Annotated in this window: 58 protein-coding genes and 1 tRNA gene (2 of these 59 running past the window's edge); 34 read left to right on the top strand and 25 right to left on the bottom strand. The window is 65.0% G+C overall.

Annotated features, from left to right (window positions below; translation table 11 throughout):
* Window positions 1-487 carry the 3' end of a UvrD-helicase domain-containing protein gene (locus QOL82_RS17460; RefSeq protein WP_283443574.1) on the top strand. Its footprint begins 1781 nt before the window's first position, so only the last 487 of its 2268 coding nucleotides appear in the window; its start codon lies off the left edge, out of view; its stop codon occupies window positions 485-487.
* Between the two features lie 127 nt (window positions 488-614).
* On the opposite strand, the gene QOL82_RS17455 is transcribed toward QOL82_RS17460, so the two are convergent.
* From QOL82_RS17455 to QOL82_RS17445, 3 genes are all read right to left on the bottom strand, one after another.
* Window positions 615-1082 carry a copper chaperone PCu(A)C gene (locus tag QOL82_RS17455; protein ID WP_283443573.1) on the bottom strand — a complete coding sequence of 156 codons (468 nt, stop codon included), beginning with the start codon at window positions 1080-1082 and terminating at the stop codon, window positions 615-617.
* 77 nt (window positions 1083-1159) lie between these two features.
* Window positions 1160-1630 carry a tRNA (uridine(34)/cytosine(34)/5-carboxymethylaminomethyluridine(34)-2'-O)-methyltransferase TrmL gene (gene trmL, locus QOL82_RS17450; RefSeq protein ID WP_283443572.1) on the bottom strand — a complete coding sequence of 157 codons (471 nt, stop codon included), beginning with the start codon at window positions 1628-1630 and terminating at the stop codon, window positions 1160-1162.
* A 58-nt stretch (window positions 1631-1688) separates the two neighbouring features.
* On the bottom strand, window positions 1689-2432 hold the full coding sequence (locus QOL82_RS17445) for a ComF family protein (RefSeq protein ID WP_283443571.1): 744 nt from the start codon (window positions 2430-2432) through the stop codon (window positions 1689-1691).
* 54 nt (window positions 2433-2486) lie between these two features.
* Here QOL82_RS17445 and QOL82_RS17440 point away from each other — a divergent pair, with 54 nt between their 5' ends.
* The 8 genes from QOL82_RS17440 (at window position 2487) to QOL82_RS17405 (ending at window position 8782) form a co-directional block, all read left to right on the top strand.
* Window positions 2487-3443, top strand: coding sequence for a methyltransferase domain-containing protein (locus QOL82_RS17440; RefSeq protein ID WP_283443570.1), 957 nt, complete (start codon window positions 2487-2489; stop codon window positions 3441-3443).
* 185 nt (window positions 3444-3628) lie between these two features.
* Window positions 3629-4102, top strand: a complete 474-nt coding sequence (locus QOL82_RS17435) for a DUF2244 domain-containing protein (protein WP_283443569.1) — start codon at window positions 3629-3631, stop codon at window positions 4100-4102.
* 17 nt (window positions 4103-4119) lie between these two features.
* Window positions 4120-5280: a cytochrome c oxidase subunit II gene (coxB, locus tag QOL82_RS17430; RefSeq protein ID WP_283443568.1), complete on the top strand. Its 1161-nt coding sequence runs from the start codon at window positions 4120-4122 to the stop codon at window positions 5278-5280.
* A 20-nt stretch (window positions 5281-5300) separates the two neighbouring features.
* On the top strand, window positions 5301-6899 hold the full coding sequence (ctaD, locus tag QOL82_RS17425) for a cytochrome c oxidase subunit I (RefSeq protein WP_283443567.1): 1599 nt from the start codon (window positions 5301-5303) through the stop codon (window positions 6897-6899).
* Window positions 6900-6943: 44 nt separating this feature from the next.
* A complete protein-coding gene (locus QOL82_RS17420) occupies window positions 6944-7054 on the top strand; it encodes a cytochrome oxidase small assembly protein (protein WP_283443566.1) in 111 nt (36 codons plus the stop codon).
* A complete protein-coding gene (locus QOL82_RS17415; RefSeq protein WP_283443565.1) occupies window positions 7051-7614 on the top strand; it encodes a cytochrome c oxidase assembly protein in 564 nt (187 codons plus the stop codon). Before QOL82_RS17420 ends, QOL82_RS17415 begins: the two co-directional genes overlap by 4 nt.
* Window positions 7615-7631: 17 nt before the next feature.
* Window positions 7632-7853, top strand: coding sequence for a DUF2970 domain-containing protein (locus tag QOL82_RS17410; protein WP_283443564.1), 222 nt, complete (start codon window positions 7632-7634; stop codon window positions 7851-7853).
* 65 nt (window positions 7854-7918) lie between these two features.
* Window positions 7919-8782, top strand: coding sequence for a cytochrome c oxidase subunit 3 (locus QOL82_RS17405; protein WP_283443563.1), 864 nt, complete (start codon window positions 7919-7921; stop codon window positions 8780-8782).
* 76 nt (window positions 8783-8858) lie between these two features.
* On the opposite strand, the gene QOL82_RS17400 is transcribed toward QOL82_RS17405, so the two are convergent.
* Entirely contained in the window at window positions 8859-9065 is a 207-nt protein-coding gene (locus tag QOL82_RS17400; RefSeq protein WP_283443562.1) for a twin transmembrane helix small protein, read from the bottom strand.
* A gap of 68 nt (window positions 9066-9133) precedes the next feature.
* Between QOL82_RS17400 and QOL82_RS17395 the strand changes: the two genes are divergently transcribed.
* The 5 genes from QOL82_RS17395 to QOL82_RS17375 are packed head-to-tail and all read left to right on the top strand — an operon-like array spanning window position 9134 to window position 13101.
* Window positions 9134-9856 carry an SURF1 family protein gene (locus QOL82_RS17395; RefSeq protein WP_283443561.1) on the top strand — a complete coding sequence of 241 codons (723 nt, stop codon included), beginning with the start codon at window positions 9134-9136 and terminating at the stop codon, window positions 9854-9856.
* The gene (locus tag QOL82_RS17390; protein ID WP_283443560.1) at window positions 9843-10433 is read left to right on the top strand and encodes an SCO family protein; all 591 of its coding nucleotides are present in this window, start codon (window positions 9843-9845) and stop codon (window positions 10431-10433) included. The genes QOL82_RS17395 and QOL82_RS17390 overlap by 14 nt, the downstream gene beginning before the upstream one ends.
* A gap of 4 nt (window positions 10434-10437) precedes the next feature.
* A complete protein-coding gene (locus tag QOL82_RS17385) occupies window positions 10438-11550 on the top strand; it encodes a COX15/CtaA family protein (RefSeq protein ID WP_283443559.1) in 1113 nt (370 codons plus the stop codon).
* Window positions 11551-11594: 44 nt separating this feature from the next.
* Window positions 11595-12479: a heme o synthase gene (gene cyoE / locus QOL82_RS17380; RefSeq protein WP_283443558.1), complete on the top strand. Its 885-nt coding sequence runs from the start codon at window positions 11595-11597 to the stop codon at window positions 12477-12479.
* Between the two features lies 1 nt (window position 12480).
* A complete protein-coding gene (locus tag QOL82_RS17375; protein ID WP_430438501.1) occupies window positions 12481-13101 on the top strand; it encodes an SCO family protein in 621 nt (206 codons plus the stop codon).
* Window positions 13102-13202: 101 nt separating this feature from the next.
* On the opposite strand, the gene rpoH is transcribed toward QOL82_RS17375, so the two are convergent.
* From rpoH to ftsY, 4 genes are all read right to left on the bottom strand, one after another.
* Complete coding sequence (rpoH, locus tag QOL82_RS17370; protein WP_283443557.1) at window positions 13203-14102, bottom strand: RNA polymerase sigma factor RpoH; 900 nt, start codon at window positions 14100-14102, stop codon at window positions 13203-13205.
* Between the two features lie 347 nt (window positions 14103-14449).
* A complete protein-coding gene (locus QOL82_RS17365; protein WP_283443556.1) occupies window positions 14450-15376 on the bottom strand; it encodes a cell division protein FtsX in 927 nt (308 codons plus the stop codon).
* On the bottom strand, window positions 15373-16059 hold the full coding sequence (locus tag QOL82_RS17360; RefSeq protein WP_283443627.1) for a cell division ATP-binding protein FtsE: 687 nt from the start codon (window positions 16057-16059) through the stop codon (window positions 15373-15375). The genes QOL82_RS17365 and QOL82_RS17360 overlap by 4 nt, the downstream gene beginning before the upstream one ends.
* A 28-nt stretch (window positions 16060-16087) precedes the next feature.
* On the bottom strand, window positions 16088-17131 hold the full coding sequence (gene ftsY, locus QOL82_RS17355) for a signal recognition particle-docking protein FtsY (protein WP_283443626.1): 1044 nt from the start codon (window positions 17129-17131) through the stop codon (window positions 16088-16090).
* 141 nt (window positions 17132-17272) lie between these two features.
* On the opposite strand from ftsY, the gene QOL82_RS17350 reads away from it, so the two are divergent.
* From QOL82_RS17350 to QOL82_RS17330, 5 genes are read left to right on the top strand one after another with little or no spacing between them, the layout of a single operon-like run.
* Window positions 17273-18643, top strand: a complete 1371-nt coding sequence (locus QOL82_RS17350; protein WP_283443555.1) for a M16 family metallopeptidase — start codon at window positions 17273-17275, stop codon at window positions 18641-18643.
* Window positions 18644-18656: 13 nt separating this feature from the next.
* The gene (locus QOL82_RS17345; protein ID WP_283443554.1) at window positions 18657-20021 is read left to right on the top strand and encodes a M16 family metallopeptidase; all 1365 of its coding nucleotides are present in this window, start codon (window positions 18657-18659) and stop codon (window positions 20019-20021) included.
* On the top strand, window positions 20018-20623 hold the full coding sequence (rsmD, locus tag QOL82_RS17340; protein WP_283443553.1) for a 16S rRNA (guanine(966)-N(2))-methyltransferase RsmD: 606 nt from the start codon (window positions 20018-20020) through the stop codon (window positions 20621-20623). Before QOL82_RS17345 ends, rsmD begins: the two co-directional genes overlap by 4 nt.
* Before the next feature lie 35 nt (window positions 20624-20658).
* Window positions 20659-21147 carry a pantetheine-phosphate adenylyltransferase gene (coaD, locus tag QOL82_RS17335; RefSeq protein WP_283443552.1) on the top strand — a complete coding sequence of 163 codons (489 nt, stop codon included), beginning with the start codon at window positions 20659-20661 and terminating at the stop codon, window positions 21145-21147.
* Window positions 21148-21171: 24 nt separating this feature from the next.
* On the top strand, window positions 21172-21441 hold the full coding sequence (locus tag QOL82_RS17330) for a YfhL family 4Fe-4S dicluster ferredoxin (RefSeq protein ID WP_283443551.1): 270 nt from the start codon (window positions 21172-21174) through the stop codon (window positions 21439-21441).
* Between the two features lie 80 nt (window positions 21442-21521).
* On the opposite strand, the gene QOL82_RS17325 is transcribed toward QOL82_RS17330, so the two are convergent.
* From QOL82_RS17325 to QOL82_RS17310, 4 genes are all read right to left on the bottom strand, one after another.
* Window positions 21522-22379: an MOSC domain-containing protein gene (locus QOL82_RS17325; RefSeq protein ID WP_283443550.1), complete on the bottom strand. Its 858-nt coding sequence runs from the start codon at window positions 22377-22379 to the stop codon at window positions 21522-21524.
* Between the two features lie 69 nt (window positions 22380-22448).
* On the bottom strand, window positions 22449-22661 hold the full coding sequence (locus QOL82_RS17320) for a hypothetical protein (RefSeq protein WP_283443549.1): 213 nt from the start codon (window positions 22659-22661) through the stop codon (window positions 22449-22451).
* Window positions 22662-22846: 185 nt separating this feature from the next.
* Window positions 22847-23710: a Crp/Fnr family transcriptional regulator gene (locus QOL82_RS17315; protein WP_283443548.1), complete on the bottom strand. Its 864-nt coding sequence runs from the start codon at window positions 23708-23710 to the stop codon at window positions 22847-22849.
* Window positions 23711-23934: 224 nt separating this feature from the next.
* Window positions 23935-24570 (bottom strand): response regulator, encoded by a 636-nt coding sequence (locus tag QOL82_RS17310; RefSeq protein ID WP_194711434.1) that lies wholly within the window; start codon window positions 24568-24570, stop codon window positions 23935-23937.
* A gap of 440 nt (window positions 24571-25010) precedes the next feature.
* On the opposite strand from QOL82_RS17310, the gene QOL82_RS17305 reads away from it, so the two are divergent.
* The 6 genes from QOL82_RS17305 (at window position 25011) to QOL82_RS17280 (ending at window position 30091) form a co-directional block, all read left to right on the top strand.
* Entirely contained in the window at window positions 25011-25229 is a 219-nt protein-coding gene (locus QOL82_RS17305) for a hypothetical protein (protein ID WP_283443547.1), read from the top strand.
* Between the two features lie 200 nt (window positions 25230-25429).
* Window positions 25430-25915, top strand: a complete 486-nt coding sequence (locus QOL82_RS17300) for a response regulator (RefSeq protein ID WP_283443546.1) — start codon at window positions 25430-25432, stop codon at window positions 25913-25915.
* A gap of 20 nt (window positions 25916-25935) precedes the next feature.
* Window positions 25936-27942 (top strand): PAS domain-containing sensor histidine kinase, encoded by a 2007-nt coding sequence (locus tag QOL82_RS17295; protein WP_283443545.1) that lies wholly within the window; start codon window positions 25936-25938, stop codon window positions 27940-27942.
* A gap of 95 nt (window positions 27943-28037) precedes the next feature.
* The gene (locus tag QOL82_RS17290) at window positions 28038-28403 is read left to right on the top strand and encodes a response regulator (protein WP_283443544.1); all 366 of its coding nucleotides are present in this window, start codon (window positions 28038-28040) and stop codon (window positions 28401-28403) included.
* Between the two features lie 9 nt (window positions 28404-28412).
* Window positions 28413-29144, top strand: coding sequence for a sensor histidine kinase (locus QOL82_RS17285; RefSeq protein ID WP_283443543.1), 732 nt, complete (start codon window positions 28413-28415; stop codon window positions 29142-29144).
* Complete coding sequence (locus tag QOL82_RS17280; protein WP_283443542.1) at window positions 29141-30091, top strand: LysR family transcriptional regulator; 951 nt, start codon at window positions 29141-29143, stop codon at window positions 30089-30091. The genes QOL82_RS17285 and QOL82_RS17280 overlap by 4 nt, the downstream gene beginning before the upstream one ends.
* On the opposite strand, the gene QOL82_RS17275 is transcribed toward QOL82_RS17280, so the two are convergent.
* The 11 genes from QOL82_RS17275 to QOL82_RS17225 form a co-directional block, all read right to left on the bottom strand.
* Window positions 30088-30567 carry a hypothetical protein gene (locus QOL82_RS17275; RefSeq protein ID WP_283443541.1) on the bottom strand — a complete coding sequence of 160 codons (480 nt, stop codon included), beginning with the start codon at window positions 30565-30567 and terminating at the stop codon, window positions 30088-30090. The two genes, QOL82_RS17280 and QOL82_RS17275, sit on opposite strands and share 4 nt — an antisense overlap.
* Before the next feature lie 174 nt (window positions 30568-30741).
* Entirely contained in the window at window positions 30742-32226 is a 1485-nt protein-coding gene (locus QOL82_RS17270; protein WP_283443540.1) for a right-handed parallel beta-helix repeat-containing protein, read from the bottom strand.
* A 45-nt stretch (window positions 32227-32271) separates the two neighbouring features.
* Complete coding sequence (ychF, locus tag QOL82_RS17265; protein WP_283443539.1) at window positions 32272-33363, bottom strand: redox-regulated ATPase YchF; 1092 nt, start codon at window positions 33361-33363, stop codon at window positions 32272-32274.
* A 298-nt stretch (window positions 33364-33661) separates the two neighbouring features.
* Entirely contained in the window at window positions 33662-34246 is a 585-nt protein-coding gene (gene pth / locus QOL82_RS17260; RefSeq protein ID WP_283443538.1) for an aminoacyl-tRNA hydrolase, read from the bottom strand.
* A 241-nt stretch (window positions 34247-34487) separates the two neighbouring features.
* A complete protein-coding gene (locus tag QOL82_RS17255) occupies window positions 34488-35108 on the bottom strand; it encodes a 50S ribosomal protein L25/general stress protein Ctc (protein ID WP_283443537.1) in 621 nt (206 codons plus the stop codon).
* A gap of 115 nt (window positions 35109-35223) precedes the next feature.
* Window positions 35224-36174: a ribose-phosphate pyrophosphokinase gene (locus QOL82_RS17250; RefSeq protein WP_283443536.1), complete on the bottom strand. Its 951-nt coding sequence runs from the start codon at window positions 36172-36174 to the stop codon at window positions 35224-35226.
* A 111-nt stretch (window positions 36175-36285) separates the two neighbouring features.
* Window positions 36286-36362, bottom strand: a tRNA-Gln gene (locus tag QOL82_RS17245).
* A 69-nt stretch (window positions 36363-36431) separates the two neighbouring features.
* Complete coding sequence (gene ispE, locus QOL82_RS17240) at window positions 36432-37289, bottom strand: 4-(cytidine 5'-diphospho)-2-C-methyl-D-erythritol kinase (protein ID WP_283443535.1); 858 nt, start codon at window positions 37287-37289, stop codon at window positions 36432-36434.
* 8 nt (window positions 37290-37297) lie between these two features.
* Entirely contained in the window at window positions 37298-37909 is a 612-nt protein-coding gene (gene lolB, locus QOL82_RS17235; protein ID WP_283443534.1) for a lipoprotein insertase outer membrane protein LolB, read from the bottom strand.
* A 242-nt stretch (window positions 37910-38151) separates the two neighbouring features.
* Entirely contained in the window at window positions 38152-39759 is a 1608-nt protein-coding gene (locus QOL82_RS17230) for a leucine-rich repeat domain-containing protein (protein ID WP_283443533.1), read from the bottom strand.
* 86 nt (window positions 39760-39845) lie between these two features.
* Window positions 39846-41660, bottom strand: coding sequence for a tetratricopeptide repeat protein (locus QOL82_RS17225; RefSeq protein WP_283443532.1), 1815 nt, complete (start codon window positions 41658-41660; stop codon window positions 39846-39848).
* A 205-nt stretch (window positions 41661-41865) separates the two neighbouring features.
* Here QOL82_RS17225 and mutM point away from each other — a divergent pair, with 205 nt between their 5' ends.
* From mutM to QOL82_RS17205, 4 genes are all read left to right on the top strand, one after another.
* Entirely contained in the window at window positions 41866-42687 is an 822-nt protein-coding gene (gene mutM / locus QOL82_RS17220; RefSeq protein WP_283443531.1) for a bifunctional DNA-formamidopyrimidine glycosylase/DNA-(apurinic or apyrimidinic site) lyase, read from the top strand.
* Window positions 42688-42735: 48 nt separating this feature from the next.
* Complete coding sequence (locus tag QOL82_RS17215; RefSeq protein WP_283443530.1) at window positions 42736-44676, top strand: dynamin family protein; 1941 nt, start codon at window positions 42736-42738, stop codon at window positions 44674-44676.
* Complete coding sequence (gene mutY, locus QOL82_RS17210; RefSeq protein WP_283443529.1) at window positions 44676-45794, top strand: A/G-specific adenine glycosylase; 1119 nt, start codon at window positions 44676-44678, stop codon at window positions 45792-45794. The genes QOL82_RS17215 and mutY overlap by 1 nt, the downstream gene beginning before the upstream one ends.
* A gap of 65 nt (window positions 45795-45859) precedes the next feature.
* The gene (locus QOL82_RS17205) at window positions 45860-46186 is read left to right on the top strand and encodes a hypothetical protein (RefSeq protein WP_283443528.1); all 327 of its coding nucleotides are present in this window, start codon (window positions 45860-45862) and stop codon (window positions 46184-46186) included.
* A gap of 113 nt (window positions 46187-46299) precedes the next feature.
* Here QOL82_RS17205 and QOL82_RS17200 read toward each other — a convergent pair whose 3' ends face one another.
* Together QOL82_RS17200 and thiD are read right to left on the bottom strand one after the other, a co-directional pair.
* On the bottom strand, window positions 46300-47394 hold the full coding sequence (locus QOL82_RS17200; protein ID WP_283443527.1) for a porin: 1095 nt from the start codon (window positions 47392-47394) through the stop codon (window positions 46300-46302).
* Window positions 47395-47473: 79 nt separating this feature from the next.
* A complete protein-coding gene (gene thiD, locus QOL82_RS17195; RefSeq protein WP_283443526.1) occupies window positions 47474-48349 on the bottom strand; it encodes a bifunctional hydroxymethylpyrimidine kinase/phosphomethylpyrimidine kinase in 876 nt (291 codons plus the stop codon).
* 268 nt (window positions 48350-48617) lie between these two features.
* Here thiD and glgC point away from each other — a divergent pair, with 268 nt between their 5' ends.
* The 5 genes from glgC to QOL82_RS17170 form a co-directional block, all read left to right on the top strand.
* Window positions 48618-49901, top strand: coding sequence for a glucose-1-phosphate adenylyltransferase (gene glgC / locus QOL82_RS17190; protein WP_283443525.1), 1284 nt, complete (start codon window positions 48618-48620; stop codon window positions 49899-49901).
* Window positions 49898-51358 (top strand): glycogen synthase GlgA, encoded by a 1461-nt coding sequence (glgA, locus tag QOL82_RS17185; protein ID WP_283443524.1) that lies wholly within the window; start codon window positions 49898-49900, stop codon window positions 51356-51358. Before glgC ends, glgA begins: the two co-directional genes overlap by 4 nt.
* Window positions 51359-51408: 50 nt before the next feature.
* The gene (locus QOL82_RS17180; RefSeq protein ID WP_283443523.1) at window positions 51409-53859 is read left to right on the top strand and encodes a glycogen/starch/alpha-glucan phosphorylase; all 2451 of its coding nucleotides are present in this window, start codon (window positions 51409-51411) and stop codon (window positions 53857-53859) included.
* A gap of 93 nt (window positions 53860-53952) precedes the next feature.
* A complete protein-coding gene (locus tag QOL82_RS17175; RefSeq protein WP_283443522.1) occupies window positions 53953-54126 on the top strand; it encodes a hypothetical protein in 174 nt (57 codons plus the stop codon).
* A 447-nt stretch (window positions 54127-54573) separates the two neighbouring features.
* Window positions 54574-55561 carry the 5' portion of an alkaline phosphatase D family protein gene (locus QOL82_RS17170; protein ID WP_283443521.1) on the top strand. The gene runs 728 nt beyond the window's last position, so only the first 988 of its 1716 coding nucleotides appear in the window; its start codon is at window positions 54574-54576; its stop codon lies off the right edge, out of view.

The raw sequence follows: 55561 nt of genomic DNA, 5'->3' as shown, positions 1-55561 counted from the left end.
GGTGTTCATCACCGGCCTGGAAGAGGGCCTGTTCCCGCATGACAACAGCGAGAAGGAGGAGGGCGGGGTCGAGGAAGAGCGGCGGCTGATGTATGTCGCGATCACGCGCGCCCGGCAGCGGCTCTACCTGAGTTTTTCACAGACCCGGATGCTGCACGGCCAGACCCGTTTCAACGTCAAGTCGCGCTTCTTCGACGAACTGCCCGAAGAGGCATTGAAGTGGCTATCGCCCAAGGTGCAGCATCACTGGTTCGCGAACCAGCAGCAGAAGGCCGCATGGGTGGACGTGCCGTCGCGGCCGTCGGAGCGTACGCAGACCGATTCCGGCTGGCGGATAGGGCAGAGCGTGCATCACCAGAAGTTCGGCGAGGGCGTGATCGTCAACATCGAAGGCGGCGGCGGCAGCGCCCGCGCCAGCATCAACTTCGGCCGCAACGGCATGAAGCTGCTGGACCTGACGATCGCGAAGCTGGAAAAGGTGGAGTGACGGCGGGCCCGGCGCGCCGGGTCAACCGCCGTGCGGCGAACCCCGTGCCGGCGTGGCGGCTGCGCCGCCCGGCGCTTCGTGAGCCGGCGGCGGCATCACGCGCATCGCGCCGGCCGCTATCCGCTGATCAATGCCCATGCCCGGCCGGCTTTGCCTGCTTGCCGCCGACGGTCACCGTCACCTCCACCTTGCCGCCCTTCTCGAACGTCAGCGTCAGCGGAAAAGCGGCGCCTTCCTGCAGCGGCTGCTTCAGTCCGGTCAGCATGATGTGGTAGCCCATGCCGGGCTTCATTTCGACCCTGGCCGCAGGCGCCAGCGGCAGTTCGCCGACTTCGCGCATGCGCATCACGTCGCCGTCCATGCGCATGGTGTGGATTTCGGCCGACTGCGCGACCGGCGAGCTGACGCCGACCAGGCGGTCGGCGCTGGCGCCGGTGTTTTCCAGCGTCAGGTAGGCGGCGGCGCCGGGCTGGCCGGGAACCGTGGGCCGGGCATGCGGCGCCGTGATGTTGATGGCGCCTGCCCGGTAGTCGGCGGCATGGACTGCGCCGGCCAGCAGCGCTGCGGAAAAGACCGCCAGGAATTGCTTGATCATGGTGCCCTTGTAATCAGGTGTGCAGCCGACGGCATGCGGATTCCGGATTATAAGGCGGGCATCAGCCAAAGGCTGCGTCAGCTGCCGCCGTCATAGCCATTCTGGCGCCAGGCTTCATAGACGACGACGGCGACCGTGTTGGACAGGTTGACGCTGCGGTTGCCTGGCCGCATCGGCAGACGGATGCGCTGCGCAGCGGGAAAGGCGTCGCGCCGCTCGGGCGCCAGGCCACGGGTCTCGGAACCGAACACGAACACGTCGCCCGGCTGGAAATGCATGCTCGCAAACGGCGTCGAACCGTGGGTGGTCAGCGCGAACATGCGCGCCGGGTCCGGCTGCTCGCTGGCCAGGTAGGCATCCCAGCCGGCATGCACCTTCATCGCGGCGAACTCGTGGTAATCGAGGCCGGCGCGGCGCATGCGGGCGTCGTCCAGCGGAAAGCCCAGCGGCTCGACCAGGTGCAGCTGCGCACCGGTATTGGCGCACAAGCGGATGATATTGCCGGTATTCGGTGGAATCTCGGGTTCGACCAGTACGACATGAAACAAGGACATCTCCTTCGGAAGGTAAGTGTTCGGCGGCTCGGTGGCTCGGCAGGTCACCGGTTCAGCGGCGCGGCGTCCGCGCAAACGCCAGGCAGGTGACGCGCACGGCGCCGGCCCGCTTGAGCGTGGCGGCAATCTCGTCCAGCGTGACGCCGGTGGTGATCACGTCGTCGATGACGCCGACGTGCCGGCCGCGCACCCGCTCCCGCATGGCCGCCGGCACCGCGAAAGCCTGGCGCAGGTTGGCGCGCCGCTCGCCGGGCGCCAGCAGCGTCTGCGGCGCGGTGTCGCGGCAGCGTTCCAGCAGCCTGGCCCGCAGCGGCAGCCCGAGGTCGCGCGCCAGCGTCCGGCCGATTTCCAGCGCCTGGTTGAAGCCGCGCTCGGCCAGCCGCCGGCCGCCCAGCGGCACCGGCGCAAGCAGCGCCGGCCATGATGCGGACGGCTGCCGGCGCATCGCCTGCGCGAGCAGGCCGCCGAAAAGCGGCGCCAACGCCAGCTGCGCGCCGAACTTCAGGTCCAGCACCAGCTGGTCCAGCGGCGCCTCGTAGTCGGTGACGACGACCGTGGCGTCGAAGGCGGGCGGGCGCCGCAGGCAGCTGCCGCAGAGGCTGGCGGCGCCCGCCCCGGCGGGCAGCAGCGTCGCGCACTGGCGGCAGCGCGGCGCCGGCGGCGCGAGATAGCGCTGGCGGCAGCCGTCGCACAGCACCGACGCCGCGCCGCATCCGCACAGCGCGCAGCAGCAGGGCATGCCGGCGCGCAGGCGTGCGGCAAGAAGCTGTGAGCGGTGTCGGAGCAAGGCGAGCATGGAGCGGCAAATCCTGCGACAGGGTAAACTTGCCGCGATTATCTCATTGGACCGATGCCTGCCGTGGCCCCACCTTCCCAGTCTTCTCCCCCCGCCGAGCGCATCAGCGCGCCGATCGACCTGCAGCAGGTGCGCCGCCTGTTCGCCAGCCCGGCGCGCGTCGCCGAGTCGGGCTTCCTGCGGCGCGAGATCGCCGGCCGCATGTTCGAACGGCTCGAACTGATCAAGCTTGCGCCCAGCGTGGTGCTGGACGCCGGCTGCGGCGACGGCGCCGACCTGCCGGTGCTGCGGCAGCGTTTCGGCGGCGCACGGCTGGTCGGCGTCGATGCGTCCGCGGCCATGCTGCAGGCCGCGCGCGCCAGCCAGACCGCCGCGCAGTCGTCGATGAACCGGCTGCTCCAGCGCTGGCTGCCCAAAAGCGCGGCCGGGCCGGGCATCGGCGCCGAACTGGCCTGCGCCGACTTCGCGCAGCTGCCGCTGGCGGCCGGCAGCGCCGACCTGGTCTGGTCCAACCTGGCCCTGCACTGGCATCCGCAGCCGCACCGGGTGTTCGCCGAATGGCGCCGGGTGCTGCGGGTCGACGGCCTGCTGATGTTTTCCTGCTTCGGCCCGGACTCGTTCCGGGAGTTGCGCAGCGCCTGGGCGGCGGCCGGCCCGCAGCCGCGGGTGCTGCCGTTTGTCGACATGCATGATTTCGGCGACATGCTGATCGACGCCGGCTTCGCCACGCCGGTGATGGACATGGAAACCATCACCGTCACCTATGCCGATCCGCAGAAGCTGCTGCAGGACGTGCGCGCCTGGGGCGGCAACCCGCTTTCCACCCGCAGCCGCGGCCTGGTCGGCCATGCCGCCTACCGGCGCATGCTGGCCGCCTTGGAAGCCGGCCGGCGGGACGACGGCACGCTGCCGCTGACCTTTGAAATCGTCTACGGACACGCTTTTTGCCCGGCGCCGCGCACCACGTCCAGCGGCGAATCGATTATCCGCTTCGACCGGCCGAGGAAATAATCGGCCCGGCGGCCGTTCCGGCGTCGAAGCGCGGCCGAAACGGCTGTCGGGCGCATGATAATGCCGGTTTGACGCGCCGCTGACCGCCCGTTATTTCACTTGATGCTATTACACGTTCCCCCTTATACTTCGCTGGTTTTACATAGTGCGGGTTTGGCGCGACCATCGACAGCAGGCAGGCAGCGATGAGCAGCAGGGAGTGGATCCTGAAACGCAATTGTTCGATTGCACCCCGGCAGCTGGCGATGGTTTATGCAGGCTTGTGTTCGGTTTCGCTGACAGTCGCCGTCTTATTCACCTTGCGCGGCGCCTGGTACATCCTCGGCTTTGCGGTTCTTGAACTGGCGGCGGTAGGTCTGGCTTTTTTTCAGTACGGGCGCCATGCGACAGATCGCGAACGCATCGTTTTGAGTGAAGACACCCTCCTGATAGAACTGGTCCGGGCCGAGCAGGCCAGCCCTCACCGGCTGGACCCGCATGCGGCGAGGGTCGATTTGCCGGACGGGCACCGCGGCCTGATCGTGGTGGAGGCGGCCGGCGTCAGGGTCGAGGTCGGGAGATTCCTGACCAGCTGGCGGCGGCGCGAATTTGCAAGGGAACTTGCACAGGCAATACGGCAGGCGCAGCGAGTCGGGCTGGAACTACAGAATTCTAATTAAGGGCATTTGAGGAAATCATGAAACAAGCGAAGCGCCTTCAATCATTGATGCTCGGTGCATTGTTCATGGCGGCTGGTATGCCGTCGTGGGCGGTGGTCGATAGCCCTGGAGGTCCGGCTGTACGCCAGATGACGTTCCAACAACCTGTTACCCAGATTGCTGCCGAGATCAATACGCTGCACAACTGGATGATGGGCATCTGCCTCGCCATCTTCTTTGCAGTGTTCGGCGTGATGCTTTATTCCATCATGAAGCACCGCAAGTCGCTTGGCCACAAGTCGGCCAGTTTCCACGAGAGCACCGCAGTCGAGATCGGCTGGACCATCGTGCCTTTCGTCATCATCATCCTGATGGCGCTGCCTGCAACCCGCACCGTGGTCGCGATGAAGGACACGTCCAACGCCGACCTGACCATCAAGGCCACCGGCATGCAATGGAAATGGGGCTACGACTACCTGAAAGGCGAGGGCGAGGGCATTTCCTTCCTGTCCAACCTGAGCACGCCGCGCGAACAGACGATGGACCATAATGTCGCCAAGAGCGACAACTACCTGATCGAAGTGGACAACCCCGTCGTCGTGCCGGTCAACAAGAAAGTGCGCATCGTCACCACCGCCAATGACGTGATCCACGCCTGGGGCGTGCCGTCGTTCGGCGTCAAGCAGGATGCGATTCCGGGCTTCGTCCGCGACACCTGGTTCCGCGCGGAGAAGGTCGGCGTCTACCGCGGCCAGTGCTATGAGCTGTGCGGCAAGGACCATGCATTCATGCCTATCGTCGTCAACGTGGTCAGCGACGCCGACTACACGAAGTGGGTCTCCGACAAGAAGAAGGAAATGGCTGCAATGGCAGACGATCCGAACAAGACCTGGACCATCGACGAGATGAAGGTCCGCGGCGAGAAGATCTACGCTGCCAACTGCGTCGCCTGCCACCAGGCCAACGGCAAGGGCGTCCCGGGCGCATTCCCCGCGCTGGACGGTTCGGCCGTGGTCACCGGTCCCAAGGGTCCGCAGATTGACATCTTGTTGAACGGCAAGAACGCGATGCCTGCATGGAAATCGGTCCTGTCGGATACGGACATTGCCGCCGTGATCACCTACACCCGCAACAGCTGGTCGAACAAGGCGCAGGAAAACATCGTTCAACCGGCCGAAGTCGTGGCTGCGCGCAAGTAATCGAAATTTAGGAGTATGAGATGAGCACAACCGTTGTTGACCACGTACACGATCACTCACACGACGACCACGCGCACGATCATCCGCATGGCTGGCGCCGCTGGTTGTTCGCGACCAACCACAAGGACATCGGCACGCTGTACCTGTGGTTCTCGTTCACCATGCTGCTGTCCGGCGGCGTGCTCGCGCTGGGCATCCGCGCCGAGCTGTTCCAGCCTGGCCTGCAGTTCTTCCGTCCGGAGTTCTTCAACCAGCTGACCACGATGCATGGCCTGATCATGGTGTTCGGCGCGATCATGCCGGCCTTCGTCGGCTTCGCCAACTGGATGATCCCGCTGCAGATCGGCGCGTCCGACATGGCCTTCGCCCGGATGAACAACTTCTCGTTCTGGCTGCTGCCGCCCGCCGCGATCCTGCTGGTGACCTCCTTCCTGGTCCCGGGCGGCGCCACCGCTGCCGGCTGGACGCTGTATGCGCCGCTGTCGACCCAGATGGGCGTCGGCATGGACATGGGCATCTTTGCAATGCACATCATGGGCGCCTCGTCCATCATGGGCTCGATCAACATCATCGTCACCATCCTGAACATGCGCGCTCCCGGCATGACCCTGATGAAGATGCCGATGTTCTGCTGGACCTGGCTGATCACCGCCTACCTGCTGATCGCCGTGATGCCCGTGCTGGCCGGCGCCATCACGATGACCCTGACCGACCGCCATTTCGGCACCTCGTTCTTCAACGCGGCCGGCGGCGGCGACCCGGTGATGTACCAGCACATTTTCTGGTTCTTCGGCCATCCCGAGGTGTACATCATGATCCTGCCGGCATTCGGCATCATCTCGCACATCATCCCGGCGTTTGCCCGCAAGACCCTGTTCGGCTATGCATCGATGGTGTACGCCACCTCGTCGATCGCGATTCTGTCCTTCATCGTCTGGGCGCATCACATGTTCGCCACCGGCATGCCGGTCACCGCGCAGCTGTTCTTCATGTACGCGACAATGCTGATCGCGGTGCCAACCGGCGTAAAGGTGTTCAACTGGATCGCCACGATGTGGCGCGGTTCGATGACGTTCGAGACCCCGATGCTGTTCGCAATCGGCTTCATCTTCGTCTTCACGATGGGCGGCTTCACCGGCCTGATCCTGGCCGTGACCCCGATCGACATCCAGATGCAGGATACCTACTACGTGGTGGCGCACTTCCACTACGTGCTGGTGGCCGGCTCGCTGTTCGCGATGTTCGCGGGCTTCTACTACTGGGGTCCGAAGTGGACCGGTTACATGTACAACGAAGGCCGCGGCAAGTTCCACTTCTGGCTTTCGCTGATCACGTTCAACATAACCTTCTTCCCGATGCACTTCCTGGGACTGGCCGGCATGCCGCGTCGCTATGCCGACTACCCGGCGCAGTTCACCGACTTCAACATGATTGCCTCGATCGGCGCGTTCGGCTTCGGCCTGGCGCAGGTCTACTTCCTGTTCTTCGTCGTGCTGCCTTCGATCCGCGGCGGCGAAAAAGCCCCGGCCAAGCCATGGGATGGCGCCGAAGGCCTCGAATGGACCGTGCCTAGCCCGGCCCCGTTCCATACCTTCGAAACCCCACCGATGGTCAAGTAACCAAGCAAGGGAACAGGCGGGCGCGAGTCCGCCTGTTCAAGCAAATGTCGAAACAACAAAAGCCGAACAATCTCAGGACCGCACTGATCCTGGCACTGGTCGCAGTGGGATTTTTCATCGGACTTTTCGTCAAGCGCGTCTGGTTTCAGCAATGACACAACCATCCAACGACGGCTACACCAGGAAGCTCAACGCAACGACGCTGAGCAAACTGCTCGTGGTCGCCGTCATGATGTTCGGCTTCGGCTATGCGCTGATCCCGGTGTACAAGCAGATTTGCGAGCTGACCGGCATCAACCTGCTCACGCCCAAGGACGCGACGGTCGAACCGGTGGCCAATACGCAGGTCGACAAGTCCCGCACGATCACCATCGAGTTCGACGCCAACGCGCAGGGACCGTGGCGCTTCCGGCCCACGGTCAGCAGCATGCAGGTGCATCCGGGCGAGATGGCGCAAGTGGTCTATGAAGTGGTGAACACCCAGCCGCGCAGCATCGACGCGCAGGCAATACCGAGTTACGCGCCGCAGCAGGCGGCGGCGCATTTCAAGAAAGTCGAATGCTTCTGTTTCCAGCAGCAGACCTTGAAACCGAATGAGGCGAAGCAGATGCCGGTCGTGTTCTATGTCGACCCGGCGCTGCCCAGGGACGTAAAAATAATCACCCTGTCGTATACGTTCTTCGAAATAGGCGGCAGCGCCAAAACCGCAAGCTGACGGGCAGGCACAAATATATGGACGAGCAGGAGCGGGTGCAGGTCACGCAGCGCAAGATGTCCTTTGGCGCGACGATGAAGGCGGTGTTCTGGTCCTTTTTCGGCGTGCGCAAGCGGCGGGACTATGAAAAGGACGCGGCGCAGCTCAACCCGGTGTATGTGATCATCGCCGGCCTGATCGGAGCGGCGCTGTTCATCGCGGTGCTGATCTTCATCGTCAGGATGGTCGTGGCGAAATAGCAGTGCAGGGAAGCGTTGCAGGCGGCTGGAACAACAGAATCAGAGTTTGAATATTGGAGGGGGAAATGAGCACTCAACACGGCGGGACCGCACCTTACTACTACGTACCGGGGCCATCACGGTGGCCGATGCTGGCCGGCATTTCGATGCTGATCACCATGATCGGCGCTTCCGGCTGGGTCAACGGCGCAAGCTGGGCGCCCTATGTCAACATACTGGGCATCATCGGCTTCCTGGCGGTGCTGTACGGCTGGTTCGGCGACGCGATCGCCGAATCCGAAGGCGGCCTGTACAACAAGCGCATCGACGTCTCCTATCGCTGGAGCATGAGCTGGTTCATCTTCTCCGAGGTGATGTTCTTCGCCGCCTTCTTCGGCGCGCTGTTCTATGCCCGCAGCATCACGATGCCATGGCTGGCGGACCTCGACAACAAGCTGCTGTGGCCGGACTTTTCGGCGCAGTGGGGCAATGCCGGTCCCGGCGGCACGATCGAGAACTTCCGCACGATGGGCCCGTTTCCGATCCCGACCATCAACACCGCGCTGCTGCTGACCTCGGGCGTGACGCTGACCATCTCGCACCATGCGCTGCGCGCCGGTCACCGTGCCCAGACTGCCTTCTGGCTTGCCGCAACCGTCCTGCTGGGCGCGGTCTTCATGGGCTTCCAGGTCTATGAGTACATGCATGCCTATAGCGAACTGAACCTGAAGCTGACGTCCGGCATCTACGGCTCGACTTTCTTCATGCTGACCGGCTTTCACGGCTTCCACGTGACCATGGGCGCGATCATGCTGTCGGTGGTGCTGTACCGCGTGATGAAGGGCCACTTCACCCCGGAAAACCATTTCGCGTTCGAAGGCGCAGCCTGGTACTGGCACTTCGTCGACGTCGTGTGGCTGGGACTGTACGTGGTGGTCTACTGGCTTTAAACCGCCGCATCGCCAAAAAAGCCGCACCTCGGTGCGGCTTTTTTACTGCGGGCCACGGGTTTCAGGGGGTAGGGTCCTAGCGCAGGCCGATGCCGGTGGGCTGGATATAGCCGAGGCGGTAGGCGGTCAGTAGCAGGATGAATAGCGCGATCGAGAATCCGACCCGGAATGCCAGCGCGTGGACCGTGCGGTTGCTCGTGCCCTTGTCCTTCATCAGGAAGAACAGCGCCGAGCCGAGGCTGGCAATGATAAGGATGAAACCAATGGCGACGATGATTTTCATGGTGGGATGGGGCCGCGGCATGCTGCAGGCCGCACGCCGGTGTTTATGAATTGTCAGGACCCATTGTAATGCCATTCAGTTTTCACTTTCGCCTGCTGCCTTTTATCGCGATGCTGGTCGTTGCGGCAATCGGCGTGTCGCTGGGCCAATGGCAACTGGGACGCGCCACGGAAAAGGAAGCGATCGAGCAGCGCATCGCGACGCGGGAAAAGGCGCCGCCGCTGCGGCTCGAAGGCGTCGCCGCCAGCGCGGCCGATGCCGATGCGCTCGAATTCCGGCAGGTGACGGTGCGCGGCGAGTTCCTGCCTGGCTGGACCATCTACCTGGACAACCGGCCCCATGCGGGAAAACCCGGGTTTCATGTGATGACGCCATTGAAAATTGCGGGTTCCAGCCGCCATATCATTGTTGCGCGCGGCTGGATCGCGCGGGACGTGGCGGACCGCAGCCGCATCCCGCCGATTGCCACGCCGACCGGCGTCGTCGAAGTGACCGGCAGCGCGCGCCGGCATGCCGGTCGCCTGCTGCAGCTGGGGCAGCCCGCGCCGCTGAAACCGGGCGCGATCGTGCAGAACCTGGATGCGGCGCAGCTTGCACAGGCCAGCGGCCTCGAGATCGAGCCGTTCATCGTCGAGCAGACCGGCGGCCCGGACGACGGCTTGGTGCGCGACTGGCCGCGGCCGTCGCTGGGCATCGACCGGCACTATGGCTATGCTTTTCAGTGGTTCGCGCTCGCCGCGACCGCCTTCCTCTTTTATGTCGTGACGGGATTCAAACGTGCAAGCAAATAAACCGCAAAGCCAGGGACGCTGGAAACTGTTCCTCATCATCCTGGTCTGCGCTTCGCCGCTGATCGCTTCCTACCTGACGTACTACGTGATCAAGCCCGAGGGCCGCACCAACTATGGCACGCTGATCGACCCGCGCAATTACCCGCTGCCGCAACTGAACGCCACCGCGCTGGATGGCAAGCCGGCCGGGCTGGAAAATTACAAGGGCAAATGGATCATGCTGCAGGCCGACAGCGGCGACTGCGCCGAAGCCTGCCGCACCAAGCTGTTCCAGCAGCGGCAGCTGCGCCTGACCCAGGGCAAGGAAATGGACCGTATCGAACGCGTCTGGCTGGTCATCGACGACAAGCCGGTCGACACCGTCCTGCTGAAGGAGTACGACGGCACCCGCGTGCTGCGGACCGACCCGGCCAGGCTGAAGCAGTGGCTGCCGGTCGAGCAGGGCGCGACGGTGACCGACCATGTGTACCTCATCGACCCGCTGGGCAACCTGATGATGCGCTTCCCCAAAAATCCGGACCCGAACAAGATGAAAAAAGATATCGGCAAGCTGCTGCGCGCGTCGAGCATCGGGTAACGCCATGCTGATCCAGCTCGCCATCCTCGGACTGCTCGTCGCGCTGCTGCCGCTGACCGTGGTGTGGGCGTCGAAGGACGCCAACAAATTTCGCAAGCTGGCCTGGGTCACGCTGTTCCTGACCTTCGACCTGATCATGTTCGGCGCCTTCACCCGGCTGACCGATTCCGGCCTCGGCTGCCCGGATTGGCCCGGCTGCTACGGCCACGCGAATCCGGTGGCGGCGCACGGCCAGATCAGTGCGGCCGAAGCGGCAATGCCGCACGGGCCGGTCACGGTCGTCAAGGCATGGATCGAAATGATCCATCGCTACCTGGCCATGGCCGTCGGCGTGCTGATCGTCGCCATGATGGTGATCGCCTGGATGCGCTGGTTCCGCACGGCGCGGCCTGCCCGTCCGCGCGTGCCGGTGCTGCCGACGCTGCTGTTCGGCTTTGTCTGCCTGCAGGGCGCTTTCGGCGCCTGGACCGTCACGCTGAAGCTGCAGCCGGTCATCGTCACCATCCACCTGTTGCTGGGCATGGGGCTGCTCGGCATGCTGACCTGGATGGCGGCCGGCCAGAATGCGCATGCGCCGGTGGCGGCGGACGGCAGGCGGCTGCGGCTGGCTGCGGCGATCGGACTGGCGGTGCTGATGGCGCAGATCGCGCTGGGCGGCTGGGTCAGCACCAACTACGCGGCGCTGGCCTGCACCGACTATCCGCTATGCCACGGCGCGCTGGTGCCGAAGATGGATTATGAACACGGATTCACGCTCTGGCGCCAGCTCGGCATGACCGCCGGCGGCGATTACCTGCCTTATGAAGCGCTGACCGCGATCCACTGGACGCACCGGACGTTTGCGCTGGTGGTCGTGGCCTTTTTCGGCTGGCTCGGTCACAAGGCGATGCGCATCGACGGGCTGCGCAGGACCGGGCGTGCGCTGCTGGCCATGGTGGCGCTGCAGTTCCTGATCGGCGTGGCCACGCTGTTCCTGAACTGGCCTCTGGCAATCGCAGTGCTGCACAACGGCGGGGCGGCGGTGCTCGTGGTTCTGACGGTCATGTTAAACTATAAGGCTAATCTTTCCGCCGGCACCCGGCCCGTCAGGGCTGCAAGCAGCACCTGTCCGGCCTGAAGCCGCGTTAGCGCCGGCTTTCACCCCACGGACAAATTTCACGCATGACAACGCTGACCGCCACTCCGAATCGCATTGCCCAGTACTGGGCGCTGACCAAGCCGCGCGTCACCCAGCTAGCCGTATTCTGTGCTGTCATCGGCATGTTCCTCGCCACGCCCACGCTTCCGGACTGGCGCGTGCTGATCGCGGCGACGGCGGGCATCTGGCTGCTGGCGGGCGCCGCATTTGCGGTCAACTGCCTGGTCGAGCGCGAAATCGATTCGCGCATGGCGCGCACCGCCCGCAGGCCGATGGCCCGCGGCGAAATCACGGTGCCGCAGACCCTGCTGTTTTCCGGGGTGATCGGCGGCGCCGGCATGTGGGTGCTGTACACGCTGGTCAATCCGCTGACCATGTGGCTGACCTTCGCCACCTTCGTCGGCTACGCTGTCATCTACACCATCATCCTGAAGCCGGCCACGCCGCAGAACATCGTCATCGGCGGCCTGTCCGGCGCGATGCCGCCGGCGCTGGGCTGGGCGGCAGTCGCCAACGACCTGCCGATGCAGGCATGGATCCTGGTGCTGATCATCTTCGTCTGGACGCCGCCGCATTTCTGGGCGCTGGCGCTATACCGCCGCGACGATTACGCGAAGTCCGGACTGCCGATGCTGCCCATCACCCACGGCATGAAGCTGACCCAGTTTCACATCCTGCTGTACACGATCGCGCTGTTCGCCACCACCATGCTGCCTTACGCAGTGAAGATGAGCGGCCTGGTCTACCTGGCAAGCGCCGTGGTGCTGGGCGCGATTTTCCTGAGCTATGCGTGGCGCATCTACCGCAACTACAGCGACCAGCTCGCGCGCAAGACATTTACCTATTCGATCATCTACCTGTCGCTGCTGTTCGCAGCGCTGCTGGCCGATCATTACCTGCCATTCTGACATGCGCGCCATCCTTCCCGTTCTGCTGCTCCTTTCCGCCCTGGCCGGCTGTTCCGACAAGCCCGGCGCAGAGAGCGGCCAGATGATGCTGACGCCGGCCAGCACGACATTCAAGAACAGCGATGTCACCGGCCTCGGTTATGCCCGCGATTTCGCGCTGAACGACCAGGACGGCAAGCCGCGCACGCTGGCCGACTTCAAGGGCAAGGCGGTCGTGATCTTCTTCGGCTATACGCATTGCCCGGATGTCTGCCCGACCACCATGGCCGAGATGGCCGCGGTGATGAAGCAGCTCGGGCCGGATGCCGAGCGGGTCCAGGTGCTGTTCGTCACGCTCGACCCGGAGCGCGATACGCAGGCGCTGCTGAAGCAGTATGTGCCGGCCTTCGACCCGCGCTTCATCGGCTTGTCGGGGGACCAGGAAGCCACCGCCAAGGTGGCCAAGGAATTCCGCGTGTTCTACCAGAAGGTGCCCGGCAAGGATGCCGGCAGCTACACGATGGATCATACCGCGGCCAGCTACGTGTTCGATCCGCAGGGCAGGGTGCGGCTCTTCGTGCGGCACGGCCAGGGGCCGGAGCCTATCGCGCAGGACCTGAAGGTGCTGCTGGCGGGGAAATAAGCTGCCGGAAGAAGCTGCCGGAAAGAGATGTCAAAAGAAAAACGCCATGGCCTCGCGGCACATGGCGTTTTTTTTCGTCCTGGGACAGGACGCGTCGGACGTCAGACGTAGCTTGCCAGGCTGCCCTTCATCTTCTTCAGCGCGACCGCCTCGATCTGCCGGATGCGCTCGGCCGATACGCCGAACTCGTCCGCCAGCTCATGCAGCGTCGCGCCCGAGCCGTCGTCATTGGCCAGCCAGCGCGCTTCGACGATGCGACGCGAACGCGGGTCCAGCTTTTCGAGCGCGGTTTCCAGTCCCTCGGACTGCAGCCGGTCGAAGCGCTGCGCTTCCAGGACCTTGCTCGGCTCCGAACTTTCGGACGACAGGTAGGCGATCGGCGAAAACTTGTCGTCTTCATCGTCGGTCGGCGATTCGAGCGCGATGTCGCGGCCCGACAGCCGGGTTTCCATCTCGATCACTTCCTCGCGCTTCACGTTCAGCGTCTTGGCCAGCGCGTCGACCTGTGCCGGCGTCATCGAGTCCAGGCCTTCCTTGTGGCTGCGCAGGTTGAAGAACAGCTTGCGCTGCGCCTTCGTGGTCGCAACCTTCACCAGCCGCCAGTTCTTCAGGATGTACTCGTGCATCTCGGCCTTGATCCAGTGCATCGCATAGGACACCAGCCGGACGCCCTGGTCCGGGTCGAAACGCTTGACAGCCTTCATCAGGCCGATATTGCCTTCCTGGATCAGGTCCGCATGCGGCAGGCCGTAACCGAGGTAACCGCGCGCAATGGAGACCACCAGGCGCAGGTGGGACAGCACCAGCCCTTGCGCGGCGGCGAGGTCATTGCTCTCGCGCCAGCGGCGGGCCAGCGACACTTCTTCTTCCTGTGTCAGCATGGGCAGACGGTTGACAGCGGAAATGTACGCGTCGATATTGCCCAGATTGCCAGAGAAACCGAGGGCCAGTGCATTTTGACCTGTAGCGACTATCGCATCCGACGGGGTCGATGCTTTCATGCTTTCTCCTTGCTTACTAGACGTAACGTCAATGATGACTATAAGAAACCTGATGCAAACAATATATTAGCACTCCGGTTTTGAGAGTGCTAATGAGCGATCCCAACCACAAAGATAGGGAACACCTATCGAAAAAAGTTCTTGAGTTGAAAAAAGACTAATGTTAGAGCCCATGCAAACATAAAAGTTTGCCGCGGCGACGCCGCTCGGGAGAGGTACAACGATTCGATCAACCTGCCGGACATTGGTCAATCTGGGGAACTTGGATGGCTACACGCGGGAAATCCTGGAAGAAATAATGATTTGCCCGTATAGGACAGGCGAGCCATCGAAATGTTCCCGCATTTTCAGGCTGCGCGCCCCAGGTGCCGCCGCACCGACAGCATCGCGCCGCACAGGCCGAGCACTGCGCTCAGCAGCAGCAGGCTCACGGTCAGGAAGGCGCCCAGCGGGACCAGCTGGAACTCGGATGCATACAACCTCGCGAACTCCGCGATGGCGGCGTTGAGCGGACGCAGGCCGAGCGCCACGGCGCCGAGCGCCAGCGCCCCGGCCGCCAGCCCGAGCAGGGCGCCGGCGTAGTAGAACGGCCGGCAGATGAAACCGTCGGTGGCGCCGACCAGCCGCGACACCTCGATTTCCTCGCGCTGCGTCATCACCTGCAGCCTGACCGTGTTGAAGACCACCGCGACCACCACCACGCCCAGCGTCGCCGCCAGCAGCAGCAGCGCCAGGCGCAGCACATTGAGCAGCGCCGACAGCCGCTTGACCCAGGCCGAGTCGACCTGCACGTAGTCGACGCCGGGCAGCGCCTTCAGCTGCACCGCGATCTGGTCGACCCGGCCGGCGTCCTGCGCATTGTCGAAGCCGGCCAGCTTGAGCACATAGCCGTCGGGCAGCGGATTGTTGCCCAGCGTGGTGACAGCCTCGCCGATGCCGCTGCGCGCCTTCAGCGCATTGAGCGCGTTTTCGCGCGGGACGAATTCCATCAGGGCCGTGCTGCCGTTGCTTGCCAGCACCTGCTGTATCTCCGCCGCCAGAGCGGTGGCCCGCGCGCGCGGCGTCTCCACGCCCATGAACACGCTGATCTCCGGCTCGACCGCCAGCTGGGCCGATACCGGGCGCATGTTTTCCAGCACCGTCAGGCCGGCGAATGGCAGCGCCAGCGCGATGGCGACCACCAGCACATTGAAGGCAAAGCTGCCGAAGCCGCGCCCCGGGCGGGGCAGCGCGCCCCGGATGGCGAACAGGTGCTGCCGCAGCCACATCCTCATGCCGCGTCCTCCACGACCGGGTTGCGCTGCCAGGCTTCGGTCACGCGCCCCTGGCTCAGGTAGATCACGCGGTCGGCGCGATCGAGGAAATATTCGTCATGGGTCGACACCACGCAGGTCACGCCGGCGCTGTGGAACGCCTCCAGCGTCGACAGCACCAGGTTGGCGCTGTCGCGGTCGAGGTTGGCGGTGGGCTCGTCGGCGATGATGACCTGCGGCCGGTGCACGATGGCGCGCGCGATCGCCACGCGCTGCTGCTCGCCGCCGGACAGGGTCTGCGGCATGCTGCCGGCCTTGGACAGCATGCCGACCTTTTCCAGCGCGGCGCGCGCGCGTTTCTCGGCATGCTCGACCGCCGCGCCGGTCACCACCAGCGGCAGCATGACGTTGGCCAGCACCTTGCGGTCCATCAGCAGGCGCTGTTCCTGCAGGATCAGTCCCAGCTTGCGGCGCAGGTAGGGCAGGCCGCGCGGCTTGATGCCGCCGACGTCCTGGCCGTTGACCAGCACCCGGCCGGTGCTCGGCCGTTCGATCGCGGCGATCATCTTCAGCAGCGTCGATTTGCCGGCGCCGGAAGGGCCGGCCAGGAACACCAGCTCGCCGCTGGCTATGGACAGCGACACGTCCGACAGCGCCGCGGAGCCGCCCGGATAAAGCTTGCTGACATCGTGAAATTCGATCATGGCCATGGCCGGCTTCCTTGCGAACGGGTCAGCTGAGCAGCGCGTCGACGAAGTCTTCGGCGCTGAACGGCTGCAGGTCCTCGATCTGTTCGCCCACGCCGATGAAATAGACCGGCACCGGCCGCACCTTGGCGATGGCGGCCAGCACGCCGCCCTTGGCGGTGCCGTCGAGCTTGGTGATGACGAGGCCGGTCAGCGACAGCGCATCGTCGAATGCCTGCACCTGGGCCAGCGCGTTCTGGCCGGTGTTGCCGTCGATGACCAGCAGCACTTCATGCGGCGCCGACGCCATGCCCTTGCCGATCACGCGCTTGATCTTCTTGAGCTCGTCCATCAGGTGCAGCTGGGTCGGCAGGCGGCCGGCGGTGTCGACCATGACGATATCGGTCTTCCTGGCCTGGGCCGAATGGACCGCGTCGAACGCGACCGCGGCCGGGTCGCCGGACTGCTGGGAAATGACGCTGACATTGTTGCGCTCGCCCCAGACCGTCAGCTGCTCGCGCGCGGCGGCGCGGAAGGTGTCGCCGGCCGCCAGCAGCACTGACTGGCCATGCGCCTGCATGTGCTTGGCCAGCTTGCCGATGGTGGTGGTCTTGCCGGCGCCGTTGACGCCCGCGATCATGATGACCAGCGGCTGTTCGCGGCCCAGCACCAGCGGCTTCTGCAGCGGCGTGAGCAGCTCGATCATCAGCGCGCGCAATGCGGTCTTGACCTGCGACGCATCGGTCAGCTTCTGTTCCCTGACCCGGCGCTTCAGGCCGTTGAGCAGGAACTGGGTGGCTTCGACGCCGGCGTCGGCCATCAGCAGCGCGGCTTCCAGCTCTTCGTACAGTTCCTCGTCGATGCGGGCGCCGACGAAGAGCGTGGTCAGCCCGGTGGACGTCTTGGACAGGCCGGCCTTGAGCCGCTTCATCCAGGATGCGCGGGTTTCGGTCGGCGTCTGCGCCGGCTCGATCACGGCGGCCGGCGCCGCCACGATGGCGGGCTCGGCTGGCAACGGCGCTTGCGCCGGCGCAGCGTCCGCTGCCTCCGGCGGCGTGTCTTTGGACTTGCGTTTAAAAAAGCTGAACATCGAATAGGGGGAGTCGTTGCGGTCAATGGCGCCGGCAGCCATCACGGCTGCGAGCGGATACAATCAGTGCCTTGTTTTTTCGGAACGCCAGAGACGCGAGCGGCGCGGAAAATCGGCTTCCTATTCTAGCAGAGCGAGACTATGACATTTCGTATCAGGGCGATTGCGGCCGCATGGATGCTGGCGCTGTGCCCGCTGGCGGCGCATGCCGAGCCAGCGCAGGAGTTCATGCTCGAAAACGGCATGAAGATCATCGTCAAGGAAGACCACCGCGCGCCGACTGCCGCGCACATGGTCTGGTACCGCATCGGTTCGATGGACGAACTCAACGGCACGACCGGCGTCGCCCACGCGCTCGAGCACATGATGTTCAAGGGCACGACCAGCCTGAAGCCGGGCGAGTTCAGCGCCCGCGTGGCCGCGCTGGGCGGGCGCGAAAATGCCTTCACCAGCAAGGACTACACCGCCTATTACCAGCAGATCGAGAAATCGCGGCTGGAAGCGGTGATGGCGCTGGAGGCCGACCGCATGGCCAACCTGGTGTTCGACAAGGACGAGTTCGCGCGCGAGATCAAGGTCGTTATGGAAGAGCGCCGGCTGCGCACCGAGGACCAGGCCAGCGCCCGGGTCTACGAGGCGCTGAACGCCGCCGCCTTCGTCGCGCATCCCTACCATCACCCGATCGTCGGCTGGATGGACGACCTCCAGCACATGACGGTGGAAGACGCGAAGGCCTGGCACGACCGCTTCTATGCGCCCAACAACGCCACCATGGTGGTGACCGGCGACGTCGACGCGGCGCAGGTGAGGGCGCTGGCGGAAAAATATTTCGGCAAGATCCCGGTCAAGAGCATCCCGGTGACCCGCCCGCAGAACGAGCCGCTGCAGCAGGGCGTGCGCCGCATCACCGTCAAGGCGCCGGCGGAAAATCCCTACGTGGCGCTTGCCTTCAAGGCGCCGACGCTGCGCGATGTGGAAAAGGATGACGACGTCCATGCGCTCGACGTGCTGTCGGCGGTGCTCGACGGCTTCGACAACGCCCGCCTGCCGGCGCGGCTGGTGCGCACCGAGCGGGTCGCCAATTCGGTGGGCGCGAGCTATTCCAGCAATGCGCGCGGCCCGGTGCTGTTCGTGCTGGATGGCACGCCGGCTGCCGGCACCACGACCGAGCAGCTGGAGAAGCTGCTGCGGGACGAGGTCCGGCGCGTGGCGCAGGAAGGCGTGACCGAGGAAGAGCTCAAGCGGGTGAAGAACCAGCTGATCGCCAGCCAGATCTACAAGCGCGACTCGGTATTCGGCCAGGCGATGGAAATCGGCGTGATGGAAATGACCGGCATCTCGCACAAGCAGATCGACCGCATCATCGAGAAGCTGGGCCAGGTCACCGCGAAGCAGGTGCAGGACGTGGCTGCCCGCTACTTCAACGAAGACCAGCTGACGGTGGCCACCCTGGTGCCGCTGCCGCTGACCGACAGGAAACCCGCAGCGCCGCCAGCCGGCCTGCGTCACTGAGAACATGCAACCCATGCGTAAAACCACTTCGAGCCTGGCCAGGCATTGCCTGGCCCCGCTGCTGCTGCTGTCGATGCTGCTGCTGGCGGCGGGCAGCGCCCATGCCGCGCTGCAGATCCAGAACTGGACGCTGGCCAACGGCGCCCGGGTCTATTTCGTCGAAAACCACACGATCCCGGTGCTGGACATGAGCGTCGAGTTCGACGCCGGCTCGCGCCGCGACCCGGAAGGCAAGACCGGCGTGTCCGGCCTGACCAATGCGATGTTGGCGCGCGGGCTGCGCGAAGCCAGGCTGGACGATGGCGCAACCGAGCCGGCGCTGAACGAGGCGCAGATATCGGAAGCGTTCGCCAATATCGCCGCGCAGCGCGGCGGCGGCGGCGGCAGCGACCGCGCGGGCGCTTCGCTGCGCACGCTGTCGAGCCGTGCCGAGCGGGACGTGGCGGTGCAGATGCTGGGCCGGCTGCTGGCCCAGCCCAGCTTCCCGGCCGACCTGCTGGCGCGCGACAAGGCGCGGGTCGCCGCGTCGATCCGGGAAAGCCTGACCAAGCCGGAATCGATTGCCCAGCGGGCGTTCTCGCGCGCCGCCTACGGCTCGCATCCGTACGGACGCGAGGAAACGGTGGAATCGGTCGAGGCGATCATGCGCGACGACCTGGTCGCCTTCCATGCGGCCCATTACGTCGCCAATCATGCGGTGGTGTCCATCATGGGCGACGTCTCGCGCGCGGATGCCGACGCGATCGCGCGGCAGCTGACGCGCCGGCTGCCGCAAGGCGCGGCATTGCCGGCGCTGCCGCCGACGCCGGCGGCGCGCGCGGTCGAAGACTGGATCGCGCATCCGGCATCGCAGTCGCACGTGCTGGTCGGCGCGCCCGCGCTGCAGCGCGGCGATCCGGACTTCTTTGCGCTGACAGTGGGCAATTACATCCTGGGCGGCGGCGGCTTCGTGTCGCGCCTGACGCGGGAAGTGCGCGAAAAGCGCGGCCTGGCGTATAGCGTCTACAGCTATTTCAGCCCGCTGGCACAGCCGGGACCGTTCCAGATCGGCCTGCAGACGCAGCGCGCGGAAACGGCCAATGCGCTGAAGGTCGTGCGCGACACGCTGGCCGACTACCTGCGCGACGGCCCGACCGAGGCCGAGCTGAAAGCCGCCAAGGACAACCTGGTCGGCGGCTTTTCGCTGCGCATCGACAGCAACCGCAAGATACTCGACAACCTGGCCGTGATCGGCTTCTACGGCCTGCCGCTGGATTACCTCGACACCTGGACCGCGAATGTCGAGCGGGTCACGGTCGCCGACATCCGCGCCGCATTCGGCCGCAAGCTTGCCGCCGACCGCGTGGTCACCATCGTCGTCGGCGCCGGCAAGCCATGAAGCCGCGCCGGAGCGGCGCACCGCGACAGGTGCGCATCATCGGCGGCCAGTGGAAGCGCACGCCGCTGCCGGTGCTGGAGGCGGAAGGGCTGCGGCCGACGCCGGACCGGGTGCGGGAAACCGTCTTCAACTGGCTTGAGCACCTGTTCGACCATGCATGGGACGAAGTGCGCTGCCTGGACCTGTTCGCCGGCAGCGGCGCGCTCGGCTTCGAGGCGGCCAGCCGGGGCGCGGCGCGGGTGCTGATGGTCGAGTCGCTGCCGGCGGCGGCGCAGCAGCTGCAGGCCACCTGCGACAAGCTGCGGGCCGGCCAGGTGGAAGTGCGGCGGGGCGACGCGGTGGCCAACGCGGAAATGCTGGCCCGCTCGGCGCAAACCTTCGACCTGATTTTCCTCGATCCCCCCTACCATCGCGATATGCTGCAGCGTATGCTCCCGGTATGCGCGCGCCTGCTGGCGCCGGACGGGCTGCTCTATGTCGAAGCGGAAACGGCGCTCGACGCGGAGCCGAAAAAAGAGTGGCTGCAGGACTGGCGCATCGTGCGCACGGACCGTGCGGGCATGGTGTTCTACCATCTTTTCATGCATCAACCCTCTGCTTAATCAGGCATAATGCGCGTTCAATTTAGGGAGCCATCATGGTCACAGCCATTTATCCGGGAACATTCGATCCGCTGACACGTGGGCATGAAGATCTGGTGCGCCGCGCTTCGGGCCTGTTCGACAAGCTGATCGTCGGCGTGGCCGACAGCAAGAACAAGCGGCCATTCTTCTCGCTCGACGAGCGGCTGACGATCGCCAATGAAGTGCTGGGCCACTATCCCAACGTGCAGGTCGAAAGCTTTTCCGGCCTGCTCAAGGATTTCGTGCGCCGCCATGATGCACGCGTCATCGTCCGCGGCCTGCGCGCCGTGTCCGACTTCGAATACGAATTCCAGATGGCCGGCATGAACCGCTACCTGCTGCCCGACGTCGAAACCCTGTTCCTGACCCCGTCCGACCAGTACCAGTTCATCTCCGGCACCATCGTGCGCGAGATCGCGGTGCTGGGCGGCGACGTCTCCAAGTTCGTGTTTCCATCGGTCGAGAAGTGGCTGCAGCAGAAAATCGCCGCGCAGGATGCGTGAAAACGCCGTGAGGAAGCTCCAGCCATGGCCTTGCTGATTACCGACGACTGCATCAACTGCGACGTCTGCGAGCCGGAATGCCCGAATGACGCGATCTACCAGGGCGAGCTGATCTACGAGATCGACCCGAACAAGTGCACCGAATGCGTCGGGCACTTCAACGAGCCCCAGTGCCAGCAGGTGTGCCCGGTCGCCTGCATCCCGTTCGACCCGGCCTGGCGCGAGACGCCGGAACAGCTGCAGGCCAAGTACGAACGCCTGCAGGCCGAAAAGGCGGCGCGGCAGGGCGCTTGACAGATGCGGCGCCTTGGCCTGCAGGGCCGGCCCCGAGGCGGCGATCCTGAGGCGCCGTCACCAGCGCATCAATCCCTGGGTCAGCCCTGGAACGCCAGTTCGAGAGCGACTTCCTGTCCGATGCGGAGGGTTTCGCCTTCGCCCCGCGTTACGATGCAGTTCATGCCGAAACCGATGCCGCCGATGCCGCCCACGCCGGCGCGATAGGTCCGCAGCACGTCCAGCGGGTCCGGCCCGGGCATGCCGGTCTGCTGGTCGATCGACGGGATAGGGCAGCGCGGGCAGGGTTTGACCGGGCGGATCTCCGCATTGCCTATCGCCAGGTGGGCTGCATGGTCTTCATCGTGGGCTTCGGCCCCGGCGATCACGAGGTTGGGGCGGAAGCGGTCCATCGGCAGCGCGGCGCGGCCTTGCGCGGCCAGCCGCCGGTTCAGGTCGTCCAGCGACGCCTGGCCGATCAGCAGCAACGGATAGCCGTCGGAAAACAGGGTGCCGATGTCCTTGCCGCCGGTGCGCGCCGGGTTGACCGGATGATGCGCTTCAGGATGGAAGCGGACGAGCTGGCAGGAAACCCCGAGAAATTGCGAAAACCACTGGCGGGTCACGCTGTCGCCGTCGTACGCGTCCAGCGTGTGCTGCCACAGCTTTACCGTGCGCCTGGACGCGGTGTCCGGATCCGGCAGGTCCAGCGTGAGGTCGAGCCGCAGCATGCCGGGCGCCCGCAATTCCAGCGTCTCGCTGCGCAGCCGCGGCGTGATCAGCGCCATCCTCGGGTGCTCGCGCTGGGTCAGGAAGTTGTTGTCGTCGTCGACCAGCATCCATTCGCGGTCATAGACATGCTCGTGCATCAGCCCGGCGCCGGTCAGCGTGGCCGAGGACAGGGAAATGCCCGCGCAGGACTTGATCGGATAAAACGTCAGCTGGCTGAGTATGGGCATCGCAGGGTCGGTAGAGGCGGAAAGGGCGGATTCTATCACCGGCCCCATGCGCTCGCCCGCACTGCCGCCCTAGTTGAAGGCCAGTCTTTCGAGCGCGCGCTCCAGCCGCTGGCGGGCCTCCAGGCAGCGCGCGCTCGCAACCGCATAGTCGATCGCCTGGTGCATCTGCTGCTCCGGCGACATGCCGTGCGGCGCTGCCATCCCGAGGTCGATCCGGTGCATGCATTTTCGATACGCGTCGGCGCTTAGTTCTGCAATCGGCTTTTCCTGGTCCGGGGTCATGCTGGATTCTCCGTGGCTTGTGCTACGGCTTCATCTATAACAGCCCGAAAGATGCGCTTCTGTCTGCTATCACACTTAAGCGCGGTTATAAACGCCAGCCGCCAAGCCCGGCCGGATAGAAAGAAAGGCGCTGACCGCATGAAGCGGGCAGCGCCTTTCGGGGCGTCAGCGGTAACCCTGGCGGCTTATTTCTGCCGGGTGTGGCTGCACTTGAGCCTGTCGTATTCCTTCTTGACGCCGGCATAGCATTCGCAGGCGCGGGTCTCGAGGCCGGCGCGGTTCATCACGGTGATGTGGCCGCGACGATACTGGATCATGCCTTCGTCCTGCAGCTTGCCGGCTGCCTCGGTCACGCTCTCGCGGCGCACGCCCAGCATGGTGGCGATCAGGCCCTGAGACACGGCCATTTCATTCGATGGCAGGCGGTCCAGCGTCAGCAGCAGCCAGCGGCAAAGCTGCTGCATCACGTTGTGGTGGCGGTTGCAGACGGCGGTGTGCGACATCTGCGCAATCAGCGCATTGGTATAGCGCAGCAGCGACTGCTGCAATGCGCCGCCGCGGCGGAATTCTTCCATGAAGACGCTGGCCTTCAGGCGGAAGCCGTAGCCTGCGCTCTTGACGACCGCGCGGTTCGGGCTGGCGCCGCCGCCCATGAACAGGGTCACGCCAACGATGCCTTCGTTGCCGATCACGGCGATTTCCGCAGAGGCGCCGTCACGGGTTTCATACAGCAGCGACACGACGCTGCTGGAGAGGAAATACACGTGGTTCATCTGCGTTTCCGCTTCGCAGACCGTCATGTCGAACGGCATGGAGATGAATTCCAGGTGCGGCAGCAGGCGCTCGAAGTCTTCGTCCGGCAGCGAGCCGAGCAGTTGGTTCTGTTTTGGATTGTGGCCGTAAAGGGCTGTGATGCGGACTGGCGCGACGGCGGAATTGCGTGGCTGTGCAGGCTTGCCTTCTGATTTTTTCCTGGTAACCGGCGTGGCTGCAGTCTTTACCGCAGCTTGCTCGGTCTCAGTGCAGAAAGCATTCAATACATTTGCCATGATGTGTTCCCCCGTGATCTTGTTCGACATTTCCATGGAGGCATCATTGCATAGTGACCGGAAATACAGCATCGGTGTAATTCCCATTCCGCTGTGGGATTACACTGACAGGTTTGTCAGTCCAGAAGCGTTGTCCGTAGGAATGTGACCAGAGGTATGACAGGCCGCAAAGGGCCGGGGGAGGAGGGCGCGGCAAGCACGGCGGCAGCCGCGCCTGGAACTGCTTAGTCGATCAGGTTCTGCTTGATTGCGTAATAGATGATGTCGGCGTTGTTGGTCATGTTCATCTTCTCCAGCACGCGCGAACGGTAGGTGCTGACCGTCTTCACGCTCAGGCACAGTTCATCGGCGATCTTGGTGACGCCTTCGCCCTGGCCGAGCTTGTAGAAGATCTGGTATTCGCGGGCCGAGAGCATTTCATGCAGCGGCTTTTCGGTGTCGGCGCTGGCCGGGTCGGCGGTCAGCAGTTCGGCCACGGCCGGGCTGATGTACTTGTGCCCGCGAACGATGGTGTTGATCGCATTGACCAGCTCGGTGGCCAGCGCTTCCTTCTGCACATAGCCGGACGCGCCGCTGCGCAGGATCTGGACCGCGTACCGGCTCTCCGGGTGCATGCTCAGCATCAGGACCGGCAATTCGGGCTTCTCGCGCTTGATCTGCTTCAGCACTTCGACGCCGCTCTTGTCCGGCATGGCGATGTCCAGCAATACGATGTCGAATTCCTGAGAACGGATGAGCCGTATCGCTTCCTGCGCAGTGCCGGCTTCAGCCGCAATCTCCATCCCTGGTATTTCAGATATGAAATAGTGGACTCCGGCACGTACTACTGCATGGTCGTCGACTACAAGAATTTTTATCATAGGTGTTACGACTTTAAATCAGGATTGAATCGAATGAAGTGAAGTGAAGCCGCCGGTTGCCTAATGCGGTGAACGGGCAATTCGCTTTTGCTACCGAAGATTGTAGCGTTTTCGTCCAATTTCAAAACATCTTTTTACGCCTGATTAGACTCAACCGTATAGACGCACCGGGCTTCGGGCGCTTTATACCAAGAGTGAAAATAATCGCCACCATAAGTAACCATCGTGTCCTGGCTGGCAGTCACGCCATTTGACTTTCGAAATTCCATAAAATTCCTCGGTGCCGGATTTTGTGGAATGCAGAATCTCCGTTATTCCTACACTGCGACGCGATCCTGTCCTATAGAGCTTAAATTTCCACGGTGCTACTCTTCTTTCCACGGGCCAACACGATCTGCATCAGCGGAAAACGTTTGTGGTCCACTCAACTGGAGTAGATCATGGACTTCGCTGTTCTCGCGGCAATCGGTTTTGGCATCGTTTTTTTATGGATCTCTGCGATCGCAGTCATCTCCGAGAAACCGCAGGCGCGGGTCGCGCGCGCCCTTCTGGCCAGCGGCGGCGTCGTCGCCGGCGCCTGGGTCACCAGCGCGAGCGCCGGCATGACCGAGTATGGCGACGTGTCGCTGGTGCTTACGCTGCTGCGCTCGTTTGGATAAATCGACAAGGCTGGCAGCTGGCCGCTCGGCCATCCGGGACAGTCTGACTGTTCAGACAACTTTACCAATAGTGCGATGTGCTCAATGCCGCACGCACTATCCTGACGCATAATGTTATTAATATTGGACCAAGTTCGCGCACGAAATGCGCACTGGCCGGCCGCACGAACGGCTTAACCAACACCGGATGATTAGACGGGATGAGACTCCTCGAACATGAACATACGAAGAGAGCGTACCAGGTCGACGCGGGACGGCATGTGATGCCCGGTCCCGATGCACTTTCGCTCTCTTCCGGCCGCCAGGCCCTGAAAGTAATGCTGGTGGAGGATTCGCATATCATCAGCGACCTCATCAGCGAGAACCTGGCGCGCATCCCCAAGCTTGCGCTGCTGGGCATTGCGGAAACCGAAAGCGAAGCATTGACCATGCTGCATGCGCAGCCCTGCGACGTCCTGATCCTCGACATCCAGCTGCGGCAGGGTAATGGCATCAACCTGCTGCGCGTGCTGTCCGGCGACCCGGCCTATGCGCAGACAGTCAAGATTGTCCTCAGCAACCACGTGAGCGGAACCTACCGCCGCATCTGCGAGCAATACGGCGTCCAGTTTTTCTTTGACAAGACCAGCGAGTTCCCCCAGCTGCAGCGGCTGCTCTCCCGCTTCAGCGAAAGCGGCATCGGCTGACATGCGACATCGATTTCGCGGTGGCTACTGACAAGGCGGGCCTGGGCAGCGATCATACCTGGCTGTCCGGCGAGCTATCGACGATGCGCAATGGCGGCACGGGCGCAATGCGCCACTACCGTGCCGGCGCAATCGCCTGCGCATTGCTGGCGACGCTGGTAGGCCTGTTCTGGCTTGCCGCATCCCTTACCTTCATCCCCGTCTCCCAGGGCGACTGGTCGATCGCCGTGTCGCTCGGCGTACTTCTGTCCGGCGCCAGCCTCGGCATGCGATGCCTGCCGGCGCACGGCCATCCGGCGTCGCGCGCAGGCGCGGGCATTGCCGCGGCTGCAGCGCTGGTGCTGGGCCTGCTGATCCTGCTCGATTCCATGCCGGCGCTGGCCCCTGGCCTGCTGCCCGCGGCATGGTCGGCCCACCCGCTGCTGGGCTTCGACTTCGTGTTTGCCGGCGCGGCCCTGCTGCTGCATGACAGCCATACGCGGGGCCGGCATTACCCTTCCGAATATCTCGCTGCGGCGCTCGCCGGTCTCAATGCGGTGCCGCTGCTGAGCGCGCTGTACGGCATCGACCTGCTGCAGGGCCTGGCCGATGCCGCGCCGGTGGCGCCCAGCGCGGCGCTCGCCATGTTCGCGGTGGGACTGGGCCTGCTGCTGGCGCGCCCGACCCATACGCTGATGACGGTTTTGACCAGCAATGCGCCCGGCGCGCGGATGCTGCGCCATACGCTGCCGCAGATCCTGGTGCTGCTGGTGGTGCTGAACTGGCTGCTCGATATCGGCGCGCTGCGCGGGCTGTATCCCGAGACGATGCTCGCGCCGCTGCAGACGCTGGCCAACGCGGTCCTGATGCTGCTGATCTTCTGGCGCGCCGCCCGCATGGTCAACCTCGAATACGAGGCGCGCCTGCAGACCGCGGCCGACCTGTCCGAGGCGATGTCGCTGCTGGTTGCGGTGAGCGACAATACCGCCGACCCGATCTTCGTGCAGAACCGCGACGGCCTGCTGGTCTTCGCCAATCCGGCGACCCTGGCCATGCTGGGCAAGACCCGCGAGCAGGCGCTGCACCGCCCGGCGAGGGAGTTGTTCGCCGGCGTGGGCGACATCGGCGACATCGAACAGAGCGAACAGGCGGACAGCCGCGTGATGGCGGAAAAGGTCTCCGTCACCGTCGAACACAGCCTGCGCCTGCCGCAGGGGACATCGACCTATGCGACCACCAGGTCGCCGTGGGTGGGTCCGGACGGCGCCGTGCTGGGCGTGATCGCGATCAGCACCGACATCAGCCGCCGCAAGGAAGCCGAAGACGCGCTGCGCGCGCGCGAGCTGCGCCTCGAAGAGACGGTGTCGCGACGCACCGCGACGCTGCGCCGGCTGGCCGACCATCTCGAGACGGTGCGGGAGGAAGAGAAGCGGGCGATTGCGCGCGAGCTGCATGACGACATGGGCGCGTCGCTGACGTCGCTGGCCATGCACATGGAAGGCGCCTATCCGCTGCTGCCCAGCGACCCGCAATGGACCGGGCGCAAGGCCAAGATACAGACGCTGCTGCGCTCGCTGGTCACGACCACGCGGCGGATACAGACAGAGCTACGGCCGACCATGCTCGACCTGTTCGGCATCAAGGCCGCCATCCACGAGCTGACCGACGACTTCAGGCAGCGCAGCAACATCGCCTGCGAGGTGAGCCTGCCGGACGAGGACATCGCCATCGGCCACAAGCTGGAAATCACGGTCTACCGGATGCTGCAGGAAATGCTCAACAACGTCGTCAAGCATGCGCAGGCCAGCCACGTGGACGTCATCCTGGATGTCGATGAAGACCATGTCGCGCTGACCGTGCGCGACGACGGCGTCGGCATGCCGCCGGAGCGGCAGGACACGCCCGCAACCTACGGCCTGCGCGGCCTCAAGGAACGGGCCGCATTCCTGGGCGGCGCCGTCACCGTTTCGGCCGGCCGCAACGGCGGCACCGTGGTATCGGTCCAGCTGCCGCTGGCCCATGATGAGCAGGACCCGGGCAGCCTATAATAGGCGGCGTCCCGGATGGTCCGGGGCCGGCATCGACAACTTATCGACCATCGGGAGCGGCAATCAATATCAGTGAAAGCGACACCGGCCAGGGATTGCGCATCCTCCTGGTCGATGACAACGAGGACGCCAGCACGTCCATGGCGGAACTGCTGACCCTGTGCGGGCATGACGTGCGCACTGCCGGCGACGGCGCGATGGCGCTCGAGGCGGCGGAGCGGTTCGAGCCCCAGCTGGTCCTGTCCGACATCGGGCTGCCGGGCATGGACGGCTATGCGCTCGCGCCGGCGCTGCGCCGGCTTGCCGGGACGCGCCGCATGGTGCTGGCGGCGGTGACTGGCTATGGACAGGCCGCCGACCGCGAGCGCGCGCTGACGGCGGGCTTCGACCATTACCTGGTCAAGCCGCTGGAGGCCGACATCCTGCTGCGCTTCATCGATGCCCAGGCCGAATCAACCTGAACCGACACCATGTCCCTACCTGAAAACAGCGACCCGCGCGACAGCGAGATAGCCCGGCTCCGGGCCATGCTGGCACATGCCGAGCAGGTGCACGAGCTTGAGAAGCGGCAGCTTGCGCGCGAGCTGCACAACGATTTCGGTTCCGCGCTGACCGCGCTGGCGATGCGCATGGCCATCCTGTCGCGCCAGCCGGCGGGCGCGCCGCCGGCGACCGATCAATGGACCAGGGCCAATGCGATCCTTGCGGGCCTGACCCAGACCGCGCGCCGCATCCAGAGCGACCTGCGTCCCGGGGCGCTGGACGTCATGGGACTCACGCTGGCGCTGGAAGAATACCTGAACGACTTCGGCGCCCGCCATGCGGTGGGCACCAGCCTCACGCTGCCCGAACAGGAGCTGGCGCTGGACGAGACCCAGGCGGTCACGCTGTTCAGGATGTTCCAGGAAATGCTGAGCAATGTGCAGCGCCATGCCAATGCCGGGCAGGTGCGGGCGGTGCTGGCATTCGAGGACGGCGGCCAGGCCCTGACCCTGCTCGTCGCCGACGACGGCGTCGGGTTCGACGCCGCCGCCCACGATCTCCAGAGCAGCCACGGGCTGCGCCGCCTTGCCGAACGCGCCGCCTTCATCGGCGGCAGCCTGCGCTTCACCAGCATGCCCGGCCAGGGCGCCAGCGTGCAGGTGACGCTGCCGCTGGCGCCGGCCGACGCGTCCACCGGGCAGACAACTTCCTTGCCATGAGCTTCCGCACCTTCGACCTGAACCTGCTGCGCATCTTCGACGCGATCATGACGGAGCAGAACCTGACGCGCGCCGCCGAGCGCCTTGCAACCACGCAGCCAGCGGTATCGAACGCGCTGAAGCGGCTGCGCGAGACGCTGGACGACGAACTCCTGGTGCGCACCGCGCATGGGATGAAGCCGACCGCGCGGGCCGAGGAACTGTGGCCGGCGGTGCGCAGCGCGCTGTCCGCGCTGGAAGCCGCGATCGCGCCGGAAACCTTCGATGTGTCGGAAACCCAGGCCACGTTCCGGCTGGCCATGGCCGACTCCACCGCGTCGCTGCTGCTGCCGCGGCTGATGCGGGCGATCAAGCAGGAAGCGCCCGGACTCGACATCCGCATGCTGCCTCTGACGACGCGCGACCCGCGTGCGATGCTGCTGCAGAGCGACATCGACATGGCCATCGGCAATTTCCCCGGCGTGGTGTCGCAGCTCAGCGGCGGCCAGACCTCGGTGTCGGCGATCCGCCACCAGCGCCTCTACAGCAGCGAATCGGTCTGCATCATGCGCAAGGACCATCCGCTCGCCGCGGCCGAGCTGACGGTGGACAGCTACTGCGCCGCGCATCATGCGCTGGTCAGCTTCTCGGGCCGCGCGCATGGGCCGGCAGACGAAGCGCTGGCCGCGATGGGGCGGCAGCGCCGCATCGCGCTGACGGTCAACCAGTTCTACACGGTGGGCCGCGTGGTGGCCGGCACCGACCTGATCTCGGTCGTGCCGCGCCACCTGGTGGCGTCGACCGGCGTCATCGAATCGCTGGTGGCCAAGGAACTGCCGTTCGCGCTGCCGGTAGTGCACGTGGACATGCTGTGGCATGAACGCGATACCCGCAATCCATCCCACAAATGGATACGCGGCCAGTTCGCCGGCATCAATTACGCCGGCGTCGAGGAAGCGTCCAGCTAATCGGGGGCGGTGCCGGGCCTGGTATCGGAGTTCGTATCGGACTTCATATCGGACGTCGCGCCGGGCTGGTCCGGCGCGTCCACGGCGCCCGGGCTTGCCGCCGCATCGGCCGGCGGCGGCGCGGCCTGTTTCTTCGCGCCCCTCGGCCTGGGTTCGTCATCGCTATGGCGCACGATCGCCTTGAGCCGCTGCAGCCGCGCATATTCCTCGGGGTCCGTCTTTGCCAGCCGCTTTTCGCGCCATCCGTAATACACCATCATGCCCAGCGTCGCCGCCACGCCGATCGCCAGCTTGCCCTTGTGTTCCGACAGCAGGTTCATCGCCTCGCCGGCCAGGCTGAGATCAGGCGTTTCGTCGGACGCCGGCGCCGCGTCGCCGGGCGGGGCAGCGGCTGGCGCCGGAGCCGCTGCGGCCGCTGCAGCCGCTTCATCGGCCGGATCGGGTGTGGCTGCGCGTTCGTCAGGAGAGGTGGTCATGGAATGCCTTTGTCTGGTGGATGCTGCTCGATTGCCGATTAGGTCGCAAAGCGGACAACTGGTTCACTCAGGAATCGTTGCAAAAGGTAAGCGGTCGGATGCGGCGCGCATCGCCGCTGCCGCGCAACGCATGCGGCAGCGGCCTGCGGATGGAGGAAGAGGCTAGGCGCGCTGTCAGCGGGCTATCGACTGCAGTGCGCCCGGCAGCGTCGGTTCGCCGCCCAGGCGGCGGGTCTGGGCCGGATGCGCATAGTCGGCGCGCGGCGTCAGGTCGACGCCGTTGGCCGTGCCCGGCGGCTGGAACTTCCCGGCCAGCGCGGAACGCTCGCGCAGGCGGTAGTCGAAACGGGCTGCATCCGCGAAATCGTCGCGGGATACGACGAAGTTATTGCGGATTTCCGCCTTCAGCCCCGCGTCGCCCTGGCGCACGCCGGGGTCTGGCAGGCGCACCGTCTTGCCGGGGTCGCGCATCGCGCCCTTGGCATCCGCCGAAAACGGCGCGAAATCATGGCTGCGGCTGGCCACCAGCAGGTTGTTCATCGCCTTGAGGACCTGCAGGCCCGGCGCCGCCCGCAGGAAATAGCCTTCGGCCGGACGGCCGTCGACCAGGGTGTTGTTGACCAGGTAAAGCTCGTTCTTCGGCCAGCGGTAGCCTTCGAGGCCGATCGCCACGATGACGGGATTCTGCGTGGTCGCGCTCTGGCCGACCAGGTTGCCGACCACGTAGGCCTGGCCGCCGTTCGGGAATTCCAGCTCGTAGCTGGCCTCGCCGCCGGCTTCGTCGGTCAGGCGATTGTGCATGATGACGTTCTTCGCGGCCCGGCTCTTGAGCAGGTGGCCGCCGACCGCGCGGTGGAAATAGCTGCCGGTGACCTTGAGCGAGGCGATCTCCCCCGCATACAACTGGTGCCCGTAGCCTTCGACGGTGCCGTTGCGGTCGAACTCGGTGTTCTCGACTTCCAGTTCGGCCGCCTTGTCGCCGGCCGTCAGGATGCCGTTCTCATTGTCGCGGAACAGGCAGTTGCGCAGCACCAGCCGGCCTTTCTCGAAGCGGATGCCGGCGCCGTTGTGCGCAGACGCGCGCGCGCCGACGAATTCGAAGTTCTCGACCGTGATGTCGCCGCCGCGCACGATCCAGATCGCCTTGCCCTCGGCGCTGGCGCCGTTCGCATTGAGCCGGACGCGCCCGCCGCCGCCCCGGATCGTCAGCTTGTCCTGGGTGAAGACGGCGACGTCGCCGGCATAGACGCCGGCCTCCACCACGATCGTGTCGCCGCTCCTGGCGATTTTCGCCGCCTGCGCAATCGTAGGTATTTTCTTGGACGGTCCGACTTCCAGCGTCAGCGGCCCGGCGACCGGGTCGCGCTGCGGTTCGGGCATGGCCTGCGGCGGCGGCAGGCGGCGCTCCGGCGCTGCCTGCCGTTCCGGCCGCGGGCTGCGTCCGGCCGGAGCGTCGTCCTGCGCGGGCGCATTCTCGCGCCTCACCTCGGGCGCGCTGAATGGCCGCACGATGACGCCACCCTTCCCATCGCCCACCAGCTCGCCCTTGTAGGACGGCTCGGGCGGCAGCCCCTGCGCGCCGGAGGGCAGCGCGGCGAAGGCCAGCGTCCAGCACAGCGCCAGGCGCAGCGCGGGCAGGGGATGATGGCGTGCAGGCATGGGCGGCAGTCCTTTTCCGGATCGCGCAGCGCGTACTGGCTGCTCCTAGACGTTGAACAGGAAGTTGAGCACGTCGCCGTCCTTGACCACGTATTCCTTGCCTTCGGCGCGCATCTTGCCGGCTTCCTTCGCGCCCTGTTCGCCCTTGCAGGCGATGTAGTCGTCATAGGCGATGGTCTGTGCGCGGATGAAGCCGCGCTCGAAGTCGGTGTGGATGACGCCTGCCGCCTGCGGCGCGGTGTCGCCCACGTGGATGGTCCAGGCGCGCACTTCCTTGACGCCGGCGGTGAAGTAGGTCTGCAGGCCGAGCAGCTTGAATGCCGCGCGGATCAGGCGGTTCAGGCCGGGCTCTTCCATGCCGATGTCGGCCAGGAATTCCTGCTTGTCGGCGTCGTCCAGGTCTGCGATCTCGGCCTCGATGGCAGCGCAGATCGCGACGATGGGCGCATTCTGCTTTTTCGCGTATTCGGTCAGCTGGTCGAGCAGCGGGTTGTCGGTGAAGCCGCCTTCGGCGACATTGGCGACATACATCGCGGGCTTGGCCGTGATCAGGTGCAGCGGGTAGATCAGCGCCATTTCCTCGGCGTCCAGTCCCATCGCGCGCACCGGCCTTGCGTTGTCCAGCTCCGGCATGATGCGTTCCAGCAGGGTCACCAGCTTGGCCGCATCCTTGTCGCCCGAGCGGGCCTTCTTGTTTTCGCGGTGGATGGCTTTCTCCACGGTGCCCATGTCGGCCAGCGCCAGTTCGGTCTGGATGACCTCGATGTCGTCGAGCGGGCTGATGCGGCCGGCAACGTGGATCACGTTGTCGTCCTCGAAGCAGCGCACCACGTTGACGATGGCGTCGGTTTCACGGATGTGCGCGAGGAACTGGTTGCCCAGTCCTTCGCCCTTGGACGCGCCTGCGACCAGACCGGCGATGTCGACGAATTCCACGGTCGCATGCAGCACCCGTTCCGGCTTGACGATGGCGGCCAGCGCATCGAGCCGTTCGTCCGGCACCTCGACCACGCCGACATTGGGCTCGATCGTGCAGAACGGGTAATTCTCGGCCGGGATGCCGGCCTTGGTCAGGGCATTGAACAGGGTGGACTTGCCGACGTTGGGCAGGCCGACGATGCCGCATTGGAGACTCATGTAAATCCTTGGTTGATCAGTTCGGAAGCGCCAGCTGGCGCCGCAGCATGGCTGCGGCATGCCCGGATACCGTCGGGCATCAACGCGGCCTGGGCAGGGATACGGGCCGGGGGCAGCTCAGAACCGGATGCCTTCATGCCGCTGGCGCTGTAAAGGCGCCAATTGTAACCCTGCGCCGGGCTCGCATCAAAAGTCTTGGCTGCCGCGGATGATGGCGGCGGCCGGTTTTTCGCGCGGCAGGCAATCGTGCCGCCGCCGCGGCCGGCGATTTCCGCGCCAGGCGCGCGGCCCGCATTGCCTACTTGGCCGTATGCAGCTTCATCATTGCCGCCTCGAACTTGCCTTCGCAGAGCGCCGGCATCACGTCCAGGCTATGGGCAATGGCCTCGTCGATCAGCAGCTGCTCTTCCCGGCGCGGCCGGTGCAGCACGAAGTCCACGACCGCCTGCTGCAGGTTGAGCTGGCGCGGATGGCCGATGCCGATGCGCAGCCGCCAGTAGTCCGGCGTTCCGAGCGCGGCGGTGATGTCCTTGAGGCCGTTATGGCCGCCCGACGAACCGCCTTTCTTCAGCCGCGCGACGCCCGGCGCCAGGTCCAGCTCATCGTGCACGACCAGCACTTCGTCGGCCGCGATCTTGTAGAAGCGCGCCAGCCCGCCGACCGACAGGCCGGAGCGGTTCATGAAGGTCTGCGGCTCCAGCAGCCAGGTTTCCTGGCCGGCGATCATGGTCTTGCCGGCCAGCGCCTGGAAGCGCGACTCGCGCGCCAGGCGGCAGGACTGCGCCAGCGCCAGGTTGTCCACCAGCCAGAAGCCGGCGTTGTGGCGGGTTTGTTCATATTCGGCGCCGGGGTTGCCGAGGCCGACGATCAGGCGGATGGACATGGGAAGGGTAGGCAAGCGAAGCAAAGCGGGGATTATCGGGCAAGCGCCCGGTCCCGTCCAATGACGCGGTAACGCAGGTCGCGGTTTGAGGGCCGAACAAGGCCGGGGCTTGGTTATACGGCGGCCTGCCTGGCCGGCCAGGCCGAAGGGATCGCGCGATGCGCGCATCCGGACGAAAAAAAACCCGCCGGGCGCGGCGGGTTTTCCATGCAGGCGCCGGTTGCCCGGCGCGGTAAGCACATTACTTCTTTTCTTCGCCTTCTGGAGCAGCGCCTTCGGCAGCTTCGCCGGCGGCTTCGACCTTGCCGGCCGGGATCGCTGCAGTAGCGATGGTCGGGTCGTCGCCATGGACAATGGCGGTGACGCCTTCAGGCAGCGTGATGTTGGACAGGTGCAGCGAGTTGCCGACTTCCATGTTGGCCAGGTCGACTTCGATGAACTCGGGCAGGTCCTTCGGCAGGCAGCTCACGTCCAGCTCGGTCAGCACGTGGCTGATGATGCCGGCCGACAGCTTGACTGCAGGCGACGTTTCAGCGTTGACGAAGTGCAGCGGCACCTTGACGTGGATCTTTTCCGAGGAGTTGACGCGCTGGAAATCGGCGTGCATGACCAGTTGCTTGTACGCGTGGACCTGGAAGTCGCGCAGCAGGACTTGCTGCACCTTGCCGTCGATTTCCATGTCGAGGATCGACGAGTGGAAGGTCTCTTTCTTCAGCGCGTGGTACAGCGCGTTGTGGTCCAGCGAAATGGACACCGGTGCTTCGGTACCGCCGTAAATGATGCCAGGCGTCTGGCCAGCAGTGCGCAGGCGGCGGCTCGCTCCGGACCCCTGCTCAGTGCGTAAAAATGCGACAACTTTCATGATGAACTCCAAATGTTGCGGGGCAGGCCCCGCGTTGCGCAATCCCCGCGACCAGGGACTGCAAAAAAGAATGCGGCTTCAACGGGAAGCCGCATTCAGGATTCTGTGAGCAGGCTCAGTCGATGAACAGCGACATCACCGAGTCGCCCTTGCTGATGCGCTTGAAGGTCTCGGCCAGCAGTTCGGCGCAGCTGAGCTGCCGTATCTTGCTGCAGCCGCGTGCTGCTTCGGACAGCGGTATCGTGTCGACCACGACCAGTTCATCCAGCGGCGAATTGGCGATGCGGTCGATGGCGGGGCCGGACAGCACCGGGTGGGTACAGTAGGCGATGACCTTCTTGGCGCCGCGTTCCTTCAACACTTCGGCGGCCTTGGTCAGCGTGCCGGCGGTGTCGACCATGTCGTCCATGATCACGCAGTTGCGGCCTTCGACCTCGCCGATGATGTTCATCACTTCCGACACGTTCGCCTTCGGGCGGCGCTTGTCGATGATGGCCAGGTCGCAGTTCAGGCGCTTGGCCAGCGCCCTTGCGCGGACCACGCCGCCGACGTCGGGCGAGACCACCAGCAGGTCGTCGTAATTCTTCGCGACCAGGTCGCCCAGCAGGATGGGCGACGCGTAAATATTATCGACCGGGATATCGAAGAAACCCTGGATCTGGTCCGCATGCAGGTCCATGATCAGGACCCGCTCGACGCCGGCTTCCTGCAGCATGTTGGCGACGACCTTGGCCGAGATGGCGACGCGGGCCGAACGCGGGCGGCGGTCCTGGCGGGCGTAGCCGTAGTAGGGGATGGCGGCGGTGATGCGGCCGGCCGAGGCGCGCTTGAGCGCATCGACCATCAGCATGATTTCCATCAGGTGGTCGTTGGTCGGCGCGCAGGTGGACTGCAGCACGAACACATCCTTGCCGCGGACGTTCTCGTTGATTTCCACGACGATCTCGCCATCGGAAAATTTGGAGACGACCGCCTTGCCGAGAGGGATGCCCAGGTGCCTGGCGACTCCCAGGGCGAGTTCCGGATTTGCGTTGCCGGTAAAAACCATCAGGTTCTCGAGCGCCATGGGATCCCTAGTAACTGCGTAAAAAGTACTGCGTTAAAAGTTTAAAAAGCCGCAATGTACGGACTCGATAGTCTCAACATTAGCGGCTTGTCTTCTAGCTTCTATATTTAATGGCAGGGGAACAAGGATTCGAACCTTGGAATGCTGGAATCAAAATCCAGTGCCTTAACCGACTTGGCGATTCCCCTACACAACCTGCTGTTTGCCGCCGTATTGTCGCCAAACCGGGCGACCTTTGCAACGTCAAACTAATTCTTTTACAACGATTTCTGCAATCCGGCCAAAGGATGTTTCGCAATTCCCCTGGCTTTCCAGGCCTTCCATTTTCCGGAGGCCGCAGCCAGCACCGCATCGGCTTGCTGTTCCGACTGGCAGGGCATGAACACACATGCTCCAGATCCTGTCATCCTTGCTTCCCCGAAGCCGCCGAGCCATGAAATGGCTTTGCCTACTTCCGGAAACAGCCGCGCTGCCACTGCCTGCATATCGTTTTTTCCGAAGGCGTTTTGCAGTGCCCCTGAAAAGTCCGCTATTCTGACGGGCTTCGTATTCCTTGTCAATTCTGGCGAGCAAAAAATTGCAGGCGTCGGAACCGACACCCCCGGTTCCAGCACGACGAACCAGCAATCCAGGCCGTCCACCGCCGTCAATTGTTCGCCCACGCCCTCGGCGAACGCATTGCTGCCGAAGATGAAAAACGGCACGTCCGCGCCCAGTTTCAGCCCCAGCGCCATCAGTTCCTCGCGGCCCAGGCCGGCCTGCCACAGGTGGTTCAGCGCCATCAGCGTGGTGGCCGCGTCGGACGAGCCGCCGCCCAGCCCGCCGCCCATCGGCAGGCGCTTGTCCACCCTGATGTCGGCGCCCGGCAGTCCGGGAACGGCTGCCTGCAGCAGCCGCGCCGCGCGCACCACGAGGTCGGTTTCCTCAGGTACGCCGGGCACATCGTTGACGCGCCGGATCGCGCTGTCGTCGCGAACGTCGAAATGCAGCAGGTCGCCGTAGTCCAGCAGCTGGAACACGGTTTGCAGCAGGTGATAGCCGTCTTCGCGCCGGCCGGTGATGTGCAGGAAAAGGTTGAGCTTGGCCGGCGCGGGGCAGTCGTGGAGGCTGGGCATTGCGGTTTTCAGCGCGGTTCGTAGGTGTCGATCACCAGACGCAGCGCGACTTCGCCGGCCTGCGCCGTGGTCCGGGTCATGTCGATGCGGCGCGGCCGCGGTCCGGCGGTGTCGTCCCAGGCGGCATAGCGTATGCGCCAGCCGTCGGCTGTTTCGATGTCGGTGTTTTCATCCTGCGGCGTGGCGATGCGTTTCTTTCCACCGCGTTCGGTCACGCTGCCCTGCATCCAGTCGCGCAGGCCGGACACCGGCAGCGGCCAGCCCAGCGCCTGCGCGGTCAGCGCGTCGGCGTCCGTGGCGGCGAGCGGCGGCTGCCCGGACTGGGTCAGGGTCGCGCCGTCCGGCGAGATGGCGATCTGCGCAATGGTCTGGCCCAGCGGCGAGCTGAGCGTCAGCTGCGTCTTGCCCGGCCGCTGCTGCCATTCGAAGCTGCCGTGCAGCGCTTCATCGCGGCCATATTGCTGGTAGCGCACCGACATGCGGCCGGCGATGTCGATCGACTGCTGGTAGTTGCGGATGATGCCTGCGTCGGACGGGACTTTCGGCGCGGTGCCCAGGCCGGCACAGCCGGAGGCAAGGAGGGGAAGTGCCAGCAGCGTGGCGCGCAATGCAGTGAGCATGACTATTCGGGCGGCGCCGTTAAGGGCGGGAGTTCGGGAAAGGTGACAGTGTAGCGGAGTTGTACGGTGTTCCGATGCAAGTTCGGTCAGGTGGCTTTCTTGAGCCAGGAGTCGGCATGAGGGACTTTCTCCGCATCTGGAACTGATGCATTCATTATCGCAAGCGGCATTTCCCTGGCCCCGGCCAGTTGATATTGCGACCCGGTATTTACCCGGATCCGGATGTGATGCGACACGAGACTCTAGGACACGGATACCTCGGCGAGCGAAACATGATTGCCAGCCGAGTCCAGCAGCTTCAGCGACGGATGGTCTTTTATCGAATCGGCGAGACTGATCATTCCTTCCGCGGTAATTGAGGTGCAGGGAAGAATTAATTCCCGAAGCGACCTGTTCGTTTTCAACCTCCTTGCCAAGGCTATTGCGCCCTCGTCGCCAATCATGCAGGAGGATAAATTCAGATGACACAGTGCAGCGTTATCGGGCAAGGCTCCAAGAAACTCGGCCCACCCGCTTTCATCGATTTTTTCATTGGAAGCGAGGTTCAGGGTTTTCATGGCCGGATGCTGCCAGATTGCCTTGGCAAGCATTTTGATTCCAGAATTACCGATGAGATTACTGGCGAGGGACAGCGTTTGCAGGGACTTGTTTTTCCTGAGGCTGGCTGCCAGGACCTTAGCCAGTCGATCGTCTATCTTGCAGCTGGAAAGGTCGATCGATGTAATTGTGCTGTTGGTTTTTAAGGCTTTGATGATCAGTTCGAAACCGGGGGTTTTATCATTATTCTTAGCCCATTTATGATAATTGACGAACCATGGCTGCTGAAGCGCTGCATTGCCTTCGCATTGTCCAACCCTGGAATAGGCGGCATCATTGGTGCTTTCAACAGGATAGAAAACATTGGAAGTATTGCTGAGATCGATTGTCTTGAGTGTGCGTGGCTGCTGTGACATCAGGCTGTATGCCAGTACGGCCATCCCAAAATTTGACAGGCAGTTCCCGCTCCACTTCCCGCCCGCAAGGAAAATCGATTCGATGCGGGACGCTTGTGAATAAAGCGCGGGGAAAAACATCCTGTCTTTCTCGCTGGTCCTGAGATGGTTGCCGCCCAGGCTTAATGAAATTACCGGGAAACCGCTTTTCAGGAAACGGCATATTTCCTCGAAGTCGCTATCCAGCCAATGGTTGTTTTCTGAAATGTCCAGATTAATGATCGCGTGGCGGAGCTGTCCAAGCGATGACGCCAGTCGTTTTCCATCGATATCGGGCGCTACGTTTTTCGCTTCGACATGCAAGTATCTTATGGTGCTGTTCTGATGAATTGCCTGCAATACATTTGCTTTTTCGATACATCTTGACAAGGGGAGTTCTACGAAACTCTGCTGGTCGAGCAGTGCCCTGAGTTTTTTTCTGGCTTGTCTTTCATTCAGGGAATCATTTTTTTCAATTTCAAGGATTTTTTCGGCGCTTTTTCCGTATTGCTTTTCCGCTTTATCGATGTGTTTTTGGACGCAAGCGCGCATATCCACGCTGGTGGAAAGCAGGGAAAGGATATCCGCCAACGAGAACGTGCTCTTGATCAGCTCCCATACCTCTACGGGCAATGCATTGCACATCATGGAGAGGTCATCGAAGCTACTGGTTCGGATAGCGAAGCAGGGTGCACCCGCTTCCACGCTTTTGCGCAGGAAGCCGGTTGAAGAGAGCAATGTGCCGGCCACGGGCCGGATTATTTCGCGGATCAGCGGCGCACGCCGGAAGGGACTTTCCAGCGGGATTCGGGAATCCCGATGAGTTTCCGCTTGCGAAGGAGAGGTGGAAGGTTTTGTGTTGGTTATGGACTGGCTCATATTTCCTTGTCGACGTGGTCTGATCGCTAATTGCTCCAGGCAAATTAGCCGGCTTCGTAACCACGTCGACAAGTCAGTTCAGGACATCAAAGCCTTACCCGCAGTCGCCCAAGCGTGTTTTTCAGCGTGTCGTTCTTCGGGTCCTTCACGCTGGCGTCGCGCCAGAGCTTGCGGGCGTCGTCGCGCTGGCCCATGGCCCACAGCACTTCACCCAGGTGCACCGCGATCTCGGCGTCCGGGCGCAGGCTGTAGGCGCGCCGCAGCAGTTCCTCGGCTTCCTTCAGCCGGCCCAGCCGGTATTGCACCCAGCCCATGCTGTCCATGATGAACGGGTCTTCCGGCGCCAGCGCCAGCGCCTTCGAAATCAGCGTGTAGGCTTCGTCCAGCCGGATATTGCGCTCGGCCAGCGAATAGCCCAGCGCGTTATAGGCGTTCTGGTTGTTCGGCGCGATCGCGATGATCCTGCGCAGCGAGGTTTCCATCACGTCCAGGCGGTTCAACTTTTCAGCCATCATCGCGTGGTCGTACAGCAGGTCGGTGTTGTCCGGGAAGCGCTGCAGCGCCTCTTCCAGCACCGTCAGGCCTTCCGCGCCGCGGTCGGCCTCGCGCAGCAGCAGCGCCTCGGCCGCCACCAGCTGCAGTTCCTCGTCCTGGCCGCTGGCCTTGGTTTCATGCAGCAGCTTGCGGGCGCCGTCGATGTCGCCATTCTTGGCGACCAGCTGCGCGCGCCGGATCTGCGCCATCACGTAAGCCTGCGGCGTGCCCTGCGGGACCTGGTCCAGCCACTTGAGCGCGCCGGCGATGTCCTTTCGCTCCTCGGAAATCTGCGCGAGGATCATCAGCGCCTGGGTCGGGTCGCGCTCGTCGTCGGGCTGCGCCTCGAGTCCGGCCAGGTAGGCCTTCAGGTATTTTTCCGCGCCGGGCAGGTCGTTGCGCTGCGCGCTCAGCAGGCCCAGCGCATACAGCACGGTCAGGTCCTTGGGCTGTTCCTTGAGCAGGATGCCGAATTCGCTGCGCGCGGTGTCGTACTGCTTCTGCTCGACCAGGAAACGGGCATAGGCGAGGCGCACCTCGCGCGACTTCGGATTGGCCTTCAGGTAGTCCGCCAGCGAACGCAGCGCGGCGTCCTTGTCGGTCAGCACCTGCGCCAGGGTCAGTGCGGCGAGGTCGGACGACGGCGCGATGGCCAGCGCCGCGCGCGCTTCCTGCGCCGCGCGCGGCGCGTCGCCGGCGAGCAGCGCGCCCTGTGCCAGCGCCAGGTGCATTTCGGGCAGGGCCTTGTACTCGGCCAGCACGCTTTCCAGCAGCGTGAACGCGGCGGGCTTGTTGCGCGCCCGCGCCAGCAGGCGCTGGGTCTGCAGGATCACCGCGCCCAGCGTCGGCGGGCTGGCTTCCTTCAGCCGCTGTTCCAGGATGGGCCGGGCGTCCGTCAGGTCGTCGCCGACCAGGATGAAGCTCAGGTAGAACTGCGCGGCTTCCTCGGACTCGGGCGCGACTTCGCGCCACAGCCGCACCGCGGCCAGCGCTTCGTCGGTCTCCTTGGCGGTGATCGCGATTTCCGCCGCGCGCCGCGCCAGCCGCGGGTCGCGGGTCTGCTGGGCGATCTGCAGCATGTTGACGAACGCATATTCCCAGTCGCCGCGCTGGTCCGCGATTTCCGCGCTCAGGTAGCGGAACAGCACTTCCTCGCTCAGTTCGCCGATCGGCAGTTTCTCGCCTGGCGCCGGCGTGGTGCTGCCGCTGCGCAGGCGCGGCCGGCGCGGCGTGGCTGCTTCCGGCTTGGCCGCATTCTGGGCGACCACGGGTGCGGGCGCGGACGACCCGGCGCCTGGCGCCGACGGCGCTACCGCACAGGCGGACAGGACGCTGCAAAGGGCTGCAATGACTGGAAGGGTTTTCAAGAGCTTATCCTGGCTGATAGGCAAATCTGGATTTTACGCCAACGTACCTGTTGCGTGCGGCATGCGCCCCCGGCGATCGATTGCACGCAAGCGTTTCCGCCGGAACCGGTCGAAGCAGGCGATTCCGGCGCTAAAAAAAGTCTGCCGTTTTCGACGCATCGTCCCCATTTAGGCATTTCGTTGATCAAGACAAGCACGTGCATTCATGCCTGAACTCCCCGAAGTCGAAGTCACCCGGCGCGGCATCGCGCCGCATATCGAAGGCCGCACGGTCACCGGCGTGGTGTTGCGCCATACCGGCCTGCGCTGGCCCTTTCCCGCCGGCCTCGGCGAGCGCCTCGTCGGCCGTACGGTGCGCGCCACCAGCCGCCGCGGCAAATACCTGCTGATCGGCTTCGACCACGGCACGCTGATCGTCCATCTCGGCATGTCCGGCCACCTGCGCATGCTGCCGCTGGAGGCCGAGCCGCAGAAGCACGACCATTTCGACCTGGTGCTGGAGCAGCAGCTGATGCGCCTGACCGACCCGCGCCGCTTCGGCGCGGTGCTCTGGCATCCGCACGAGGAAGGCGCGGTCGACACCCACCTGCTGCTGCGCGGCCTGGGCATGGAGCCGCTGGAAACCCTGTTTTCGGGGGAAGTGCTGTACCGGCAGACCCGCAACCGGACCGCGCCTGTCAAGCAGGTGTTGCTTGCCGGCGACATTGTGGTCGGCGTCGGGAATATTTATGCGTCCGAAAGCCTGTTCGAGGCAGGCATCAATCCGAAGACGCCGGCGCACCGGATCGGCCGCGCGCGCTACGACAGGCTGGCGCTGGCGATCCGCCGCATCCTGGCCGCCGCCATAGAGCAGGGCGGCAGCACCTTGCGCGATTTTGTCGGCGCCGACGGCCAGTCCGGCTACTTCCAGCAGAGTTACTTTGTCTACGACCGGACCGGCCAGCCATGCCGCGTTTGCGGCGCCGAGGTGCGCCAGATCCGCCAGGGGCAGCGCTCGACCTTCTATTGCGCAAATTGTCAAAAATGAGCGGCGATGCTAGTCTGTGAATAGTTCCGCAGAGCAATAAGGCATACCGTGAGCAAGCTCGTCGAAAAATTCCGCGAATACAGCGTCTGGCGCACTGGCGTCGTCTCGGCTCTCGAACGTTACCGCGACGCGGCCGACGCCGCCGGGCTGGCCGACGAAAGCAGCGGGCAGCGCATCGCGCACATGCTGTCCCGGCTGGCCGGGGACAAGATGACGGTGGCATTCGTCGCCGAGTTCTCGCGCGGCAAGTCCGAACTGATCAACGCGATCTTCTTCGCCGACTACGGCCAGCGCATCCTGCCGTCCTCGGTGGGGCGGACCACGATGTGCCCGACCGAACTGCTCTACGACGACCGGATGCCGCCGTCGATCCGGCTGCTGCCGATCGAGACCCGCGCCACGCCGCTGTCGACCAGCGACCTGCGGCTGCAGGAAGACGCCTGGACCGTGATGCCGCTGGATGTGTCGTCGGCCGACAGCATGCTCGACGCTTTCCGCCAGGTCGGCCTTTCGAAGCGGGTCCCGGTCGAGGAGGCGCAGCGCTACGGCCTTTACGACGCCGCCGACGCCGGCAGCGGCATGACCGTGGGCGCCGACGGGCTGGTGGAGATTTCGCGCTGGCGCCATGCGATCGTCAATTTTCCGCATCCGCTGCTGAAGGAAGGCCTGGTCATCGTCGACACGCCGGGCCTGAATGCGATCGGCACCGAGCCTGAGCTGACGCTGAACCTGATCCCGAATGCGCATGCGGTGCTCTACCTGCTGGCTGCCGACACCGGCGTGACCCGCAGCGACATCGACGTCTGGCGCGAGCATATCGGCGCCGGCGCCGGCCGCATGGTGGTGCTCAACAAGATAGACAGCCTGTGGGACGAGCTGCGCACGCCGGCCGAGGTGGCCGGGCAGATCGCCAGCCAGGTCGACAGCGTGGCGCAGACGCTGGAGCTGGCGCCGTCGCAGGTGTTCCCGGTGTCGGCGCAGAAGGGCCTGGTCGCCAAGATCGGCAAGGATGCCGCGCTGCTGGAGAAGAGCCGGCTGCCGGCGCTCGAGCAGGCGCTGTCGCAGCGGCTGGTGCCGGGGCGGCGCGAGCTGATGCAGCTGCAGCTGCATGCGGAGACCGCGGAACTGCTGGCCTCGCGCCAGTCGCTGCTGTCCTCGCGCATGCGCAACGTGGTCGAGCAGCTGGTCGAACTGAAAAGCCTGCGCGGCAAGAACCAGAACATCGTCGCGCACATGATGAAGCGCATCGACATGGAAAAGGCCGACTTCGACGCCAGCCTGGTCAAGCTGCAGGGCACCCGCACCGTGTTCGCGACCCTGTCGGACGAGCTGTTCGAATGCCTCGGCATGGACGCGCTGAAACGGGACATTCGCGTCACGCGCGAGGCGATGGAGGGCAGCATGTTCTCGCTGGGCATGCGCGAGGCGGTCAGGCGCTTCTTCAGCCAGGTCGAGGGAAACATCATCCTGTCGAGCCGCAAGGTCGGCGAGATCGGCGAGATGATGACGGTGATGTACCGGCGCTTCTCGGCCGAGCATGGCTTCGCGCTGTCGACGCCGATGCCGTTTTCGCTGAAGCGCTATGCCGACGAGATCGAGGCGATCGAGGCGGCGTACCAGAAGCAGTTCGGCGCCGGCGCGATGCTGACGACGCCGCAGCTGGTGCTGATGCAGAAGTTCTTCGACTCGATCGCCTCGCGCGTCAAGCAGACCCTGGTCACCGCCAACCGCGACGTGGAAGCCTGGCTCAAGGTCGTGATGGCGCCGCTGGAAGCGCAGATCCGCGAACACCGCGACCAGCTCAAGCAGCGCCGCAACTCGATCGAGCGCATCCACCTGGCGGCCGACGACCTCGAAGTGCGGGTCGACGCGCTGCAGCGGATGCAGGCTGTGCTGGAAGGCCAGAAGCAGGCGCTGGCCGCCTGCGAGGCCGGGCTGAAAGCGGCGCTGGCAGCGGAATTGCCGGCGCCGGTGTTACTCTTCGCCTGATGAAACGGATTGCCCTCGATACCGACCTTGCCCCGCAAGACCCTGAATTTTCCGCGGATGTGATCCGCTGGCAAAAAGCCCATGGCCGGCATGCGCTGCCGTGGCAGAACACGCGCGACGCCTACCGCATCTGGCTGTCTGAAATCATGCTGCAGCAGACCCAGGTCGCGGCGGTGATTCCGTACTACCAGCGCTTCCTCGAACGCTTTCCCGATGTCGGCTCGCTGGCCGCCGCGCCGGCCGAAGAAGTGATGGCGCACTGGAGCGGCCTCGGCTACTACTCCCGCGCCCGCAACCTGCACCGCTGCGCGCAGCGCGTCGTCGCGGAATACGGCGGCGTGTTCCCGGCCGACCCGGCGCTGCTGGCCGACCTGCCCGGCATAGGCCGCTCCACCGCGGCGGCGATTTCAGCCTTTGCCTACGGCATCCGCGCGGCCATCCTGGACGGCAACGTGAAGCGCGTGTTCTGCCGGGTCTTCGGCATCGAGGGATTTCCCGGCGCGAAGCCGGTCGAGGACCGCTTGTGGCTGCGCGCCGAGGCGCTGCTGCCGAAGCAGGACACGCAGGACATGCAGGCATACACCCAGGGCCTGATGGACCTGGGCGCCACGCTCTGCACCCGCAGCCGGCCGGCCTGCCAGCGCTGCCCGCTGGCGCATCGCTGCGTCGCGTTCGAGACCGGGCGCACCGCCGAACTGCCGGTCCGCAAGCCCAAAAAAACGGTGCCGGAGCGGCATGTCGCCATGCTGGTGGTGGTGGACGACGGCCAGGTGCTGCTGGAGCAGCGGCCGGGAAGCGGTATCTGGGGCGGCCTGCTGTCGCTGCCCGAGGTGGCGGCGGACGATGACCAGGAGCGTGGCATCGCGCTGGGCGTGGCGCCGTTCGGCCAGCTCGCGTCGCACCAGAAGCTGCAGCCGTTCAGCCACGGCTTCACCCATTTCAAGCTGCATGTCGCGCCATACCGGGTCGCGCTGTCGCAGCGGCACCCGATGGCCGCTGAAAATAGCCATGTCTGGTACCCGGTGGATCGGCTGGCGCAGGCGCCGCTGCCGGCGCCGGTGAAGAAACTGCTGGTGGAACTGCTGGGCAAGGCCGACCTGTTCGGCGGACTCGGTTAAGACGCGATTGGAACATTAAGGATTCCGGGAGATACGCAGCCGTTTCATTTTCCCCGGAGGCAGACATGCAATGTGCCCGTAGTCTTTCGTTTCCCGCAACCCCGCGCCAGCAGCAACCCGCCGCCAGCGCCGTTTCCGTTTCCCTTCATGCCGCCGAAGTCAACCGGCTCGGCATGCGCATCCTTGGACTGAAAAGCATTTCCATCCAGGCGGGCGCGCGCCTGGACGCGCTGCTGGCGTGCGCAGCCGAGCTCGGGCGGATGCCGCAGCCGTCCGTGCCCTTGCTGGTCGAGGAACTGGCGGATGCATGCGCGACGCTCCCGAGCCGGGAGGCGATTGTCGCGCTGCGCGCGGTGTTCGAATTCCAGAAGACGCCGGCGCAGTCGGCCTGACGGCGCGGTCGATCAGGCGCCGTCCAAAAATCAAAATGGCGCGATGCGGGTCACTGCATCACGCCATTGCATCACGCCATCAGCGGCAGCGCGGCCATGCCGCGCGGAGCCCGTCAGAACACGTGGTTCACACCCAGCGAAACGCCCACCATGCGGTCCTGCCCGGCGGGCGACGCCAGCGGCAGCTGGCCGGAGGACGGGCTGCTGCCGGTGCCGGCCAGGCCGTCCTTGAAGCGTGCGTAGTCGACGTCGGCATACAGGTTGGTGCGCTTGGACAGCGCATAGGTCGCGCCGACGATGAACAGGCCGCGCTTGCCGTCCGTGGTCGCGCCGGCGATGCCGGCATCGACCTTGGTGTGGTAGTAGGCCGCGCTCATCACCAGCGCCGGGTTGATGTTGTAGCTGCCGCCGAACCAGGCATTCTGCTGGCGGGCGTCGCCGCCGGCGGACAGGTCCTGCGACTCCCTGGCATAGCCTGCCGCGAGGCGGGCCGGGCCGAACGTGTACGCGCCGCCGAGCGTCCATGAACGGTTGTCCTGGAAGTTGGCCGGCGCATTCGCGCTGACCTGGGTGGCGGTCCTGACATCGGGCTTGCGCGCGGTGTAGGCCGCGCCCAGCGCGACCGGGCCGCTGGCGAAGGTGGCGCCGATGCCGGCATGCGAGCCGCCGCTGCCGCCGCCGACGCGCTCGGACAATGCATATTCGGCGCGCGCCGTCACCGGGCCGAAAGTGCCTGTGTACTGGATATTGTTGTCGGTCCGCACTCCGGCCGAGATGCTGGCCTGCGCGGTCGGGACGATGCCCGTGTACTTGAAGTTGAACGGATCGTAGGTGCCGACGGTCCGGTAGGCGACCGTGTACTGGCGGCCAAGGTCCAGCGAACCCCATTGGCCGCCGAGGCCGACGAAGGCCGAGCGCCCGAAGTGGCGGGCGGCGTCGTCAGCGCCGGTGCCGGAATTGAACGCGCTTTCCAGCGTGAAATGCGCATTCAGTCCGCCGCCCAGTTCCTCCGTGCCCTTGAAGCCCAGCCGGTTGGAATTGTAGGTGCCGTTGGAACTCATCGTGGTGCGGCTGTTGCCATTGCTGTTGACATGGTCCTGGGTGCGCACGCCGGCGTCGAACGAGCCATAGATGGACACGCTGGTCTGGGCCTGGGCCATGCTGGCCGCGGCGCCGAGTACGGCCATGGCCGCGAGGGATTTCTTCATTGGATACTCCATTTTTTACGAACCCGACATCATAAACAATCAGGATTTCATTCTGATGACAAAATTGTTCTGAGCAGGATCAAGCCGGCGGCGGAACGAACGCATCCCGCGACAGTTTCTGCATCGGCGCCGGCGCGAATCCATGGTTCAGCGGCCCGTGGCCGCCGCCTGTCTTCACGTCGGCCCCGTGGCGGATTGCCGCGATGACATAGTCCCGCGACAGCCGCACCGCGTCGGCCAGGGTGCATCCCAGCGCCAGGTGGCAGGCGATGGCCGACGACAGCGTGCAGCCGGTGCCATGGGTGTTGACGCTGTCGATGCGCGCGCCGGACATCGCCACCGGCGCCTGACCGGCCTGCAGCAGCAGGTCGACCAGCGTGTCGCCCGCCAGGTGCCCGCCCTTGAGCAGCATGGCCGGCGCGCCCAGCGCCAGCAGGTCGGCGGCGGCCTGCGGCAGTTCGGCCTCCGTCGTCACGGGCCGGCCCAGCAGCAGCGCCGCCTCGTCCAGGTTGGGGGTGACCACCGTGGCCAGCGGAAACAGTTCGCGCACCAGCACCGCCACCGTTTCGCGCGCGATCAGCGCGTCGCCGCTGGTGGCGACCATGACCGGGTCCAGCACCACCCGCGTCCAGCCATGGCGGCGTATCGCCGCGGCCACCGCCAGCACCACTTCCGGGTCATGCAGCATGCCGATCTTCACCGCGTCGACGCCGATGTCGGCGGTCACCGCGTCGATCTGCTGCGTCAGCAGCGCCGCCGGCAGCGGCTGGATGGCGGTGACGCCCAGCGTGTTCTGCGCGGTGATCGCGGTGATCGCGCTCATCCCGTAGCAGCCCAGCGCGGCGAAGGTCTTGAGGTCGGCCTGTATGCCCGCGCCGCCGCCGCTGTCGGACCCGGCGATGGTCAGCAGGCGGGTATAGCGCCGCGGCGTCATGTCAGTTGTGGAGGAATCCATGTCGGGCCCGTCAGAAAGTGCAAAAAAATAGTATGCGGCAAGATAATATATTGGCAACCTTGCGCGGGAAGGGCCGATTCTACCAATTCGCGGCTCGCCGCCCATCCGGTCTTTCAGCGCAAGGACTAGCGCAGAAACAATACTTGGGTCGGACGATTGAGAGATAGTTTTGATAACGGTGTAGCCCGAACAAGCCGCCGCATGGATCGGCCGCCTGTCCGTCGCTGCGGAAACCATCACGATGAGACATGAAAAAATGAGACGATCCATGGATAAACTTCTGGTGTCGCGGCAACTCCCCAAACGCACGATGGCGCTGGTCCTGGCCGGTGGGCGCGGTTCGCGGCTCGAACAGTTGACAGACAAGCGCGCCAAGCCGGCGGTGTATTTCGGCGGCAAGTTCCGCATCATCGACTTCGCGCTGTCCAACTGCCTCAATTCTGGCATTCGCCGGATCGGCGTGGTCACCCAGTACAAGTCGCATTCGCTGCTGCGCCACCTGCAGCGCGGCTGGAGTTTCCTGCGGCCGGAGATGAATGAATTCATCGACCTTTTGCCGGCCCAGCAGCGGGTCAGCGAGACCCACTGGTATCGCGGCACCGCGGACGCGGTCTACCAGAACCTCGACATCATCCGCGGCTACAACCCGGAATACGTGGTGGTGCTGGCCGGCGACCATATCTACAAGATGGATTACTCGCTGATGCTGCTCGACCACGTCGAACGCGGCTCGGGCTGCACGGTCGGCTGCATCGAGGTGCCGCGGATGGAAGCCACCGCCTTCGGCGTGATGGCGGTCGACAACGAGCGCCGCGTGGTCGACTTCGTCGAGAAGCCGGCGCAGCCGCCGGGCATGCCCAACAACCCGGACATCGCGCTGGCCAGCATGGGCATCTACGTGTTCAATGCCGACTACCTGTACCGGCTGCTCGAGGAAGACCTGCAGAACCCGGCGTCCAACCATGACTTCGGCAAGGACATCATCCCGCGCGTGGTGCGCGACGGCAGCGCCACCGCGCATCCGTTCAGCATGTCCAGCATCCCGCCGGCGCTCAGCGCCGAGCATATCGCCTACTGGCGCGACGTCGGCACCGTCGACGCGTTCTGGTCGGCCAACCTCGACCTCGCGACCGACAAGCCCGAACTCGACCTGTACGACCGCGACTGGCCGATCTGGACCTTCCAGGAGCAGCTGCCGCCGGCCAAGTTCCTGCCCGACGAGAACGGCGTGCAGGGCAAGTCGGTCAACATGCTGGTGTCGGGCGGCTGCGTAGTGCGCGGCTCGGACATCACGCAGGCGGTGCTGTTCTCCAGCGTCGAGGTCGATTCCTTCTGCACCATCAACCAGGCGGTGATCCTGCCTCAGACCAAGATCGGCAAGAACTGCCGGCTGTCCAAGGTCGTCATCGACCGCGGCTGCGTGCTGCCCGACGGCATGGTCATCGGCGAGGATCCCGAGCTGGATGCGCAGCGCTTTTCGCGCACCGAAAGCGGCGTCGTGCTGGTCACCGCGGACATGCTGCAAAAGGGTAGCGGCGCGCCTGCCGCATGATGCGGGTCCTGCATGTCTGCGCGGAACTCTATCCGTTGCTCAAGACCGGCGGCCTGGCCGACGTCACCGGCGCGCTGCCGCCGGCGCTGGCCAGGCAGGGCTGCGACGCCCGGGTGCTGTTGCCCGGCTTTCCCGCGCTGAAGAACGGCATCGGCGCGCAGCAGCTGGTCGTGGACATGTCCGGCTATTTCGGCGCCGAGCCGGTTCGGCTGTATCGCGGCGTCGTGCCCGGCGCCGGCACGGTCGCCTACGTGATCGACGCGCCGCAGTTCTACGACCGTCCGGGCAACCCGTATTCCGACAGCTTCAACCAGGCTTATCTCGACAACGACCGCCGCTTCGCGCTGCTGGGCCGGGTCGCGGCCTGGCTGGCCGAGCATGGCGACGGCGACTGGCGGCCGCAGGTGGTGCATGGCCACGACTGGCATGCGGGCATCGCGATGGCCTGCATCAGGGCGCGCGAGCACCAGATGGGGCGGCGCGTGGCCGGCACTGTCTACACCGTGCACAACCTGGCCTACCAGGGCGTGTTCGACGCCAGCTCCTTCGGCGCGCTGGGCCTGCCCGACTATTTTTTCAACCTGTACGGCCTGGAGTTCCACGGGCAGGTGTCGTTCATGAAGGCCGGCCTGTATTACGCGGACCTGCTGACGACGGTCAGCCCGACCTATGCGCGGGAGATCCAGCAGCCGGAGCAGGGCTGCGGGCTGGACGGCCTGCTGGCGTCCCGGTCGCATGACCTGCACGGCATCCTGAACGGCGTCGACCCGGCCGTCTGGCACCCGGCGAACGATAGCCTGCTGGCGGCCCGCTACGATGCGTCGGACATGGGCGGCAAGCGGGAATGCCGGGGCGCGCTGCAGGCCGAGTTCGGCCTGGCGCAGCGCGACGACGGCCTGCTGTTCTGCGTGGTCAGCCGCCTGACCGAACAGAAGGGACTGCAGCTGGTGCTGGCCGGCCTGCCTGCATTGCTGGAGCGCGGCGGCCAGCTGGCGCTGCTGGGCAGCGGCGAGCCGGGCATGGAAGCCGCGTTCCTCGAGGCCGCGCGCCAGCACCCGGAAGCAATTGGCGTGCGCATCGGCTACGACGAGGCGCTGTCGCACCGGATCATCGCCGGCGCCGACGTGATCCTGGTGCCGTCGCGCTTCGAACCGTGCGGGCTGACGCAGCTGTATGGCCTGGCCTACGGCACGCTGCCGCTGGTGCACCGGGTGGGCGGGCTGGCCGACTCCGTGGTCGACTGCACGCTGGAAAATCTGGCGGACGACCGCGCGACCGGTTTTTCCTTCGATCAGTTCGAGCTTGCCGGTTATGATGCGGCGATGCGCCGCGCATTCGCCCTTGCCGCACGGCCGGCCGACCTGGCGCAGGTGCAGCGTTGCGCCATGCGGCAGCAGTTCAGCTGGGATGTCGCGGCGCGGCAGTACCTGACGCTTTACGAGCAAGTCGCAGTCTGAACCGGCCCGGCCGGGAGCCTGCGCCGGACCACGACCAGACCACGAGACCCATGCCAAATACCGAATTCGAATACGACCGCGTCGCGCTCGACGTGCATGACCTGATGCGCTCGATCGCCAACAAGCTGACCTACGCGGTCGGCAAGAACCCGGCCGCCGCCAGCCCGCAGGACTGGCTGCAGGCAACCGAGCTGGCAGTGCGCGACCGCATGGTCGAGCGCTGGATGAAGACCACGCAGCAGTATTACGCGCAGGACGCCAAGCGGGTCTATTACCTGTCGATGGAATTCCTGATCGGCCGCACCTTCACCAACGCGCTGCTGGCGCTGGGAATTTACCAGGAAGTGAGCGATGCGCTGCGGGCGCTGGACATCGACATCAATGAACTGGCCGAGCTCGAGCCCGACGCCGCGCTCGGCAACGGCGGCCTCGGCCGGCTCGCCGCCTGCTTCCTCGACTCGATGGCCACGCTGGGCATTTCCGGCATGGGCTACGGTATCCGCTACGACTACGGCATGTTCCGCCAGCAGATCGTCGACGGCCGCCAGGTCGAGGCGCCGGACTACTGGCTCTCCGGCGGCAACCCGTGGGAATTCCCGCGGCCCGAAGTGCAGTACCGGGTGCGCTTCGGCGGCCGCATTGAAAAGGACGGCGACCGGGTGCAGTGGCTGGATTGCCAGGACGTGCTGGCAATGGCCTACGACACCGTCATCCCCGGCTACGGCACCGACAGCACCAACACGCTGCGGCTGTGGTCGGCCAAGGCCACGACCGAGATGGACCTGTCCGCCTTCAACCGCGGCAACTACTTCGCCGCGGTCGAGGACAAGAACCATTCGGAAAACGTGTCCCGCGTGCTGTATCCCGACGACTCGACCCAGTCCGGCCGCGAGCTGCGCCTGCGCCAGGAATACTTCTTCGTCTCGGCCAGCATGCAGGACATGGTGGCCCGCCACCTGCGCAACAAGCACAGCTTCGACTCGCTGCCCGACTATGTCGCGGTCCACCTGAACGACACCCACCCGGTGCTCGCGGTGCCCGAGCTGCTGCGCATCCTGCTCGACGAGCACCAGCTGCCGTGGAGCCAGGCCTGGGGCCTGGTGCAGCGCATCTTCTCGTACACCAACCACACGCTGATGCACGAGGCGCTGGAGACCTGGCCGGTGGACATGCTGGGCCGGCTGCTGCCGCGCCACCTGAACATCATCTTCGACATCAATGCCGAGTTTCTCGGCAGCGTCACCGCCCAGTACGGCGCCGACTTCGAGCTGATGCGCCGGCTCTCGCTGATCGACGAGCATGGCGAGCGGCGCGTGCGCATGGCCTATGTTGCCGTGGTCGCCAGCCACAAGGTCAACGGCGTGTCGCGGCTGCATTCGGAACTGATGAAGCAGTCGATCTTCGCCGATTTCGCCCGCGTGTTCCCGGAGCGCTTCAACAACAAGACCAACGGCGTGACCCCGCGGCGCTGGCTTGCCCAGGCCAACCCAGCGCTGTCGGACCTGGTGGACAGCCATATCGGCCGCGGCTGGCGGCTGCACCTGGAAGAACTGGCGCAGCTGAAGCCGCTGGCGGTGGACCCGGACTTCGCGGAAGGATTCAAGGACGCCAAGCGCCGCAACAAGCTGCGCCTGGTCAGCTGGGTCCAGCAGAACATGGGCATTGCGCTGAACCCGGACTCGCTGTTCGACGTGCAGGTCAAGCGCATCCATGAATACAAGCGCCAGCTGCTGAACCTGCTGCAGGTGGTGGCCCGCTACAACCGCATCCTGGCCAACCCGGACGCGGACTGGGTGCCGCGCACGGTGGTCTTCGCCGGCAAGGCCGCGTCGGCTTATCACACTGCCAAGCTGGTCATCAAGCTGATCAATGACGTGGCCGCGGTGATCAACAACGACGCCCGCATCGGCCACAGGCTGAAGGTGGTGTTCATGCCCAACTACAGCGTGAGCCTGGCCGAGATGATCATCCCGGCGGCCGACCTGTCCGAGCAGATTTCCACCGCCGGCACCGAGGCGTCCGGCACCGGCAACATGAAGCTCTCCCTCAACGGCGCGCTGACCATAGGCACGCTGGACGGCGCCAACATCGAGATCATGGAGCAGGTCGGCGAGGAGAACATCTTCATATTCGGGGCCACCGCGCCGCAGGTGACAGACATCCGCGCCCACGGCTACCAGCCGCGCCAGCTGTATGAAACCAACGCGGAGCTGAAGCAGGCGCTGGACGACATCCGCGATGGCGTGTTCTCGAAGGACGAGCCGGGCCGCTTCCAGCAGCTGTTCGACCTGCTGGTGAACTTCGGCGACCATTACCTGCTGCTGGCCGACTTCTCCAGCTACATGGAAGCGCAGGACCGGGTCGACGACCTGTACCGGCAGCCGGAGGAATGGACCCGCAAGGCCATCCTCAATGTGGCCGGCATGGGCGTGTTTTCATCGGACCGCACCATCGCCGAATACGCCGAAGAGGTCTGGGATGCGAAGCCGCTCAAGCTTTGACGTTGTAGACGGCCGCCGGTGGAATTTTTGCGCCGGGGCCGGGGTCTACATTGCCATGTCGATCCGGCATGAAAACACAAAGAGGAGCACAGCATGAGCACAGACAAGACCAACGACAAGACGCGCCAGCAGAAGTCGGACACGCCTACCGAAGCCGAATCGAAGGCGCAGCAGAACAAGCAAAGCGGCAAGGACGCCGCCAGCCACACCAAGGCATCGACCAACGAAGGCGCGGGCGGCGGCGCGAAGCAGAAGCGCAACCACTAGGCGGATGTCGACCGGGCCGGGCGCAGCGATACCCGGCCCGCGTCGTCGCCGCTTGCAGGGGAGGGCGCGATGCGTCTTCCCCGCTGCGCCGGCTGTCCATTGCCCCGCGCATTCCATGCCTTGCCGCCCAGTTACCAGCCCGGCGCCGCAAGCCTTCCACTATCCTGAATTTCGCCAGCGCTGCGCATGGACTACCTGCGCCAGTGTCGCGATGCGCACCGCCGCACTTCTGCGCAACCTTATGTAGAACCGGGGCCGGCGTTTCGCCGACCTGACGGCCTGACTGCCGCGGATCGAAGCCAGCGCGGCCTGACCGGGCGCGCATGCCGGCCGCATCCCGCAAGCCGCCCCGATCCGCCGCATCGTTCGCTTGCGTCCCGTTAATGCATGCGCATAAAAATGATGCCATGCTGAAACCTCACAGCCACGCATGACAGAGGAATCGAGATGGGACGCCCACGTAACCGCAAACAGCAGCGCCGCCCGGTCGGCCGCCGCGACTTCCTGAGGCGTTCCGGCGCGGCCATGCTGGCCGCGGCGTCGGTCCCGCTGCTGCAGGCCTGTGGCGGAGGCGGCGGCGACAATGGCGCCGACCCCGGCGCCCCGCAGAGCGCGGTCATCAGCTTCGTGCATGGCGTCGCCAGCGGCGATCCGCTGTCGAACGCGGTCATCCTCTGGACCCGCGTCACGCCGCCGGCCGGCGCCACCACCGCCGCGGCGGTGACAGTCGACTTTTTCGTCGCCACCGATCCCGCCATGACCGCGCTGGTCAAGACCGGCCGCGTCGGCACCGACGCCAGCCGCGACTACACGGTCAAGATCGATGCCGACGGCCTGCGGCCCGACACCACCTATTACTACCGCTTCAGCGCGGCCGGCGTGTTCTCGCCGATCGGCCGGACCAAGACCCTGCCGGTCGGCGACGCCGGCCGCCTGCGGCTGGCCGTGGTCAGCTGCGCCAGCCTCGCGCATGGCTATTTCAATGCCTACCGCCGCATCGCCGAGCGCGCCGACCTCGACCTCGTGGTCCACCTGGGCGACTACATCTATGAATACGGCACCGGCGACTATGGCGACGTGCGCAGCTACGAACCGTCGAATGAAATCCTGACGCTGTCGGACTACCGCACCCGGCATGCGCAGTACAAGCGCGACGCCGACCTGCAGGAAGTGCATCGCCAGCATGCGATGGTCGCGATCTGGGACGACCATGAATTCGCCAACGACGCCTGGTCCGGCGGCGCGGGCAACCATACCGAGGGCGCTGAAGGCGCATGGTCCGCCCGCGTGGCCGCGGCGCTGCAGGCGTATTACGAATGGATGCCGGTGCGGATCACCGACCCGGCCAACCTGCGCAAGAACAACCGCAGCTTCGCGCTGGGCAACCTGGTCGACCTGATCATGCTGGAAGAGCGGGTCAATGCCCGCTCGCAGC

It is taken from the genome of Noviherbaspirillum suwonense, assembly GCF_900182955.1.
Classification (GTDB): domain Bacteria; phylum Pseudomonadota; class Gammaproteobacteria; order Burkholderiales; family Burkholderiaceae_D; genus Noviherbaspirillum_A; species Noviherbaspirillum_A suwonense.
Note: the sequence above shows the minus strand (reverse complement) of the source record. Positions and strands in the feature narration are given on the sequence as shown.

What these genes read in the sequence shown, in the direction of transcription:
- QOL82_RS17455 (WP_283443573.1), bottom strand. Translation starts at nt 1,082, where the DNA reads ATGATCAAGCAATTCCTGGCGGTCTTTTCCGCAGCGCTGCTGGCCGGC.
- QOL82_RS17445 (WP_283443571.1), bottom strand. Translation starts at nt 2,432, where the DNA reads ATGCTCGCCTTGCTCCGACACCGCTCACAGCTTCTTGCCGCACGCCTG.
- QOL82_RS17440 (WP_283443570.1), top strand. Translation starts at nt 2,487, where the DNA reads ATGCCTGCCGTGGCCCCACCTTCCCAGTCTTCTCCCCCCGCCGAGCGC.
- QOL82_RS17435 (WP_283443569.1), top strand. Translation starts at nt 3,629, where the DNA reads ATGAGCAGCAGGGAGTGGATCCTGAAACGCAATTGTTCGATTGCACCC.
- coxB (WP_283443568.1), top strand. Translation starts at nt 4,120, where the DNA reads ATGAAACAAGCGAAGCGCCTTCAATCATTGATGCTCGGTGCATTGTTC.
- ctaD (WP_283443567.1), top strand. Translation starts at nt 5,301, where the DNA reads ATGAGCACAACCGTTGTTGACCACGTACACGATCACTCACACGACGAC.
- QOL82_RS17420 (WP_283443566.1), top strand. Translation starts at nt 6,944, where the DNA reads ATGTCGAAACAACAAAAGCCGAACAATCTCAGGACCGCACTGATCCTG.
- QOL82_RS17415 (WP_283443565.1), top strand. Translation starts at nt 7,051, where the DNA reads ATGACACAACCATCCAACGACGGCTACACCAGGAAGCTCAACGCAACG.
- QOL82_RS17410 (WP_283443564.1), top strand. Translation starts at nt 7,632, where the DNA reads ATGGACGAGCAGGAGCGGGTGCAGGTCACGCAGCGCAAGATGTCCTTT.
- QOL82_RS17405 (WP_283443563.1), top strand. Translation starts at nt 7,919, where the DNA reads ATGAGCACTCAACACGGCGGGACCGCACCTTACTACTACGTACCGGGG.
- QOL82_RS17400 (WP_283443562.1), bottom strand. Translation starts at nt 9,065, where the DNA reads ATGAAAATCATCGTCGCCATTGGTTTCATCCTTATCATTGCCAGCCTC.
- QOL82_RS17395 (WP_283443561.1), top strand. Translation starts at nt 9,134, where the DNA reads ATGCCATTCAGTTTTCACTTTCGCCTGCTGCCTTTTATCGCGATGCTG.
- QOL82_RS17385 (WP_283443559.1), top strand. Translation starts at nt 10,438, where the DNA reads ATGCTGATCCAGCTCGCCATCCTCGGACTGCTCGTCGCGCTGCTGCCG.
- cyoE (WP_283443558.1), top strand. Translation starts at nt 11,595, where the DNA reads ATGACAACGCTGACCGCCACTCCGAATCGCATTGCCCAGTACTGGGCG.
- QOL82_RS17375 (WP_430438501.1), top strand. Translation starts at nt 12,481, where the DNA reads ATGCGCGCCATCCTTCCCGTTCTGCTGCTCCTTTCCGCCCTGGCCGGC.
- rpoH (WP_283443557.1), bottom strand. Translation starts at nt 14,102, where the DNA reads ATGAAAGCATCGACCCCGTCGGATGCGATAGTCGCTACAGGTCAAAAT.
- QOL82_RS17365 (WP_283443556.1), bottom strand. Translation starts at nt 15,376, where the DNA reads ATGAGGATGTGGCTGCGGCAGCACCTGTTCGCCATCCGGGGCGCGCTG.
- QOL82_RS17360 (WP_283443627.1), bottom strand. Translation starts at nt 16,059, where the DNA reads ATGATCGAATTTCACGATGTCAGCAAGCTTTATCCGGGCGGCTCCGCG.
- ftsY (WP_283443626.1), bottom strand. Translation starts at nt 17,131, where the DNA reads ATGTTCAGCTTTTTTAAACGCAAGTCCAAAGACACGCCGCCGGAGGCA.
- QOL82_RS17350 (WP_283443555.1), top strand. Translation starts at nt 17,273, where the DNA reads ATGACATTTCGTATCAGGGCGATTGCGGCCGCATGGATGCTGGCGCTG.
- QOL82_RS17345 (WP_283443554.1), top strand. Translation starts at nt 18,657, where the DNA reads ATGCGTAAAACCACTTCGAGCCTGGCCAGGCATTGCCTGGCCCCGCTG.
- rsmD (WP_283443553.1), top strand. Translation starts at nt 20,018, where the DNA reads ATGAAGCCGCGCCGGAGCGGCGCACCGCGACAGGTGCGCATCATCGGC.
- coaD (WP_283443552.1), top strand. Translation starts at nt 20,659, where the DNA reads ATGGTCACAGCCATTTATCCGGGAACATTCGATCCGCTGACACGTGGG.
- QOL82_RS17330 (WP_283443551.1), top strand. Translation starts at nt 21,172, where the DNA reads ATGGCCTTGCTGATTACCGACGACTGCATCAACTGCGACGTCTGCGAG.
- QOL82_RS17325 (WP_283443550.1), bottom strand. Translation starts at nt 22,379, where the DNA reads ATGCCCATACTCAGCCAGCTGACGTTTTATCCGATCAAGTCCTGCGCG.
- QOL82_RS17320 (WP_283443549.1), bottom strand. Translation starts at nt 22,661, where the DNA reads ATGACCCCGGACCAGGAAAAGCCGATTGCAGAACTAAGCGCCGACGCG.
- QOL82_RS17315 (WP_283443548.1), bottom strand. Translation starts at nt 23,710, where the DNA reads ATGGCAAATGTATTGAATGCTTTCTGCACTGAGACCGAGCAAGCTGCG.
- QOL82_RS17310 (WP_194711434.1), bottom strand. Translation starts at nt 24,570, where the DNA reads ATGATAAAAATTCTTGTAGTCGACGACCATGCAGTAGTACGTGCCGGA.
- QOL82_RS17305 (WP_283443547.1), top strand. Translation starts at nt 25,011, where the DNA reads ATGGACTTCGCTGTTCTCGCGGCAATCGGTTTTGGCATCGTTTTTTTA.
- QOL82_RS17300 (WP_283443546.1), top strand. Translation starts at nt 25,430, where the DNA reads ATGAGACTCCTCGAACATGAACATACGAAGAGAGCGTACCAGGTCGAC.
- QOL82_RS17285 (WP_283443543.1), top strand. Translation starts at nt 28,413, where the DNA reads ATGTCCCTACCTGAAAACAGCGACCCGCGCGACAGCGAGATAGCCCGG.
- QOL82_RS17280 (WP_283443542.1), top strand. Translation starts at nt 29,141, where the DNA reads ATGAGCTTCCGCACCTTCGACCTGAACCTGCTGCGCATCTTCGACGCG.
- QOL82_RS17275 (WP_283443541.1), bottom strand. Translation starts at nt 30,567, where the DNA reads ATGACCACCTCTCCTGACGAACGCGCAGCCACACCCGATCCGGCCGAT.
- QOL82_RS17270 (WP_283443540.1), bottom strand. Translation starts at nt 32,226, where the DNA reads ATGCCTGCACGCCATCATCCCCTGCCCGCGCTGCGCCTGGCGCTGTGC.
- ychF (WP_283443539.1), bottom strand. Translation starts at nt 33,363, where the DNA reads ATGAGTCTCCAATGCGGCATCGTCGGCCTGCCCAACGTCGGCAAGTCC.
- pth (WP_283443538.1), bottom strand. Translation starts at nt 34,246, where the DNA reads ATGTCCATCCGCCTGATCGTCGGCCTCGGCAACCCCGGCGCCGAATAT.
- QOL82_RS17255 (WP_283443537.1), bottom strand. Translation starts at nt 35,108, where the DNA reads ATGAAAGTTGTCGCATTTTTACGCACTGAGCAGGGGTCCGGAGCGAGC.
- QOL82_RS17250 (WP_283443536.1), bottom strand. Translation starts at nt 36,174, where the DNA reads ATGGCGCTCGAGAACCTGATGGTTTTTACCGGCAACGCAAATCCGGAA.
- ispE (WP_283443535.1), bottom strand. Translation starts at nt 37,289, where the DNA reads ATGCCCAGCCTCCACGACTGCCCCGCGCCGGCCAAGCTCAACCTTTTC.
- lolB (WP_283443534.1), bottom strand. Translation starts at nt 37,909, where the DNA reads ATGCTCACTGCATTGCGCGCCACGCTGCTGGCACTTCCCCTCCTTGCC.
- QOL82_RS17230 (WP_283443533.1), bottom strand. Translation starts at nt 39,759, where the DNA reads ATGAGCCAGTCCATAACCAACACAAAACCTTCCACCTCTCCTTCGCAA.
- mutM (WP_283443531.1), top strand. Translation starts at nt 41,866, where the DNA reads ATGCCTGAACTCCCCGAAGTCGAAGTCACCCGGCGCGGCATCGCGCCG.
- mutY (WP_283443529.1), top strand. Translation starts at nt 44,676, where the DNA reads ATGAAACGGATTGCCCTCGATACCGACCTTGCCCCGCAAGACCCTGAA.
- QOL82_RS17205 (WP_283443528.1), top strand. Translation starts at nt 45,860, where the DNA reads ATGCAATGTGCCCGTAGTCTTTCGTTTCCCGCAACCCCGCGCCAGCAG.
- QOL82_RS17200 (WP_283443527.1), bottom strand. Translation starts at nt 47,394, where the DNA reads ATGAAGAAATCCCTCGCGGCCATGGCCGTACTCGGCGCCGCGGCCAGC.
- thiD (WP_283443526.1), bottom strand. Translation starts at nt 48,349, where the DNA reads ATGGATTCCTCCACAACTGACATGACGCCGCGGCGCTATACCCGCCTG.
- glgC (WP_283443525.1), top strand. Translation starts at nt 48,618, where the DNA reads ATGGATAAACTTCTGGTGTCGCGGCAACTCCCCAAACGCACGATGGCG.
- glgA (WP_283443524.1), top strand. Translation starts at nt 49,898, where the DNA reads ATGATGCGGGTCCTGCATGTCTGCGCGGAACTCTATCCGTTGCTCAAG.
- QOL82_RS17180 (WP_283443523.1), top strand. Translation starts at nt 51,409, where the DNA reads ATGCCAAATACCGAATTCGAATACGACCGCGTCGCGCTCGACGTGCAT.
- QOL82_RS17175 (WP_283443522.1), top strand. Translation starts at nt 53,953, where the DNA reads ATGAGCACAGACAAGACCAACGACAAGACGCGCCAGCAGAAGTCGGAC.